This is a genomic window from uncultured Streptococcus sp. (assembly GCF_901875575.1).
Lineage (GTDB): Bacteria > Bacillota > Bacilli > Lactobacillales > Streptococcaceae > Streptococcus.
On sequence record NZ_CABFMF010000009.1, the window covers coordinates 1 to 42,705 of the forward strand.

At 40.4% G+C, this 42,705-nt stretch carries 43 protein-coding genes; 3 read left to right on the plus strand and 40 right to left on the minus strand.

The window, feature by feature from the left end; genetic code table 11:
• Positions 1-251: 251 nt before the first annotated feature.
• The 13 genes from QZ114_RS01980 to QZ114_RS02040 form a co-directional block, all read right to left on the minus strand.
• Complete coding sequence (locus QZ114_RS01980; RefSeq protein WP_295499186.1) at positions 252-1,550, minus strand: LCP family protein; 1,299 nt, start codon at positions 1,548-1,550, stop codon at positions 252-254.
• Positions 1,547-2,395, minus strand: a complete 849-nt coding sequence (gene pheA, locus QZ114_RS01985; RefSeq protein WP_295499188.1) for a prephenate dehydratase — start codon at positions 2,393-2,395, stop codon at positions 1,547-1,549. Before pheA ends, QZ114_RS01980 begins: the two co-directional genes overlap by 4 nt.
• Positions 2,392-2,868, minus strand: a complete 477-nt coding sequence (locus tag QZ114_RS01990) for a shikimate kinase (RefSeq protein ID WP_295499190.1) — start codon at positions 2,866-2,868, stop codon at positions 2,392-2,394. Before QZ114_RS01990 ends, pheA begins: the two co-directional genes overlap by 4 nt.
• Positions 2,861-4,144, minus strand: a complete 1,284-nt coding sequence (gene aroA / locus QZ114_RS01995; protein WP_295499192.1) for a 3-phosphoshikimate 1-carboxyvinyltransferase — start codon at positions 4,142-4,144, stop codon at positions 2,861-2,863. The genes QZ114_RS01990 and aroA overlap by 8 nt, the downstream gene beginning before the upstream one ends.
• 92 nt (positions 4,145-4,236) lie before the next feature.
• Positions 4,237-4,575 (minus strand): YlbF/YmcA family competence regulator, encoded by a 339-nt coding sequence (locus QZ114_RS02000; protein ID WP_295499194.1) that lies wholly within the window; start codon positions 4,573-4,575, stop codon positions 4,237-4,239.
• A 10-nt stretch (positions 4,576-4,585) separates the two neighbouring features.
• Complete coding sequence (locus tag QZ114_RS02005; RefSeq protein ID WP_295499196.1) at positions 4,586-5,689, minus strand: prephenate dehydrogenase; 1,104 nt, start codon at positions 5,687-5,689, stop codon at positions 4,586-4,588.
• 9 nt (positions 5,690-5,698) lie between these two features.
• A complete protein-coding gene (gene aroC, locus QZ114_RS02010) occupies positions 5,699-6,865 on the minus strand; it encodes a chorismate synthase (RefSeq protein ID WP_295499197.1) in 1,167 nt (388 codons plus the stop codon).
• A gap of 9 nt (positions 6,866-6,874) precedes the next feature.
• On the minus strand, positions 6,875-7,942 hold the full coding sequence (gene aroB / locus QZ114_RS02015; protein ID WP_295499199.1) for a 3-dehydroquinate synthase: 1,068 nt from the start codon (positions 7,940-7,942) through the stop codon (positions 6,875-6,877).
• A 15-nt stretch (positions 7,943-7,957) separates the two neighbouring features.
• Positions 7,958-8,812, minus strand: coding sequence for a shikimate dehydrogenase (locus QZ114_RS02020; RefSeq protein WP_295499201.1), 855 nt, complete (start codon positions 8,810-8,812; stop codon positions 7,958-7,960).
• Positions 8,802-9,479: a type I 3-dehydroquinate dehydratase gene (aroD, locus tag QZ114_RS02025; RefSeq protein ID WP_295499203.1), complete on the minus strand. Its 678-nt coding sequence runs from the start codon at positions 9,477-9,479 to the stop codon at positions 8,802-8,804. The genes QZ114_RS02020 and aroD overlap by 11 nt, the downstream gene beginning before the upstream one ends.
• A complete protein-coding gene (locus tag QZ114_RS02030) occupies positions 9,476-10,639 on the minus strand; it encodes a class I SAM-dependent rRNA methyltransferase (RefSeq protein ID WP_295499205.1) in 1,164 nt (387 codons plus the stop codon). The genes aroD and QZ114_RS02030 overlap by 4 nt, the downstream gene beginning before the upstream one ends.
• Positions 10,640-10,966: 327 nt before the next feature.
• Positions 10,967-12,595, minus strand: coding sequence for a hypothetical protein (locus QZ114_RS02035; protein ID WP_295499207.1), 1,629 nt, complete (start codon positions 12,593-12,595; stop codon positions 10,967-10,969).
• Positions 12,576-13,325: an ABC transporter ATP-binding protein gene (locus QZ114_RS02040; RefSeq protein ID WP_295499210.1), complete on the minus strand. Its 750-nt coding sequence runs from the start codon at positions 13,323-13,325 to the stop codon at positions 12,576-12,578. The genes QZ114_RS02035 and QZ114_RS02040 overlap by 20 nt, the downstream gene beginning before the upstream one ends.
• Before the next feature lie 176 nt (positions 13,326-13,501).
• Here QZ114_RS02040 and QZ114_RS02045 point away from each other — a divergent pair, with 176 nt between their 5' ends.
• The gene (locus QZ114_RS02045; protein ID WP_295499213.1) at positions 13,502-14,956 is read left to right on the plus strand and encodes an alpha-amylase; all 1,455 of its coding nucleotides are present in this window, start codon (positions 13,502-13,504) and stop codon (positions 14,954-14,956) included.
• Positions 14,957-15,045: 89 nt separating this feature from the next.
• Here QZ114_RS02045 and alaS read toward each other — a convergent pair whose 3' ends face one another.
• The 11 genes from alaS to budA all read right to left on the minus strand — a co-directional run bounded on the left by alaS (position 15,046) and on the right by budA (position 26,894).
• Positions 15,046-17,664 carry an alanine--tRNA ligase gene (alaS, locus tag QZ114_RS02050; protein ID WP_295499216.1) on the minus strand — a complete coding sequence of 873 codons (2,619 nt, stop codon included), beginning with the start codon at positions 17,662-17,664 and terminating at the stop codon, positions 15,046-15,048.
• A 21-nt stretch (positions 17,665-17,685) separates the two neighbouring features.
• Positions 17,686-18,171, minus strand: coding sequence for an LURP-one-related/scramblase family protein (locus tag QZ114_RS02055; protein ID WP_295499220.1), 486 nt, complete (start codon positions 18,169-18,171; stop codon positions 17,686-17,688).
• A 433-nt stretch (positions 18,172-18,604) separates the two neighbouring features.
• Positions 18,605-19,225 carry a tetratricopeptide repeat protein gene (locus QZ114_RS02060; RefSeq protein ID WP_295499223.1) on the minus strand — a complete coding sequence of 207 codons (621 nt, stop codon included), beginning with the start codon at positions 19,223-19,225 and terminating at the stop codon, positions 18,605-18,607.
• A 197-nt stretch (positions 19,226-19,422) separates the two neighbouring features.
• Positions 19,423-20,094, minus strand: coding sequence for a CPBP family intramembrane glutamic endopeptidase (locus QZ114_RS02065; protein WP_295499225.1), 672 nt, complete (start codon positions 20,092-20,094; stop codon positions 19,423-19,425).
• A gap of 361 nt (positions 20,095-20,455) precedes the next feature.
• Positions 20,456-21,526, minus strand: coding sequence for an ABC transporter substrate-binding protein (locus QZ114_RS02070; protein ID WP_295499228.1), 1,071 nt, complete (start codon positions 21,524-21,526; stop codon positions 20,456-20,458).
• Complete coding sequence (locus QZ114_RS02075; RefSeq protein ID WP_295499231.1) at positions 21,523-22,296, minus strand: ABC transporter permease; 774 nt, start codon at positions 22,294-22,296, stop codon at positions 21,523-21,525. Before QZ114_RS02075 ends, QZ114_RS02070 begins: the two co-directional genes overlap by 4 nt.
• Positions 22,293-23,099: an ABC transporter permease gene (locus QZ114_RS02080; RefSeq protein ID WP_045606044.1), complete on the minus strand. Its 807-nt coding sequence runs from the start codon at positions 23,097-23,099 to the stop codon at positions 22,293-22,295. The genes QZ114_RS02075 and QZ114_RS02080 overlap by 4 nt, the downstream gene beginning before the upstream one ends.
• On the minus strand, positions 23,080-24,237 hold the full coding sequence (locus tag QZ114_RS02085; RefSeq protein ID WP_295499237.1) for an ABC transporter ATP-binding protein: 1,158 nt from the start codon (positions 24,235-24,237) through the stop codon (positions 23,080-23,082). Before QZ114_RS02085 ends, QZ114_RS02080 begins: the two co-directional genes overlap by 20 nt.
• Before the next feature lie 148 nt (positions 24,238-24,385).
• Positions 24,386-25,291: a UDP-N-acetylmuramate dehydrogenase gene (gene murB / locus QZ114_RS02090; RefSeq protein WP_295499240.1), complete on the minus strand. Its 906-nt coding sequence runs from the start codon at positions 25,289-25,291 to the stop codon at positions 24,386-24,388.
• Between the two features lie 109 nt (positions 25,292-25,400).
• Positions 25,401-26,153, minus strand: a complete 753-nt coding sequence (locus QZ114_RS02095) for a YhfC family intramembrane metalloprotease (protein ID WP_295499243.1) — start codon at positions 26,151-26,153, stop codon at positions 25,401-25,403.
• 9 nt (positions 26,154-26,162) lie between these two features.
• Positions 26,163-26,894: an acetolactate decarboxylase gene (budA, locus tag QZ114_RS02100; protein ID WP_295499246.1), complete on the minus strand. Its 732-nt coding sequence runs from the start codon at positions 26,892-26,894 to the stop codon at positions 26,163-26,165.
• A gap of 24 nt (positions 26,895-26,918) precedes the next feature.
• Here budA and QZ114_RS02105 point away from each other — a divergent pair, with 24 nt between their 5' ends.
• Positions 26,919-27,191, plus strand: coding sequence for a hypothetical protein (locus tag QZ114_RS02105; protein WP_295499249.1), 273 nt, complete (start codon positions 26,919-26,921; stop codon positions 27,189-27,191).
• Between the two features lie 1,270 nt (positions 27,192-28,461).
• Positions 28,462-29,733: a PLP-dependent aminotransferase family protein gene (locus QZ114_RS02110; RefSeq protein ID WP_295499253.1), complete on the plus strand. Its 1,272-nt coding sequence runs from the start codon at positions 28,462-28,464 to the stop codon at positions 29,731-29,733.
• A 20-nt stretch (positions 29,734-29,753) separates the two neighbouring features.
• Here QZ114_RS02110 and QZ114_RS02115 read toward each other — a convergent pair whose 3' ends face one another.
• The 16 genes from QZ114_RS02115 to QZ114_RS02190 all read right to left on the minus strand — a co-directional run.
• Positions 29,754-30,569, minus strand: a complete 816-nt coding sequence (locus QZ114_RS02115; protein ID WP_295499255.1) for an ABC transporter substrate-binding protein — start codon at positions 30,567-30,569, stop codon at positions 29,754-29,756.
• 157 nt (positions 30,570-30,726) lie between these two features.
• On the minus strand, positions 30,727-31,380 hold the full coding sequence (phoU, locus tag QZ114_RS02120) for a phosphate signaling complex protein PhoU (RefSeq protein ID WP_000946458.1): 654 nt from the start codon (positions 31,378-31,380) through the stop codon (positions 30,727-30,729).
• A gap of 11 nt (positions 31,381-31,391) precedes the next feature.
• Positions 31,392-32,150: a phosphate ABC transporter ATP-binding protein PstB gene (pstB, locus tag QZ114_RS02125; protein WP_295499260.1), complete on the minus strand. Its 759-nt coding sequence runs from the start codon at positions 32,148-32,150 to the stop codon at positions 31,392-31,394.
• Positions 32,151-32,162: 12 nt separating this feature from the next.
• Positions 32,163-32,966 carry a phosphate ABC transporter ATP-binding protein PstB gene (gene pstB / locus QZ114_RS02130; protein WP_295499265.1) on the minus strand — a complete coding sequence of 268 codons (804 nt, stop codon included), beginning with the start codon at positions 32,964-32,966 and terminating at the stop codon, positions 32,163-32,165.
• 10 nt (positions 32,967-32,976) lie between these two features.
• Complete coding sequence (gene pstA, locus QZ114_RS02135) at positions 32,977-33,861, minus strand: phosphate ABC transporter permease PstA (RefSeq protein ID WP_295499267.1); 885 nt, start codon at positions 33,859-33,861, stop codon at positions 32,977-32,979.
• Positions 33,851-34,768, minus strand: a complete 918-nt coding sequence (pstC, locus tag QZ114_RS02140; protein WP_001070903.1) for a phosphate ABC transporter permease subunit PstC — start codon at positions 34,766-34,768, stop codon at positions 33,851-33,853. The genes pstA and pstC overlap by 11 nt, the downstream gene beginning before the upstream one ends.
• A complete protein-coding gene (locus tag QZ114_RS02145) occupies positions 34,768-35,646 on the minus strand; it encodes a phosphate ABC transporter substrate-binding protein PstS (protein WP_295499272.1) in 879 nt (292 codons plus the stop codon). Before QZ114_RS02145 ends, pstC begins: the two co-directional genes overlap by 1 nt.
• 219 nt (positions 35,647-35,865) lie before the next feature.
• Complete coding sequence (locus tag QZ114_RS02150; RefSeq protein WP_295499275.1) at positions 35,866-37,170, minus strand: RsmF rRNA methyltransferase first C-terminal domain-containing protein; 1,305 nt, start codon at positions 37,168-37,170, stop codon at positions 35,866-35,868.
• The gene (locus QZ114_RS02155) at positions 37,171-37,944 is read right to left on the minus strand and encodes an inositol monophosphatase family protein (RefSeq protein ID WP_295499278.1); all 774 of its coding nucleotides are present in this window, start codon (positions 37,942-37,944) and stop codon (positions 37,171-37,173) included. It abuts the gene before it with no gap.
• A complete protein-coding gene (locus tag QZ114_RS02160) occupies positions 37,934-38,212 on the minus strand; it encodes a UPF0223 family protein (RefSeq protein ID WP_295499281.1) in 279 nt (92 codons plus the stop codon). The genes QZ114_RS02155 and QZ114_RS02160 overlap by 11 nt, the downstream gene beginning before the upstream one ends.
• Positions 38,213-38,614 (minus strand): Spx/MgsR family RNA polymerase-binding regulatory protein, encoded by a 402-nt coding sequence (locus tag QZ114_RS02165; RefSeq protein WP_007556665.1) that lies wholly within the window; start codon positions 38,612-38,614, stop codon positions 38,213-38,215.
• A gap of 211 nt (positions 38,615-38,825) precedes the next feature.
• On the minus strand, positions 38,826-39,443 hold the full coding sequence (locus tag QZ114_RS02170; protein ID WP_295499286.1) for a TIGR01906 family membrane protein: 618 nt from the start codon (positions 39,441-39,443) through the stop codon (positions 38,826-38,828).
• Positions 39,433-40,206, minus strand: coding sequence for a TIGR01457 family HAD-type hydrolase (locus tag QZ114_RS02175; RefSeq protein WP_295499289.1), 774 nt, complete (start codon positions 40,204-40,206; stop codon positions 39,433-39,435). The genes QZ114_RS02170 and QZ114_RS02175 overlap by 11 nt, the downstream gene beginning before the upstream one ends.
• Before the next feature lie 3 nt (positions 40,207-40,209).
• Complete coding sequence (locus QZ114_RS02180) at positions 40,210-40,947, minus strand: acyl-[acyl-carrier-protein] thioesterase (RefSeq protein WP_295499292.1); 738 nt, start codon at positions 40,945-40,947, stop codon at positions 40,210-40,212.
• A 4-nt stretch (positions 40,948-40,951) separates the two neighbouring features.
• A complete protein-coding gene (hemW, locus tag QZ114_RS02185; RefSeq protein ID WP_295499295.1) occupies positions 40,952-42,082 on the minus strand; it encodes a radical SAM family heme chaperone HemW in 1,131 nt (376 codons plus the stop codon).
• Positions 42,083-42,261: 179 nt separating this feature from the next.
• The coding region (locus QZ114_RS02190) for an LPXTG cell wall anchor domain-containing protein (protein WP_295499298.1) at positions 42,262-42,705 on the minus strand (444 nt) is incomplete at its 5' end.

Here is a 42,705-nt window from a genome sequence, read left to right on the forward strand (position 1 = left end):
CGGAACTTAATCTGAAATGCTTTCAGATGAGGGGATTTTGTGCGCTCTTTTTTTCGATTCCTTTTGGCTACAAAAGCGATGAAATCAAGCATGACTAAAACCAGTGGAACTTACCCTGACACGGAATTCCACTGGTTTTTATGATTTTTCTCAGACTAACTTCCACTTCTACTAGCAGTGGAACTTAGTTTGGGAATTTAGCCCTGATTGCTAGATAAATAGCCTTCAAACTTTGATTCTCCTATCTTTGTTTATCTCATTCCCATATGGGCTAGTTTTGTTTTGTATTTATTTTGATCAACTAAAAGTCCCATACCTCCATAAACATCATAGGCATCAACCCAATCTCCAAGTTCTGGAACAGTAACCTTTTCTATTCCATTTTGAACACCTTGTAAGACTGGTAATCCATTTGTCAAAAGAAATGTATATGGAGTATTGGTTGACGTCATAGCAAAAACCTTACCAAGTGCTTCTGATCCTGTAAATAGCTTAGTTGGATCTTTGATCTGCTCCAGAACAGCTGACATCACCTGCTGTTGTCTTTTAGTACGACCATAATCTCCCTCATCATCATCACGGAAGCGAGCATAATTAAGTAAAGTTGAACCATTCATTTGTTGTTTCCCAACTTTAATAGTCTGAGTAGGGGACTCCGTTTCAGTTGCATGTAAATCATCTCCAACAGTAGCTGCAGTAAGAGCTTGTCCATTTAAGGTTGAAAATTGAGCATCGATAGTTACCCCATCAGGAAAAAGGGTATCAATGGCAGTTGCGAAAGCTTGGAAATCTACTAGAGCGTAGTATTTGATATCCAGATCAAAGTTATCTTTTAGAACTTTGCGGACCATCTCAGCCCCTTTTTGTCCTTCTTGTTCACCTAGTTCATAGGCTACGTTTAACTTATTATCAGTCTGTCTTTTCCCAGCTGTAACTTTACTATAGCCATCTATATATACCAAATTATCACGCATGAAGCTGACCATCTTGATTTTCTTATCCGCACCTCCAACGTTTAAAACCATAATAGAGTCCGTACGTGTTTCAGCACTATTTTGACCAATACGTCCATCCGTTCCCATGATCAAAATATTCACCCCATCTTTGGTATCTTGACCGTTAAACACTTCTACTTGAGCTGCTTTAGCATTAGTAGTTTTCTCAGGATTAGTGGCATTTTGGTATCCTCTTAGAAACATGAAAATCATGCCCAATGCTACACATGATAGAATAGCAAGGAAGCCAACAAAGAGACGACCCAAGCGTAGTTTTCTTTTCGGTTTTTTAACTTTTGGGACTGGATCTTTTTTAGAATGTTTCTTAGACCGGCTACGATTACTATATATAGGAAGAGAAGCATTAGGATATGGAGGCACCAAAGGCTCTAAAACTTCCTTTTTTTCTCCGATAGTATCACTACTAGCTCTATTGATCTTGGTTTGAAGATAGTCAAATTCCTTTTTTTCTCTTTCGTTTAAATAATAGATATTTTTAAAGAGATAATCATATCGCAACTGTTCATGGTGATTTAAAGGATTTTCTTTACTCATCTTCTAATCTCTCCTTTCTCAACTATAGTATAAATAGGATAAGTGCCTAGAATCTTGTAGCAAATACCTACTGCCTCCAATTCTTTCTTAGCAAAATGCACCAACTCTTTCTCAGTAAAATCCACATCTAAGATAAAGAAGTACTCACCCAAGGCTGTCTTCAGAGGTCTACTTTCAATCTTTGTCATATTAATACCTCTCCAGGCAAAAGTTGAAAGTGCCTTGTAGAGTGCTCCTGGCAAATTATCTGGTAAGGTCAGAGCAAAAGTCATTTTTTCAGATGATTCATTCAAAGGGATTGGTGGTAGATTTATCCCCAGAACCCAAAAACGGGTATAATTGGCTTCCATCTCCTGAATATCTTCGGCAATCACATTAAGACCATATTCCAGTGCAGAACTTTTAGGTGCAATCGCCGCATAAGGTTGATCCGGATGTTCTGAAATAAAACGGGCGGCATAGGCAGTACTAGCAGTTACTTCCATTTTGACATTTGGATAATGATTATCTATATATTTTTTACCCTGAGCCAATGCCTGGGGATGGGAAAAAATCTTCTCAATCCTAGATTGACCTGGTACAACCATCAATTGTTGATGAATAGGTTGAACAATTTCAGCTACTGCTTGAATTCGAGCCTGATGAAACAGATAATCCAAGGTTTCATGGACGCTGCCTTCGATGGAATTTTCGACTGGCACCACTGAATAATCTACCAAACCATTCTCATAGGCCTTAATGACGTCCGTAATATTTGCAAAAGCAAACAAATCCTCGTCTGGAAAAGCTGTTTTAACAACATGGTGAGAAAAAGATCCTTTGGGACCTAAATAAGCAATTTTCATCTTAATTCCTCTGCAATTTCCTCTGGGCTCAGTCTGGTCACATCGATAACCTTACTTGCAACTTCCTCGTACCAAGATTCTCTTTCTTGAAAAATCTTTTGCAGTTCCTCCTTAGTTTTACTTAGAAAAAGAGGACGCTGATTATTTTTGTCGGCTGAGATTCGTTGATAGAGAATTTCAAAGTCTGCTTTCAGGTAGATTGTATCAGGATTTTGCTTGAGCAAATCCCGATTTAGAGGAGAAATAACTACTCCCCCACCTGTGGAAAGGACTCGATCAGTCTTCACTAACTTAGCAAGAAGTTCTGATTCTACTTGACGAAAGGCACCTTCTCCCTTTTCAGCAAAAAATTCCGCAATGGACGTACCTAAGCGTTTCTCGATTAAGGCATCCATATCTAGATAATCTGGATCTAAAGCTTTGGCTATGGTGGACTTGCCTGCTCCCATAAATCCCAATAATATCTTAGCCATGCATTAAACTCTCCAAATCGTTGAAGAAGCTTGGATAACTGGTATTGATGGATTCTGCTCGATTAAGGTCAACTTCACCTTCTTTTACTAGAAGGGCTGCAATTGCCGCCATCATGCCGATACGGTGGTCACCAAAGGTATTGACTTTGGCACCATGAAGACTAGATTTTCCTTTAATAAGCATCCCGTCTGCTGTTGGGGTAATGTCAGATCCCATGCTGTTGAGTACATCTGCTACCACCTGAATCCGATCAGTTTCTTTTACTTTAAGTTCTTCAGCATCCTTGATTACCGTTACTCCCTCTGCTTGAGTTGCAAGAAGAGCAATAATTGGTAATTCATCAATCAAGCGTGGAATCAAGGCACCACCGATTTCTGTCCCTTTCAAATCAGACGTTTCAACAATTAAAGTAGCCGATTTTGCGATTGGATCAATATCTGTCAGCTCAAGTTTTCCACCCATGGCACGTATCACATCTAGAATCCCTGTACGCGTTTCATTAATCCCAACATTCTTAAGTTCTACACGAGAATTTGGAACAATCAAACCTGCAACCAACCAAAAAGCAGCACTGGAAATATCTCCTGGCACCACAACCTTTTGCCCCGTCAGTTTTTGTGGACCTTGAACGGTAATCTTCTTACCTTCAAGATTTAAATGACCACCAAACTGATGAAGCATATCTTCTGTATGGTTACGGGTACGTTCTTTCTCAACTATGATAGACTGACCATGGGCCTGAAGTGCTGCAAAAATCAAGGCTGACTTAACCTGAGCAGAGGCAATTGGTAATTCATATTCAATAGGAGTTAAGTTTTTACTGCCTTTCAAATGAAGTGGAGGTAGATCTCTTTCAGTCTGACCTGAAATCTTAGCTCCCATTTTGGTTAAGGGAAGCGTCACACGATCCATAGGACGTTTTGAAAGACTATCATCTCCAAACATCTCAACTTCGAAATCAGCACCCGCCAGAACACCAGAAATTAGACGAATAGATGTTCCAGAGTTCCCCATATCTAGTGGTTTTTTCGGAGCTTTTAACCCAGTCATCCCCACACCTTGAATGGTAATGACACCGTCCTTGTCTTCAATCTCAACACCAAGATCACGAAAAACCTGCATGGTTGAAAGGACATCCTCTCCACGTAAAATATCATAAACCTTAGTCTCACCTTCTGCTAAACTTCCAAAGATTATCGAGCGATGGCTAATCGATTTATCACCTGGGACTCGGATACTCCCTCGTAAGTGGCTAATGTTCGTTTTTAATCTCATACTGGTCCTCATACTATCAATACTTTTACTTATTTTATCATAAAAAAGCCAGAAATTCCTTAAAAATTCCTGACTTTATGCTAGTTATTTTATTATTTTAGCAATTCTGAAACGGGTTCAAAGACAATTTTTTCAATATCGGATAGATAAATAGAAAGTTGTTGTTGCTTGGTGAAGAATTCTGATAAGAGGTTATTACCTTGAATTTGCTTACCGAAGCTTTCCATTTTCTCTTGAAAGCTAGCATCAGGAATTTGCCCTGTTTGGACCAATTTTTGAATTTCTTCTTGAAAGGCAACATAGTCTGTAAAGATTTTGCTGGCCTCGGCATCTGCTGAAATCGCATCTTTAGCTGTTTTAACAGCCTTGTATTCTGGTAATTCGCGTAGACCGCGACTGAGTTCATTTGCACTATCGTAAATATTTGACATGATTTTCTCCTTATTTGACGACTACTGTGTAGTCTGTATTTTGTGTAATGACTTGCTGTGCTCTTTCTAGATCTTGAGCATTTCTAAATGAAATTTGTAGGATACCGTGAACGTCTTCACGGTTTTCCTCGTTGATATGAATATTAACCAAGGATGTTCCTCTAAGCAATTCCAAGATTCTTAGGATGACATCTTCTTCATCGGGAACGTCTACAAAGAGGTCATAAGAACTATCCACACCGCCACGCTTATGGATTTCCATGGCTTGACGTTGCTCACGTGCTTGGTTGAAAAAGTTCCAGATGTGATCTTCATCCCCTTGACTAATGGCCTGACCAATCACATCCAAACGTTCCTTAAAATTTTCAATCCGCTCAAGAATAATCTCTCGATTGGACAAGAGGATGGAAGTCCACATACCTGGCTCGCTCTCTGCTATTCGAGTCATGTCGCGAAAACCACCTGCAGCAAAGTACCTTGCCATCTCATGTTTCTCAGCATAGATTGCAGTCTGCTCCATGAGACTTGAGGCCAAGATATGAGGAAAATGGCTAATCTGAGAGGTTACACGATCGTGTTCCTTGGCATCAATCTCGATAAAGCGGGCATGAAGACCCGAAAGCAAGTCCTTCATTTCTTCAAGGGTATCTGGAGTCGTCAGACTAGACGGTGTAAAGATATAATAGGCATTTTCAAAAAGATTGACATCTGCAGATACAGCACCAGTCTTATGACTACCTGCCATGGGGTGAGCGCCGATAAATCGAAAAGATTTGCCAGCCAGATACTGCTCCGCCGCATCCACAATGGCTGACTTGGTAGAACCAGCATCTGAGATAATGACTCCCTCTTTTAAATCCATGTTTGCTAAATCTTTAATAAAAGTCACTGTCTGCTTAATTGGCAAGCAGAGTATGATAACATCTGCTAAAGGTGCAAAACTGGCAAAATCATCCGTCACACAGTCAACCATTCCTCGCTCCAAGGCAATCTTTCTCGAAGTCTGACTTCGATTATAACCCAAAATCTCATAATCAGGATGATCGCGCTTGATACCCAGCGCCATAGAGGTACCAATCAAACCGAGACCTGCGATATAGATTGTTTTTGCCATAGGGACTCCTTAATAGTTCTTTGTATACTCTCGGTGTTTAGCAACAGTTTCCTTTAATTCTTCAAGATTATCCGATGAGAACTTCTCTAGAATTTCCTGAGCCAAGACTGTAGCCACTACAGCTTCCATGACGACACCTGCAGCCGGAAGAGCGGTCGGGTCACTTCTCTCCACGGTCGCCTTGTAGGGCTCATGGGTTTCGATATCCACACTCATGAGTGGTTTGTATAAAGTCGGAATAGGTTTCATGACACCACGAACAACGATGGGTTGCCCATTAGTCATACCACCTTCGAAGCCACCCAGATTGTTGGTACGGCGGGTATAGCCGTCTTCTTTAGACCAGAGAATTTCATCCATAACTTGGCTTCCTTTACGGTAACCAGCTTCAAAGCCAAGACCAAATTCTACTCCTTTAAAGGCATTGATAGAAACAACTGCTTGAGCAAGTTTGGCGTCTAGTTTCCTATCCCACTGAACATAGGAACCAAGGCCGACTGGAACACCTCCAACAACCGTCTCTACTACTCCACCAATGGTATCCCCGTCACGTTTGATTTGATCGATATAATCTTTGATTTCTTGCTCCCGTTCTTTGTTGACAATGGAAACCTCTGACTGAGCAGCCAGTTCTTTTATTTGAGCCACTGTTAGATTTTCAGGAACAGCAATTTCCTTGCCACCAAAGACCACGACATGATTGGCAATCTCCATATCAAGTTCAGCCAAGAGCCGTTTCGCCACTGCTCCGACCGCCACTCGCATGGTGGTTTCACGAGCTGATGAACGCTCCAAAGAATTTCGCAAGTCATCAAAACGGTACTTGATACCACCAACCAAATCCGCATGACCTGGACGAGGATGAGTGATTTTACGTTTACTTTTGAGTCGATCTTCAATGTCTTCAGCAGCCATGATGTCTAACCATTTTTGATGGTCTTTATTGATGACATCCATAGTGATTGGAGCCCCTGTCGTTTTCCCGTGACGAACACCAGAGGTAAAGACAACCTGATCACTCTCGATTTTCATACGACCACCTCGACCATAGCCACCTTGACGTCGTTTGAGGTCTTCATTGATATCCTCAGCTGTTAAAGGAAGTCCAGCCGGAATACCTTCTATAATAGCGGTCAGACGTGGTCCATGCGATTCTCCTGCTGTTAAATATCTCATAGAATCTCCTTATTTCACCAAATAGTCTTTCATCTCTTCAAAAGAAACTGGATGAATGGTCGCCGAGCCGATCTCCGGTACCAAAACCAATTTCAAGGTATTGCCTCGTGCCTTCTTATCATGAGTCAGAGTTTGATAGAGCTTATCTATGTCCCAATTTTCATAAGCGATAGGCAAATCAAACTTCTGGCACATTTCTGAGATAGACTGAGTAATGCCTTCAGGCATGAGACCTTTTTCCTCAGCCACCTTGGAAATCTGAACCATACCCATAGCCACAGCCTCTCCATGCATCACACGACCATAGCCAGCAGTCGCTTCAATGGCATGGCCAATAGTATGACCAAAGTTTAGATAAAGTCGAACACCGTTGTCCAACTCATCTTCAACCACCATCTTGCGCTTAACTTGGCATGAATGTTCAATTAATCGTTCCGAATTTTCCAGAATGCTTTCCACAGAACCATCCATCTCAGTCAAGAGATTCCAGAGTTCTACATCCTCAATCAAGCCATACTTGATAACTTCGCCCATGCCTTCAATCAACTCTCTTTTACCCAAAGTTTCAAGGACAAGCGGATCAATTAGTATTCCATCTGGTTGAGCAAAGGTTCCCACCATATTTTTAGCGAAAGGTGTGTTGACACCGGTCTTTCCACCGATAGAGGAATCCACTTGGGCAGTCAAACTGGTCGGAATCTGAACAAAATGAATGCCCCTCATATAGGTAGAAGCTACAAAACCAGCTAAGTCACCGACAACACCACCACCTAAGGCAACAATCCCATCACTACGTGTCAGACCTTTCTTGACAAGAAATTCATAAACTTTCTGAACGGTAGTCAGATTTTTTCGTTCTTCACCTTCTAAAAAATCAAAAACTGCAACTTGAAAACCAGCATCTTCTAAACTGAGTTTGACCTTCTCAGCATAAAGAGAGGCTACATGGTTGTCTGTCACGATAACCACTTTTTGAGGTTGCCAGAGTTTCCGCAACCACTTGCCTGCCTGTGAAAGACAACCTTTTTCAATCTCAATATCGTAAGGATGATGCGGAATATCGACTCTTATTTTCATAAAGGCTCCTTTTCTTTATTGGTATTTTTCTTGTAAAGACTGCCAAATAACTTCTGTCGGCATTTCTTTTCCTGTCCATAGTTGAAAAGCTTCTGCAGCTTGATGGAGCAACATTCCTAGACCATTAACCCCTGGATTCCCCTGACTTCTAGCCCACTTCAAAAAAGGCGTTTCAAAAGGCTTGTAAATGATATCTGCTACTAAGATAGTTTCTGGTAAGACTATGCTTTCAGGAACAGGAGAGGATTGGCCATCCATGCCCACACTGGTGGCATTAACCAGCAAATCCGACTCGGCAATCCTTGCTTGCAGTTCAGAAACATCTTCTAAAGCATACAAGTCCACCTTAAAGCCTGTTTGTTCTTCTAATCTACCTAAGTAAGATTTAGTTTTTTCCATTGAGCTCTCGCGAACAAAGACAGAAATCTGATTAGCACCGTCTAAAATAGCTTGGGCCAAAATAGACTTGGCTGCCCCTCCTGCTCCTAGCAGGGTCATCTTTTTACCTGTAATTGTAAAAGAAGGCAAGCTCTTAAAAAATCCCTTGCCATCTGTATTATATCCAACTAAGATTCCATCATGATTCACAACTGTGTTGACAGCACCGATTAAGTGGGCTTCATCACTCAATTCATCCAAATAGGGAATGACTTGTTCCTTGTAGGGCATAGAGAGATTGATTCCAAACATCTGGTAGCGACGAATATTTCTGATTGTTTGTTCCAAATCACTAGTCTCAATTTCCCAGGCAACATAAACACCATTGGTAGCTGTTGCTTCAAAAGCCGTATTGTGGATGAAAGGGGAAATTGAGTGCTTGATAGGATTGGCCACAACTGCAGCTAAACGAGTATAGCCATCAAGCTTCATCCAAAATCTCCCTGATTTTTATCATATTAGCTAGGGAAATCTGACCAGGGGCACTGGCTTCATCCAAACTAGCAAATGACCAGGCAGAGCCCATCATATCAGCGGCAATTCGAGATACTTTCCCCATCTTGCCCATGGAAATAGTCACAAATTCCTGCTCTGGATTGAGGGTTTTAAAGCCTCGGGTGTAATTCATCAAGTCTAAAACATCTTGCTCCGTATGAGCCATGACAGCAAGTTTTACAACTTTAGGATTTAAAGCAGTCAACTCAGACAAGATTTCCATCATATTTTCTGGAGTTTCCTGGAAATTGTGATAACTCAAAATAAGATTTGGAAAATCCAACATTTCCTCAAATACTTCCTTATAACTAAAATACTCAAAATCAACATAATCTGGTTGATAGAGTTGAGTCACTTCCTTGATAATTTGGACATATTCTTCTGGAGAGAGGTCAATTTCACCACCTTCAAAGCGAGTCCGCAAGGTGAAAACCAGTTCACGACCTGCAAATTTTTCAAATATTGCTGGAGCTACCTGTAAAATAGTATCCTTGGCGAGGAAATCTGCTCGCCATTCAATTATGTCGGCATCTTGGTACCTGGCTACATCTAGTACCTGGGCCTCCTCTAAACTTTTTGGCATTACTGAAACGATTAATTTCATTTAAGAACCTTCATGCTAATCACCTTGAGGTAATTACTACTTTCATCTTTTTTATTATAGGCAAAATCTGCTGGAAGACCATATTGATTCAATATCTGGTAACTTCTTCCTGCATAGCCTCTATCAATTTGTTCTATAAATTTTTGACGGGAAACATTGGCAGCATTCGTGCTAGCAATGATTATACCTCCCGGATTTAAAATCTCTAAACTTTGAGAAATCAATTTATGATAGTCCTTGGCTACAGAGAAGGTTTGTTTTTTATTACGAGCAAAACTAGGTGGATCTAGCACAATCACGTCATAACTCAAACTTTTTCGCTTGGCATACTTGAAATATTCAAAAACATCCATGACAATAAAACGGTGATGGTCTGTACTAAGCCCATTGGCCTCAAAATGTGCTTGAGACAATTCTCTAGAACGTTTGGCCAAATCAACAGAAGTGGTCTCGCTTGCCCCTCCCATAGCTGCTGCTACAGAGAAGGCTGCCGTATAAGAAAACATGTTGAGCAAGGATTTGCCCATAGCCAACCCGTCAACTAGACTACCACGAACCTCGTGCTGATCTAGGAAAATCCCAGTCATCAAACCGTCATTCATAAAGACTTGATAAGCAACGCCATTTTCAAGAACTGTAAAAAACTCCGGAGCTTCTTGCCCATAAAGATGGGCAGACTCATAGTCCAGTCCCTTAAATCGAATCTTCTCATAAGCCCCTAAAACTTCAGGAAAAACCTGTTTAAAGGCTTCTAAAATAAGAGGACGAATCTGGTAAATATAAGAGTTGTAGCAAGAAAAAACTGCATAGTCACCATATAGGTCAATAGTGAGGCCACCAAAGCCATCTCCCTCTTGGTTAAATAAGCGAAAGGCTGTTGTGCATTCATCTTGATAGTAAGCCCGTCTCTTTTCTTTAGCTTGTTTAAAGAGACTTTCAAAGAAGGACTGAGTAAAGTCAACCTTCTCCTTGCTGATAAACCAACCGATTCCCTTATTCTGCTGAGAAAGATAGGCGCTACCAAGATACTTCCCATCTTGATTGTGAACTTGGACTGCTTGATCCAGCAGATCGATATCTGCAAGATCACTTGCTTCCAAAAGAACCAAGCCTTTAGCAAGCTTTTTTTCAACTCTTCTGCTAACTCTTATTCTATTCATAACTACCATTATATCAAATTTTTAGACAATTCACAAAACAGAAACTTTCCTTAGCTTTATGGGATTATGACATAAAAGTCATTATCCTAGGAGTATGAATTTATGAAATACACTCTTCATCTTCACTATCCTAAGAAAATAAAATGAGTCTGGGACAAAAGTCTAACATTAAATATAAAAAGCGAACAAAACGAGTTATCTGACACTCAGAATTCTGTTTTGTTCGCTTTTTTGTCTAATCTATCGATTCTATAATAAAGAATTTCAAAAATCAAAATTTTTTTCTCAGACTCATGTCATCAATAAAGCACTATCTTGTGACAAGAGTTACATCCTATCTAAATGTTCCACTATACGTCTAAAATAATAATGGTAGCTAAAAATGCTAAGGCCAAGCAGAAGTATAAAACTTACAAGTCCTAAACTAATTGCAAGAATAGGAGAGAGAGACTGAACCAAGAATAAGCTCCCAATTACAAGGGCCATTAGGATTGCACTATATATAAACAATAAAACTATTGCAACTATACCATTTGAACGATTCACCAAGTCCGTAATACTACTCCAATTGGTTGACAGATTTTTCACATCCTTAAAATAATGATGGCAAGAAAGGATGACACTAGCAAGGAACCATGCCACAAGAAGGTAAATCATTGAAAGAATGGGCAATCCTAAATAAAGGGAAAGACCAAGTAAAGTCAAGATAGGTAAGAGGGACTGGACTGCAAATATAATCCAAAATTTCACTTTCACATAACGAGTAAAATCAAAAGGCAAACTCTTAAGAAAATCAAAATTTTCCCTCTCCAGAGATAACCCGATTGAAGATAGACTTGTGATATTGTTATTTAAAACTGCTATAAACACTCCCACAAAAAACAAGGGCAACCAGTATTGTGCATTTATTTCTGGAACAAGCTGGGAATCCCTAATCTTAGATATTAAGCCTATCATAAAGAAATAAGGCAGGAAAGTACTTGTAAAAAGCACTGTCACCAAGCTAGTCCCCTGTCCCAAGAGGGAGAGGTTATAGCGTAACACCGTACGGAAAAAACCTTTTTTAGTTATGGAAATGCTTTGTTTGCTACGACGCTCTTTTCTGATTTTTTCTTCACTGTTGGTCATAACAACTTGATAAAATTGAGGAACAACCTTCTTTTTTGTTAGATAAAGTAGCAAAACAGTTGCTGCTATCCAAGCCAGTAATCCAAAGATGGATTCAAGAGAAAAAGGCTCTACTGCTATTTTATAAAAGATATGAAGAGGATAAAAGAGGGTTGGGACTTCTCTAACTGTCTCTATACTAGCTCCTGAATTTGAATAGAAAACCAGTATCATAGGGAATAATAACCCTAGACCAATCATGACATTAGATAAAAGAGACTGGTGCTTTCTGAAAAATGCTGTCTGGGCCAAAAAATGGACTGCCAAGACCATCCCTAGACCAACTGAGACAAATAATAAAGCTAAGGACAGCAACATCAAAGGCAAGCCCAACCAAAGAGAAGGAGCTAATCGAAGATAAAGAACCAGAAAATAAGCTAAGATAGGGACAAGTCCAACTAAAGACGGCAAAAGAACAGATATTCCTTTTGCAAGCATAATTTCTGATTCTTTAAAGGCATAAGGACTATAAGAGGCCAAGTCCTTACTCTCATAAAAAACATTGTAAAAGGCTGTTAAACTATTAGAAAAGACAATAACTAGAAAAATAGCAACCATATTACTAAATAGACTGGGAACTTCCTCAAAAGGATAACGAAAAACTAGATTCGAAAATAAGAGGAGTAGCAACAAACTAGAAACAAGATAAGAACGCAACAATTTCCCTGACACATCAACCTTTTTATCGGGATTCTTAGCTTGTTTTTTGCGTAGATTTGCTAGGTTCGTCTCATTTGATGAATAAAGGATATTGATATCAACTAATTTTTTAATGACCTTGAGACGCATCTGCAACCTCCTCTTTTCTACCGGCAAGACTAAGGTAGATACTTTCCAAAGACTGGTCTGGATGGTCTTTTCTCAAGTCCTCTACACTACCACAATAAATCAGATGCCCCTTTTTCAAAATGGCAATCCGATCACAGACTTGCTCGGCTACCTCTAGGACATGGGTTGAAAAAAGTACAGTCTTACCTTTTTGTGCATGTTCCTTCATCATTTGCTTCAAATCAAAGGCAGCCTGGGGATCCAAACCAGTCAAGGGTTCGTCCAAGACCCAAATATCAGGATCAGACAAGAGCGCCCCTATCACAAAGACTTTCTGACGCATTCCGTGAGAAAAGGTTTCAATAACCTGATAGCGATTTTCAGCAAAATCAAAAATAGTCAACAGCCTAGCTAAACTAGCCTCCAAGTCAGAGCTACTCATATCATAGGAGGAAGCAACCAATTCCCAAAATTCATTAGCTGTTAATCGTAAAAATAAGTCAGGTGAATCTGCAACGTAGCCAATCTTTCGTTTAATAGCCAAGCGATTTTCCGATAAATCCAATCCATCTACCAAAATCCGACCATCAGTGGGTGAAATAATACTGACTAGAGATTTTATGGTGGTCGATTTTCCAGCACCATTATGGCCAATCAAGCCCATAATCTCTCCATTTTTAATCTGCAAATTGAGATTGCTCAAGGCCTCTTTATCACCATACAACTTACTAACATTTTGAAATTCAATCATGGTCTGACTCCTATCTTTATCTATATTACATACTGTTATACTAGCACTTTGATACAAAAAAATCAACACTTTTGATAAAATAGTCGAAAAGATTGTTTCAGACGTTGCGCAAACGTTTGCGGTGTTAGGTAGTTTATGATAAAATAAATCATCACCAACATGTCAGAGGAAAAACAATGAAAAATCAAACACTCATGCAATACTTTGAATGGTATCTGCCCCACGACGGTCAGCACTGGACGCGTCTGGCTGAAGATGCTCAACACCTAGCTGATCTGGGAATCAGCCACGTCTGGATGCCACCAGCTTTTAAGGCAACCAATGAAAAAGATGTCGGCTATGGTGTCTATGACTTATTCGACTTAGGAGAGTTCAACCAAAAAGGGACTGTCCGCACCAAGTATGGTTTCAAAGAAGACTATCTTCAAGCCATTCAAGCCCTTAAAACGCAGGGAATTCAACCTATGGCCGATGTAGTTCTCAACCACAAGGCTGCTGCCGATCACAGGGAAGCCTTTCAGGTTATCGAAGTGGATCCTGTAGACCGTACAGTTGAACTTGGAGACCCCTTTACCATCAATGGCTGGACTAGCTTTACCTTCGATGGTCGCCAAGATACCTACAATGACTTTCACTGGCACTGGTACCACTTCACAGGTACAGATTACGATGCCAAACGTCGTAAGTCTGGGATTTATCTGATCCAAGGGGATAATAAGGGCTGGGCAAATGAGGAATTAGTCGATAATGAAAATGGAAACTACGACTACCTCATGTATGCTGACCTAGACTTTAAACATCCTGAAGTCATCCAAAATATCTATGACTGGGCTGACTGGTTCATGGAAACGACTGGTGTAGCTGGTTTTCGCTTGGATGCCGTCAAACACATCGACTCTTTCTTCATGCGCAATTTCATCCGAGATATGAAGGAAAAATACGGTGAGGATTTCTATGTTTTTGGTGAATTCTGGAATCCTGACAAGGAAGCCAATCTAGACTATCTTGAAAAAACGGAAGAACGATTCGACCTTGTTGATGTTCGTCTCCACCAGAATCTCTTTGAAGCCAGTCAAGCTGGCGCAAACTATGACCTTCGTGGCATTTTCACAGATAGCTTGGTTGAACTCAAACCCGACAAGGCTGTAACCTTTGTTGACAACCACGATACCCAACGAGGACAAGCTCTTGAGTCTACTATTGAAGAGTGGTTCAAACCAGCAGCCTATGCCCTTATTCTCTTACGCCAAGACGGTCTTCCATGTGTCTTTTACGGAGACTACTATGGAATTTCAGGGCAGTATGCCCAAGAAGATTTCAAAGAAGTCCTTGACCATCTCCTAGCCATCCGAAAAGATTTGGCCTATGGAGAACAAACAGACTACTTTGACCATGCTAACTGTATCGGTTGGGTACGTTCAGGTTCTGAACATCAATCCCCAATCGCAGTTCTTATCTCAAATGACCAAGAAAACAGCAAGTCAATGTTTGTCGGCCAAGAATGGGCTAACCAAACTTTTGTAGATTTACTTGGAAATCACCAAGGTCAAGTTACAGTCGATGAGGAAGGTTATGGACAATTCCCAGTCTCAGCTAGATCCGTAAGTGTCTGGGCAGTCAATACAATCTAATAGCTCACAATAACCAAGCCAGGTCCAATCGGATTTGGCTTTTTTGCATTCACAAAAAGACCTACCCAAATGGATAGATCTTTGTTTTCTTACAATTTACCTGCTACTGCATCCAACAATTCTTGGATCTTAGCTTGGTTGCTTCCTCCTGCCATGGCCATGTCTGGTTTACCACCACCACGTCCATTGACGATTGGTGCTAATTCTTTGACAAGGTTTCCTGCATGAAGGTCTTTTGTCTTGCTTGCTACAAGGACATTGACTTTGTCACCGATAGCAGCAACGAGGACAAGAAGATCAGAGTAGTCTTTTTGTTTCCAGTTATCCGCAAAAGTACGAAGGGCACCAGCGTCAGATACAGATACTTGGCTAGCAATGTAACGGTGACCATTGACTTCCTTCACATCCTTGAAGATATCGCCTGCAGCAGCCGCTGCGGCTTTTTCTTTCAACTCAGCATTTTCTTTTTGCAATTGACGAAGTTGTTCTTGAAGTCCTTCTACCTTGTGAGGTACTTCTTTAAGTTGAGGTGCTTTCAAGGTTGCTGCAACGGCTTTAAGAGCATCTTCTTGTTCACGGTAAGCTTCAAAGGCTTCCTTACCAGTCACTGCCAAGATACGGCGAGTTCCTGAACCAATCCCTTCTTCTTTGACAATCTTGAAGAGACCAATTTCAGAAGTGTTGCCAACGTGGGTACCACCACAAAGTTCGATAGAGTAATCACCGATAGTAACAACACGAACTTCCTTGCCGTATTTCTCACCAAAGAGGGCCATAGCTCCCATTTCTTTAGCAGTGTCAATATCCGTTTCAACTGTCTTCACTTCAAGAGTTTCCCAGATTTTCTCGTTGACTTGCTGTTCAATAGCACGCAATTCTTCAGCAGTTACTGCTTGGAAATGAGTAAAGTCAAAGCGAAGGAATTCGACTTCGTTAAGAGATCCTGCTTGTGTCGCGTGGTTTCCAAGGATATTGTGAAGGGCAGCGTGAAGCAAGTGAGTTGCAGTGTGGTTTTTCATGACACGGTGACGACGATTGCTATCAATTGCCAAGGTATATTCTTGGTTCAAGGCAAGCGGTGCAAGGACTTCAACTGTATGAAGAGCTTGTCCGTTTGGTGCTTTTTGAACATTTGTGACAGTAGCCACAACTGAACCAGTCTCATCCAAGATTTGTCCGTGGTCAGCTACCTGTCCACCCATTTCAGCATAGAATGGCGTTTCCGCAAAGATAAGAGAGGCAGTTCCTTCCGACACAGCTTCTACTTCTGCATTGTCAGCCACGATAGCGACCAATTTAGAAGACAATTGAGATGCTTCATAGTTAAAGCGGCTTTCCACTGTGATGTTTTGAAGGGTTTCATTTTGCATTCCCATTGAACCACCCTTGACAGCTGAGGCACGCGCGCGTTCTTGCTGTTCTTTCATGGCTGCTTCAAATCCTTCACGATCCACAGTCATACCAGCTTCTTCAGCGATTTCTTCTGTCAATTCAACTGGGAATCCATAAGTGTCGTAAAGTTTAAATACATCTGAACCAGCAATGACAGATTGACCTTTTTCTTTCAAGTCAGCTACAATGCCTTGGGCAAAGTGTTGACCTGAGTGAAGGGTACGAGCAAATGATTCTTCTTCGCTCTTAACGATTTTCTCGATAAAGTCACATTTCTCAAGCACTTCTGGGTAGTAGCTTTCCATGATTTTCCCAACAGTTGGAACGAGTTTGTAAAGGAAAGGCTCATTGATCCCCAATTTTTGACCATGCATTGAAGCACGACGGAGGAGACGACGAAGGACATAACCACGACCTTCATTTCCTGGAAGGGCACCATCACCGATGGCAAATGACAAAGAACGAATATGGTCTGCAATAACCTTAAAGCTCATGTTGTCGCCATCTTGGTCATAAACCTTACCAGACAATTTCTCCACTTCACGAATAATCGGCATGAAGAGGTCTGTTTCAAAGTTTGTCTTAGCCCCTTGGATAACCGCAACCAAACGCTCCAAACCAGCGCCCGTATCAATGTTCTTGTGTGGCAATTCCTTGTACTCGCTACGAGGAACAGCAGGGTCTGCGTTAAATTGTGACAAAACGATGTTCCAGATTTCGATGTAACGGTCGTTTTCAATATCTTCTGCAAGGAGACGAAGACCGATATTTTCTGGGTCAAAAGCTTCTCCACGGTCAAAGAAAATCTCTGTATCAGGCCCAGAAGGTCCCGCACCGATTTCCCAGAAGTTATCTTCGATTGGGATCAAGTGACTTGGATCTACTCCCACTTCAATCCAACGGTTGTATGAATCTTTGTCTTCTGGATAGTAGGTCATGTAAAGTTTTTCAGCTGGAAAATCAAACCATTCAGGGCTTGTCAAAAGCTCATAAGCCCAAGTGATGGCTTCATCACGGAAGTAATCCCCGATAGAGAAGTTCCCCAGCATTTCAAACATGGTATGGTGACGTGCAGTCTTCCCTACGTTTTCAATATCGTTGGTACGAATAGCCTTTTGGGCATTGGTAATACGTGGATTTTCAGGGATGATTGTCCCGTCAAAGTATTTCTTAAGAGTTGCTACCCCAGAGTTGATCCACAAAAGAGTTGGATCATTTACAGGAACCAAGCTTACTGATGGTTCTACAGAGTGACCTTTGGTCGCCCAGAAGTCAAGCCACATTTGGCGTACTTGTGCACTAGATAGTTGTTTCATATTGTCTCCTTATTTACTTGTTTAATGTGATTGGCTTTCCAGCATTTCCACATAGTCAATCGCGACACAGAGGGAAATGACTAGGTCTGCATAAGCGTCCTCAAGGACGGTTACGGTATAAGTAGAGGTCAGATGGAAGAGTTCCTTCTTAATTTCAGCAATCAGCTGATCGCGATCATTCAGCAATTTGAAATTCAAATCCCAGATATTGCCCTCGATATGAAGACCTAGATTATCAAACTCATACTTATCTCGCCAGAAGGTCAACTTCTTGCGAATGACAAAACTCGAGCCATCCCGAAGCTGAATCTCAAAACGAGGAAGCAAGGTCAAGATTTCTTTACTGATCTGACTGACTTGTTCACCATTAACATCATAGATGGTAAAAGTTTTGGGAATCTTAAAAAATGATCCCTCTACCTGATAGGCGATTTCTCCCCTGTCATCCTTGATAGCGAAGCGTTCGCCTCCAAGACGAAACTTTTGTTTGACAAGAAATGTTTTCATCAACACCTCCAAAAACCAAAAGACAAGCTCATATCACGAAGGGCGAAAAACCGCGGTACCACCTTCATTCAATGAACTTGTCATTCTCTTGTTCTTATGCAATTGTATGATTGAGTAGCATGACTTCCTAACTTAGATGGCTCGCAGCACCGCCATTTCTCTGGACTAAGATGATTGAAAATCAATTCTCAACTTAAGTATTATACCGTTTTTTTAAGCCTGCGTCAACTGGAAATCATCTCCCTTGAATCAGACCAATTCCCTGTATCTTTGATTAATCTTTCAGGAGAATAAAATTAGCCAATATAATTGTTGATATTAAACAAATCCAAAATAACATATCACTCTCTCACTTTAATATTATCTAGACTGTCAATTGCATATCTACATTCTTTAAGATAAAGCAAACTAATAACAAAATCTAAATGTAAAATCATTCATTAATCAATTCCTCAATTTCCTTTATTCCTTCAAATTCTCCAGCACTTTCGAAAAGTTCTATAGCTTGTTTGAAATGTATGTTGGATAATTCCGTATCTTCCAAGGCTGAATAGATTTCACCTAACCCTCTATGGCTACAAGCTTGAGAAATGACATCATCAGTCTCTAAAGATTGTTCCAATGACAGATTCATGAATGTAAGAGCCTCATCAAGATTGTTTAATTTAAATCTCACGTAACCCTGTTCGTAGTTATTCACAGCTTTCTTTAGATTATCATTTGGAAAATGCTCTTCAACTATCTTCTTTTCATCTTCAATAAGTTTTAAAGCCTTATGAAAATCCCCCTGATCTCTGTAAATCATAGCTAATTGATGTAAGCCAATGTGTTCATTTTCTTTATCTTCATTTTGTTGCGCCAATAAAATGTATTTCTCAAAGATACGGGTACACGAGGCATAGTCTTTTTCTGCCAATAATAAATACCCCATCAGATTTAAAAGGCTAAAATCTGTACAGGTATCAATGGAAAAATCTTGTTCAACCAACTTTTTAGCTTCTGATGTTTTTCCCTCCAGAAACAAGTCCCAAGCTGTATCAAGTTTAGAGTCCATCTATTTCCCCCTTCAACTACAAACAACCTTCATAAAATAGAATCACCCAACAAGAATATACTAATCTTTACCTATTGAAACTTAATCAAATAAACCATACTTTTATAAATCAAGTCATCTAGCCCACTTTTGCTGATAGCGACCATTTCCTCCCTATAATGAAAATCCTTTATTAGCTAGATAACATTAAAATCTGTCTAGCTATACATCATTAGCAAAAGAATTCCTGTTGCATTTCCAAGAATATGAGAAAGTGTAGAAATCAAACAATTCCCAGACTTTTTATAAATCATTGCATATATGATACTATCAACAAAAATCATGAAAATATCGTAGCTTACAAGCCCAACGCTTCCACTAGAAATATGGGCTATCGCGAACAATAAAGAAGATAGAATGGCACAAAGCCAAAATGGTATAATTCTCATTGACTTACCAAGAAAGAAACCTCTCCATGCAATTTCTTCCCCCAAGGCTGCGATTACTATTTGAACCATAAGGAGCGGTATTTTATCGAAGGATAACATACCATCCGTTCTTCCCAAAATATGACTAGCAAAAGCGCCCTTAAATATCATATCGCCGATAAGCAAAGTTGCTGCAGCGGTTCCTACAGGAAGCAAGACCAAAAGAATTACCCCTGGTTTTTTCAGGTCATCGAAAAATGATTTAAAGCGCAAACCTGATTCTATATGTGATTTTTTATCAAAATGTTCAAGAACAAAGAAAAAGAGAATACCAATCAGTACAGTGAGACCTGACAAAGAAAGTTCAGGTATTATCTTTGTCAAAGACAATACTGCCATTAGAAACAAACCAATGTTCGTAGTATATACAGACTTTTTATCTATTTTAGCAAAATCAGGCATAAATATTTCTCCTCAACGTTAGTAGGACGACATGGTTATTCATTACGGTATAAAATAGAATTATTCCATAAGGAATATTTATTTTGAGATTGAATATTCTATTGAGAATATTATAGCATAAAAGGAGGTAACAGCGTATGTAACTAGTAGTCAATTTAAAAAATTTTAATGAAGGAGGTAGAATGCAACAAATAAAAAAATCTTGAAACAAATGCGCCGTTATTTCACTTATCACTATTTTATCCTCAATTTTCATATTACTAAACACAGCAACTAAAATAGAAAAAGATACCATTACAAAAATTGCCTTCTATTAAAAAAACGAACCAGCTTGACTGATTCGTTTTCTTACGTTTATCTCCTACTTACGATACATTTTAAACTGTAGGAAGAGGTCGCTATATTTTCCTGTCCATTTATGGTCAAACTTCTCATAAACTTCTAGGTGTTTCATGGTTTCAGCATCTGGATAGAAGGCTTTGTCTTCTTTTTTCTCCTCTGGGAGCAATTCCTTAGCTGGTAGGTTTGGTGTTGAATAGCCGACATACTCCGCATTTTTAAGAGCATTTTCAGGTTTCAACATAAAGTTGATAAAGGCATAGGCTGCATCTTGGTTTTTGACTGTTTTGGGAATGACCATATTGTCAAACCAAAGATTGCTAGCCTCAGTCGGTACCACATAGCGGAGATTTTCATTTTTTTCTAGCATTTGGCTGGCTTCACCAGAGAAGGTCACGCCGATAGCAGCGTTATTCTGAATCATGTAACCCTTCATCTCGTCCGCCACAATAGCCTTTATATTTGGAGTCAATTTGTAGAGTTTGTTTACTGTCTCTTCCAACTGCTGCGGATTTTTGGAATTGAGGCTGTATCCGAGGGAATTAAGCCCCAGTCCCAGCACCTCACGCGCCCCATCAAAGAGCATGATAGAGTTCTTATACTCTGGTTTCCAAAGGTCGTCCCAATGCTCAGGCGCTTGATCTACCATGGTTTCATTGTAGACAATTCCTAAGGTTCCCCAGAAGTAAGGGATAGAGAATTTATTGCCTGGGTCAAAGGACTGGTTGAGGAACTCTGGTCCGATATTTTCAAGACCTTCAAGTTTTGAATAGTCAAGCGGTACCAAGAGGTCTTCGTCCTTCATCTTGTTAATCATGTATTCACTAGGAATGGCAATATCATAGGTCGTTCCACCCTGCTTGATCTTGGTATACATGGCTTCGTTGGAATCAAAGGTCTCATACTGGACTTGGATTCCTGTCTCTTCTGTGAACTGAGTCAAGAGTTCAGGATCGATGTAGTCCCCCCAGTTGTAGATAACCAATTTTTGACTATCTCGGCTATTGATTTTACTATCTAAATGCGTCGCAATTCCCCACAAGACCAGGATGATGGCTGCAATTCCTGCTAAAAATGAATAGAGTTTTTTCATGCTTGCTCCTCCTTCTCACGTGAGATAAAGTAATATCCTACAACTAGGATAATACTAAAGAGAAAGACAAGGGCAGACAGGGCATTGATCTCTAGCGAAATCCCCTTCCTAGCACGAGAGTAAATCTCGACTGATAGGGTTGAAAAGCCATTTCCCGTTACAAAGAAGGTCACGGCAAAGTCATCTAGCGAATAGGTGAAGGCCATGAAATAACCTGCAATGATAGACGGAGTCAGGTAAGGAAGCATGATTTCCTTGAACATCTGAAATTGACTGGCACCAAGGTCATAGGCCGCATGAATCATATCGCCATTCATTTCCTTAAGACGTGGCAAGACCATCAAGACCACGATAGGAATGGAGAAGGCCACGTGACTAGATAGAACGGTCAAAAAGCCAAGTGAAAACTTGAATTGGGTAAAGAGAATCAAGAAGCTGGCACCAATCATAACGTCAGGCGCAACCATGAGGATATTATTGAGTGATAGAAAGGCTTCTTGGTATTTCTTACGAGACTGGTAAATGTAAATAGCACCGAAAGTCCCGATAATGGTCGCAATCAAGGCTGATAGAAAGGCCAAGAAAAAGGTCTGAGTCACAATCAACATGAGACGACTATCGCCAAACATGGTTTTAAAATGGCTCAAGCTAAAGCCTGTAAAGCTATTCATGTCGTTACCTGCATTAAAGGCGTAGCCAATCAGGTAAAAAATCGGCAGGTAGAGGACAAGAAAGACCAGTCCCAGATAAAGGTTGGCAAATCTTTTCATCGTTCTCTCCTTTCCTTAGTCACCCACATGGTGATGAACATGGTCAGGATGAGAATCACACCGATGGTAGAACCCATACCGTAGTTGTCATTGGTTAGAAAATTCTGCTCAATGGCAGTACCTAGTGTGATAACGCGGTTTCCACCAATCAAACGGGTCAGCATGAAGAGACTCAAGCTGGGAATAAAGACAGACTGAACCCCACTTCTCACACCGTTCATCGATAGAGGGAAGATGACATGACGGAAGGTCTCCCACTTGGTCGCACCAAGGTCATAGCTGGCATTAATGAGATTGTTATCCATATCGTCCAAAACATTGAAAATTGGCAAAATCATAAAGGGAAGCTCGATGTAGCTTGCGACAAAAATAAAGGAGAAATCGGTAAAGAGCAATTGCTGTGAACCGATTCCGATGAATTCCAAGAATTGGTTAATAGAGCCATTTTGACCAAAAATTCCGATAAAGGCATAGGCTTTAAGGAGCAAATTGATCCAGGTAGGCAGGATAATCAGCATAAGCCAGAGTTGACGGTGTTTGAGACGAGTCAAAAAGAGGGCTGTTGGATAGCTGATAAGCAAGGTCACAAAGGTCACAACGCCTGCATAAAGCACTGAGTTGAAACTCATTTTTAGGTAGGTCAAGTTTTGTGACGCAAAGTAAGACTTATAATTTTCTAAACTGAATTGTCCTTCAATATTGAAAAAGGATTGACCGAAAATCAAGACCAAGGGTGCCAACACAAAGAGGGCGATCCAGAGCATGTAGGGCACTACAAAGAGTTTAGAGCTTGTTTTCTTCATCTCTTTCCTCCTCGATTGCATTGATCAGACCTGCTTCCTGCTCTTCGATTTCTACGTATTCTTCGATACGAGCATCGAACTCTTCTTCGGTTTCATTGAGACGCATGATGTGGATGTCTTCTGGTTCAAAGTCCAGACCGATTTCCTCACCCACAATGGCCTTACGAGTCGAGTGGATCATCCATTCGTTTCCAAGTTCGTCATAGGCGATAATCTCATAGTGCACCCCACGAAAGAGCTGGGTATCCACCTTAACTTGGAGCTTGCCTTCTTCAGGAAGGGTAATACGCAAGTCCTCTGGACGAATCACGACTTCAACAGGCTCATTTGGCTTCATCCCCCCATCGACCGCTTCAAAGCGTTTGCCGTTAAACTCAACCAAGTAGTCTTCAATCATGGTACCAGGCAAGATATTTGACTCACCAATAAAGGTAGCAACAAAGTGGTTGATTGGCTCGTCGTAGATATCCACAGGAGTTCCAGACTGGACAATCTCGCCATCATTCATAACGAAAATCCAGTCACTCATGGCGAGAGCTTCTTCCTGATCGTGAGTAACAAAGACAAAGGTAATGCCCAATCGTTGTTGCAGTTCACGCAATTCATACTGCATATCTGTTCTTAATTTCAAGTCTAGCGCTGACAGAGGCTCGTCCAACAAGACCACACGGGGTTGGTTGATGATGGCACGGGCAATTGCCACACGCTGACGTTGTCCTCCAGAGAGTTTACGGATGGAACGTTTTTCGTAACCTTCCAACTGAACCATCTTGAGCACTTCCGCTACGCGTTGCTCGATTTCTTTCTTGTCAATCTTACGCAAGCGAAGTGGAAAGGCAACATTTTCAAACACATTCATATGTGGAAACAAGGCATAGGATTGGAAGACCGTATGGACGTCTCGCTTGTTGGTTGGGATGTCGTTGATTCGCACTCCATCGAGTAAAATGTCTCCTGTCGTCGCATCCAGCAAGCCTGCAATGATGTTAAGGATGGTTGATTTTCCTGAACCAGATGCGCCTAGAAGGGTATAGAATTTCCCCTCTTCCAACTCAAAGTTGATATTTTTGAGAACCTTAGTGTTGCTGTCTTCAAAAACTTTAGAAACGTTTTTGAATTCAATAATTGGTTTTTTCAATTGTCATATATTCCTTCTTTTTCATAAATTGACAGATTCGGACTCTGTTAGGCCACAAAGAAATCCTGGAAAGAGGAAATGAAAGTAAAAACTGATTGTCTTCCCCTCTCTTAACTAAATAAAGTAAGGGGTGATTAACTCCATTTCCTTACTTACTTTCTCCTAAAATACGGACTTCTCTCTCAAGGGTCACACCGGAATGTTCCTTGACTTTTTCAATTACCGACTCAATTAAATCTTCATAGTCTTTAGCCGTTCCATCAGCAACGTTAATCATAAATCCGGCGTGTTTTTCTGAAACTTCTACTCCACCGATACGATAGCCCTTAAGTCCCGCTTCTGAAATCAACTGGCCTGCAAAATGACCCACTGGACGCTTAAAGACAGAACCGCATGATGGATATTCTAAAGGTTGTTTGAGTTCACGTAGGTGAGTCAACCGCTCCATTTCTTGCTTGATAACCTGATGATTCCCTGGAGACAGGGCAAACTTAGCTGACAAGACAACAGCTCCTGAATCCTGGATAGCTGAATGACGGTAACCAAAAGCCAAATCATTAGCAGACAGAGTTTCGATTTCGCCATCCTTTGTCAAGACCTTACAAGATTGCAAGATATGGGCGATTTCCCCACCATAGGCACCCGCATTCATAAAGACAGCACCACCGATACTTCCAGGGATGCCACAAGCAAATTCAAATCCAGTCAAACTGTGGCGGAGGGCAATGCGTGTCGTTTCAATCAAGTTGGCTCCAGCTTCTGCCTCAATGGTATAACCATCAACTGAAACGTTATTGAGCTTGTCACACAAAATAACAAAGCCACGAATACCTCCATCACGAACAATGATATTACTAGCATTCCCCAAAACCATCCAAGGGATATTTTCTTGATTAGCAAATTTAATAACTCTAACTAGCTCATAGCGATTTCGGGGGAAGACCAAATAATCAGCCTCCCCACCTACTTTTGTATAACTATAGCTATGCAAGGGTTCCTTAAAACGAATATCAATTCCTTCTAAAATTTCAAGTATTTTTTCTCTTACTGACATGGTACTCTTCCTTTTACAAAATTCATTCCATTATACCATTTTTATGACCATTTGACGACCCTAAAAAGACCTTGGGGTTATTTTAAACAAAAAAGAGGTTTCCCTCTTTTTATGATTTTTTGCAAAATATGTTCTTGGTTACATAGACAACTAGAATGAGTTCAACTAGTAGAATGACTTCAACCAAGACTGGACTTGTAATCCATCCTACTTGAGCTAAAGAAGGTGCAAGATCAAAGACAGCATGTAGACCATAGGCTGCTAGGAGATAAATCCATTTCTTCTGACGAACAGCTTGGTAAACCCAAACGGTCAAAAGTAATTGGAAACCTAGAGCCAAGATTCGTTCAAAAGCAAGCAAGTAAATTTGCCAGACAGACAAAGACTGGATAGTTTTCAACATATTTTCAGACAGCAATTGCATGACCTGTGGATTCTGAGTTTGAACTGCCGAAAGCACGATGTAAAGATTGAGGAGACTAGCAAGACCTAAGAAAATCAATTCCAAACCACCATGACCTAACCCATAAGCCAAGGCATCTGCCTTTTCCAAATTTCTCTTTTTCTCCAACCATTTGAAGAAAATAAGGCGAGCTGTTTCCTCAAAAAATGCTGCCATGGCTAGGCCATAAAAGATATAGAAAAGCGGATGGTCTTGCAAGAGGGTAATACTACCATCTTTTTGAGGATGCAAAACCAAAACATGCACCAGTTTTTCCAAAATCTGTGAAGAGAGAAAGAAGGCAACTGCCCCCAATCCCAAGACAGCTAGACTGATCTGATATTTCTTTTTGGCATACCAAATGCTCACTATCAAGAAAGCCAGCAACAGCACCATGGTAATGATAATATGAACGGTCATTTTCGTCTCCTATTCTGCCTTTTCAATATCTTTTCTCATCTCTTCTACATTAAACTTAGCAAACAAGTATTGACGATCTTGGACTGGAAAGCGTTGATCCAACTGGTCAACTGCTCCCACTTCAATAACTCCTTCTTTAATGACAAAATCCATCACATGGCCCCCAAAAGTTAGATCATCTGAGATAAAATGCAAATGGTAACCTGCAACACTGACCCCGTGAAAAATTTCAGGGGTCCAAAAACCAACAATAGTTCCTGTAACATTCTCACAGCTATACTCTGGTTGTTTGGTTGCTACATCGGCAAATTTGATATCTGGTGTGGACTTAGGAATCATGCGAACATGCATATGGCTAAATTCACCATGAATCTTTATAGATCTGAAAAGATTTTCCCCATCGTAATAAGACTCAATCCTCGCTTCCAATTCCTTATCAGTCATTTCAAAGCGCTGGCGGAAAATAACCTCTGCTTGATGCGGAACAACTGCAGCATATGGAATTAGAGCATTAGGAGACACCTCCACAATCTCTGGCTGCTCACCAGAGCCTTTGGCTTGATAGGCCTTCCCATCTAGAACAATCAATTCCCCATCAATTGAATCCAAGGTTCCCAAACCAAGGTCACCATGCTCTAGCAATTCTCCCACAGTCATGGTTCCGCCGTAAAGGCCAGCCATCAAGGCTCCTAGCGTATTGTATTGAAATAATTTCACTGGTTCCTGCACGTTCTTATCCATTCACTTTCTTGTCTGTTATACTCAATGAAAAGCAAAAAGCAAACTAGGAAGCGAGCCGCAGGCTGCTCAAAGCACTGCTTTGAGGTTGTAGATAGAACTGACGAAGTCAGTAACCATATCTACGTCAAGGCGAAGCTGACGTGGTTTGAAGAGATTTTCGAAGAGTATTATTCTATAAATGTTACTCCTAAGTATACCATATTTACCGCTAGATGTGAACGAGAGAAACACCCTAGACATTGCCAAGAAGGAAAAAAAAAGGTACAATGTAACAAAATCAAGGGAGGTCTGGAATGAAGAAACAAAGCAAGTACCAAGAGGTCGTTTCCTATCTGAAAAATGCTATCGAGTCTGGACGCTTTCCGACGGGTAGTCTGAGATTTTGACAGAAACAAAACTTGAACTAGTACAACAACCCCTAAGGAACACACTTCCCTAGGGGCCACTTTTTATTTAACTAAATCATTATTTATTTTTTGTTCCTATCAAACATAAATATTGTATTAATAATTGCAAAAATAAATGCAAACAAAAGGATTTTCCAAAGGATAAATTTTTGTAACACTAAATACGCATATACAAATCCAATCAAAAAGCTAATAATCGCTTCTTTAATAAGAAATTTTTTATCACGCATTATTCCATACCTCACTGAACTGCCCAAATAGGCAATTGCCTGGCAATGATATAAATATTTGTTTTAAGTCCATTAGCTTTAACAAATCTTAGTACCACTTTAGCTAATTATGAACAAGCCTGTTTCTACGCATACTTAACAATTAGCGAAACATTAATCATAGCAAAAAATTCTTCTCGTATTTTGCCCACTATACATCCTCCCATCCCAAGGGACTCTGTCATAGGGATTATTAATATTAGTTTCTAATTCATTTTCCACAAGAACAATATCTTTTTGAGAAAAGTTTTTATAAACATATTCAGTAACATTTTTTCATTAACTCCATTTCTAAACATTTGTTCAAGAACATTGACTACATCATCTATTTGTTTTTGCTCTTGGGTACTAATTTCAGAAACTTCCGTGATAGTTACATCATCAGCAAATACTCTAACAGAAGCTATAGAAGGAGACATAATAGAAAATATTGATAATACAACAAGAGCTGTGCTTACGGTTTTTTTAATTTCATAAAAAACACTCCTTTCAAGTCACAAATGTATATTACTGATAAAATAACTTGATTTTCTGATTTAAACTCCTTTCTAACAAGTTATTAGTATACTTTTATTTTTCAATTCTGTTATACCACGGAAAGAAAGCGATTTCAAGCATTTTCCTAAAAACATGGGCAAGTAATTAGGGGAAATTAGCATGAAAACTTTTTAAAACAAACCAACCCCAAATAAAAATACACATTTTGTTTTAAAGAGAAAAAAGGTTACGAAAAACTGTCACATCCGCATTTGGTTGCTCTCTGATTTCAAAAAAGTATGAAAGATGGTAGTATACCACATTTACCGCTAGATGTGAACGAGAGAAACACCCTAGACATTGCCAAGAAGGAAAAAAAAAGGTACAATGTAACAAAATCAAGGGAGGTCTGGAATGAAGAAACAAAGCAAGTACCAAGAGGTCGTTTCCTATCTGAAAAATGCTATCGAGTCTGGACGCTTTCCGACGGGTAGCCGCCTGCCTTCCATCCGTCAACTGAGCCTTGACTTTCACTGTAGCAAAGATACCATTCAACGAGCGCTACTGGAATTACGGCATGAACAATATCTCTACGCCAAACCCCAGAGTGGCTACTATGTGCTGGAACAGGGACAACATCAAGACTTGGAAATCGAAGTCACTGACGAACATGCCAGTGCCTATGACGATTTCCGACTCTGTGTTAACGAAACCTTGATAGGACGTGAAAACTACCTCTTTAACTACTATGATAACCATGAAGGATTAGATGAACTTAGACAGTCTGTTCATAAACTTCTCTTTGAGCAGGGGCTTTACTGTAAACCGGATCAACTGGTTCTCACATCTGGTACCCAACAGGCTCTCTTCATTCTCTCTCAGATTACGTTCCCAAGTCAAACAACTGATATCTTGGTCGAACAACCGACCTATCATCGGATGAACCGTCTCTTGATTGCTCAAGGGCTCTCCTACCAAACTATCGAAAGACGAATTAATGGCATAGACATTGAAGAACTTGAAAGTCACTTCAAGACTGGAAAGATAAAGTTTTTCTACACCATTCCTCGTTTTCATTATCCTTTAGGTCATTCCTACTCAGAAGAGGAAAAAAAATCCATTCTTTCCTTGGCCTCTCAGTACAATGTTTTCATCGTGGAGGATGATTATCTGGGAGACTTGGATGCAAAAAAAAATCCATCCTTCCACTACCTAGACAGGGAGGATCGGGTGATTTACATCAAATCCTTCTCAACCAGCCTTTTTCCAGCCCTGCGGATTACGGCACTCATCCTACCAAATTGTATCAAAGAAGCCTTTGTTGCCTACAAAAACATCTTAGACTATGATAGCAATCTCATCATGCAAAAAGCCCTATCACTTTACATTGATAGTCAATTATTTGAAAAAAACAGACTAGCTAGATTGGTTGGTCAAGATCGTTACCAAAAGCAACTAGAGGAAATAGTGGACCGACTTCCTTGTCCCCTTCCCCACTTTCCCTTACATGACGGAGTCTTATTAGACCTCACCCACTACCCTAAAATTGCCAGTCTCAAACACAGCCAACTGGGCTTGGACTTCTTTGAAGATGCTTACTTAGGTGCCTGCCCTTATCAATTTGTCAAGGTATCCTTAGACAATCTGGAAAAGGTTTTAAACTATTTAAAAGCAGAATTGGACTGACTTCCAACTCTGCTTTTTGCTTATTGTTCAACTTCTGTTAAGCTTGCTGCTTTTTCAAGATATTTTTGATAGGTACCGTCATCCTTGAGTTTTTGGATAACCTTGTCCACCACTTCTTTCAAATCAGCACTGTTTTTTCGAAGGGCAACTGCATTAGCTTCGCCATCCTTCATCTTCAAGCTGACAGTTGCGACAGCTAGATCCGCATTTTTAGCAGCATAACTAAGCGCAACAGGCTCATCCATATGAACAACATCTACTTTTCCAGCCTGTAGTTCATTGACTGCTTCACCCATATTCGTTAGGGAAGTTAATTGAGCTTTTGGCAATTGTTCCTTGACCATTGATTCTGGAACAGTTCCTTTTTGGGCTGCAATATTGGCACTTTCAAGGCTTGGTAGATTCTTGTATTTTTCTACATCAGCCTTACGAACCAAGAAACTCATCTTGTTTTCATAGTAAGGGATTGAAAAGTCAAAGACTTCCTTTCTCTCTTCAGTAGCGCTAATTCCCGCCACTGCTAGATCAGCCTTACCTGTTTGTAGACTGGTCAAGACATTGTCAAAACTCATGCTTGAGATTTCCAACTTAACTCCAAGTTCATCAGCGATAGCTTGAGCCATATCAATGTCCGCACCGACTACCTGATTTTTCCCGTCAACCAAGGCTTGGAATTCAAAAGGTGCATAATCAGGACTAGTCGCCACAACTAATTTCCCCTTTTGCTTAATGGCCTCAACAGCTGACTGAGAACCATTAGAACCTGACTGACAAGCTACTAAGAAGAAACTTGCAAGAAAGCTACATAAAACAAATATCCATTTTTTTGATTTCATAAATAAACAACCTCTCTGTTAATTTTGTATAATTATAACTCTACACAACTTACTTGTCAAGTGTTTTTTGAATTTTTTATCTCAAAATTATTTTTTAAATACAAAAAAAGAGCTTTTATCTGATCGATAGCTCCTTTTTATACAAAATAACCCCAACTTACAATTCTACAATCTTACCTGTTTCAAAGTAAACAACCCATTCACAGATATTTTTTGCATAGTCTCCAATACGTTCCAAGAAGGCAATCACTTGGAAATAATCACGACCTGTAACGATGGCATCTGGATTTTTCTTGATTTCTTCCGTAGCCAAGTCACGAATACTATCAAAGTAATGGTTGATTTTTTCGTCCATGGCTGCTACTTCATAGGCCTGATCCACTGAACCATTCAGATAGAGTTCAAGGGCTGCTTCAACGAAGTTCTTGACATCGCGACCCATTCTCTTGATTTCTTCTTCAACAGCTGGGATACGTTGCTCCCCCTTCATACGAATGGCTGCTTTTGCAATGGAAACGGCATGATCCCCCATACGCTCCAAGTCAGATACGGCTTTTAAGACTGTTAGAACAGTACGCAAGTCTTGAGAAACTGGTTGTTGAAGGGCAATCATTTCAAATGATTTCTTCTCCAATTTCACCTCGTATTCGTTTACCTCTGCATCGTCTTCGATGACTTCTTTGGCCAAATCACGGTCATGCGTAACAAAGGCACGTACCGTACGATTGATTTGGGATAGCACTTCTTGTCCCATAGCATAGAACTGGTTGTGCAATTTCTCTAAATCTTCTTCAAATTGAGAACGTAACATCATTTATCTCCTTATCCAAATTTTCCTGAAATATAATCTTCTGTTTCCTTATGTTGTGGGTTGAGGAAGATCTTCTTAGTATCGTTAAACTCGATCAAATCTCCAGCTAGGAAAAATCCTGTCTTGTCAGAGATACGAGAAGCTTGTTGCATGGAACGCGTAACCAAGAGCATGGTGTATTTATCTTTTAAACCATACAAGGTTTCCTCAATTTTACCAGCTGAGATAGGATCCAAGGCTGAAGTCGGTTCATCCAAGAGAATGATTTTAGGACTAGTTGCCAAGACACGGGCAACACAGACACGTTGCTGTTGTCCACCTGAAAGCCCGATAGCTGAATCATGTAGGCGATCCTTGACCTCATCCCAGATGGAAGCACGTTGCAAGGCTTTTTCCACTGCTTCATCCAGAACCTGCTTGTCCTTCACTCCATTGATACGAAGGCCATAAACAACATTTTCGTAGATAGACATAGGGAAAGGGTTTGGTTGTTGAAAGACCATACCGATTTCCTTACGCAATTCAACTGTGTCTGTACGTGGGCTGTAAATATTGTGGCCGTTATAAACCACCGAACCAGTTGTGGTCACCTCTGGATTGAGATCCCCCATGCGGTTGATAGCTTTAAGAAGAGTTGACTTTCCTGAACCAGATGGGCCAATCAAGGCTGTAATTTCCTTAGGTTGGAAGGATAGGGAAACACTATTCAAGGCCTTTTTTTGATTGTAGTAAACGGACAGGTCTGACACCTGTAAAATCGCTTCTGTCATACTGTTTCCTTTCTATCCAAAGTGTCCTGTTACGTAGTCATTGGTTGACTGCAGTTTAGCATTTTGGAAAATATTAGACGTCTTATCATACTCGATCAAGTCACCCAAGTAGAAAAATCCTGTGTAGTCACTAGCACGCGCAGCCTGCTGCATACTGTGGGTCACGATGATGATAGTAAAGTTCTTCTTCAATTCCAACATGGTTTCTTCCAGCTGGGCTGTCGCAATTGGATCCAAGGCTGACGCCGGCTCATCCATCAAGAGGATATCTGGTTTAACAGAGATAGCACGAGCGATACAGAGACGTTGCTGCTGACCACCTGAAAGGGTCAAGGCTGACTTGTGCAAATCGTCTTTGACCTGATCCCAAAGAGCAGCCTGACGAAGAGAGGTTTCCACAATTTCATCCAAGACTTGCTTGTTCTTAACACCTGCTCGTTCATGAGCAAAAGTGATATTGCGATAGATAGACTTGGCAAAGGGATTTGGTCGTTGGAAGACCATTCCGATGTGTTTACGCATCTCATAAACATTGATTTCTGGACGGTTGACGTCGATTCCTTGATAGAGGATTTGACCTGTGACCTTGGCAATATCAATGGTATCATTCATACGGTTGAGACTGCGGAGGTAGGTTGATTTCCCTGATCCAGATGGGCCAATTAAGGCTGTAATTTTATTTTTTTCAAATTGCATATCGATGCCCTTGATGGATTCTTTTTTACCGTAGTAAACATGTAAATCCTTGGTAGAGAGGGCCACTTTCTCTTCAGGAAAGGTGATGATATGCTTTTCATCCCAATTATATTTTGACATGGCTTCTCCTTTAGGCAGCGGTTAATTTCTTATGTAAATAGCTTCCGAGTTTGCGGGCTCCAAAGTTAAAGATCAAGATAAAGATCAAAAGAACTGCTGCAGAACCTGCTGAAACAATCGTAGCGTCTGGAATGGTTCCTTCACTGTTAACTTTCCAGATATGTACTGCCAAGGTTTCAGCTTGACGGAAGATGGAAATTGGACTGGTAACACTAAGAATATTCCAATTAGACCAGTCTAGTGCTGGTGCAGATTGCCCTGCAGTATAGATAAGAGCAGCAGCCTCACCAAAGATACGACCAGAGGCCAAGACGACACCCGTTACAATACCTGGAAGGGCTTCTGGAATGACCACATGAACCACAGTCTCCCAGCGTGAAATCCCAAGGGCTAAGCCTGCCTCACGTTGCGTATGGTGAACATGCTTTAAGCTATCTTCAACATTACGAGTCATCTGAGGAAGATTAAAGACTGTCAAGGCCAAGGCTCCTGAAATGATTGAAAATCCATACTCAAACTGGACTACAAAGATCAAGTAACCAAAGAGACCTACAACCACAGATGGCAATGAAGACAAGATCTCAATACAGGTTCTGACAAAGTTGGTCACAGGACCCTTTTTTGCATATTCAGCTAGGAAAATCCCAGCTCCCATAGACAAGGGTACAGAGATAATCAAGGTGATGACCAAAAGGAAGAAGGAATTATAGAGCTGAATTCCTATCCCCCCACCTGCTTGGTAAGAAGATGATTTGCCTGTCAAGAAAGACCAAGAGATATGGGGTAAACCACGAACCAAGATATAAAGAATCAAGGATGCCAAGATGGCCACAATAATCCCTGCGATTGTGTAGAGGACAGCTGTTGCAATTTTATCTAATTTCTTAGCGTGCATAGTTTTTCTTTCCTCTCTCTTTCGTAATCAATTTAATCACACTGTTGAAGGCCAAACTCATCAAGAGCAAGACTAAGGCCAGTGACCAGAGAACGTTATTGTCAACGGTTCCCATAACGGTATTTCCAATACCCATGGTCAAAACAGAAGTCAAGGTCGCAGCAGGTGTTGTTAGTGAAGTTGGGACAACGGCTGAGTTTCCGACTACCATCTGAATAGCCAAAGCCTCACCAAAGGCACGCGCCATCCCAAAGACAACAGCGGTGAAAATCCCTGAACGCGCTGCCTTTAAGGTTACGCGCCAGATAGTTTGCCAACGAGTTGCCCCCATAGCCAAACTAGCTTCGCGGTAATGACGAGGCACCGCACGTAAGCTGTCCGTTGTCATAAAGGTTACCGTCGGTAAAATCATGACAAAGAGAACAAAAATACCTGACAAAATCCCAAATCCAGTTCCACCAAATACACTACGAACAAAAGGAACAACGACCTGCAAACCGATAAATCCATACACGACTGAAGGAATTCCAACTAGCAATTCAATGGCTGGTTGCAAGATTCTAGCACCTTTTGGCGAGACCTCGGTCATAAAGACAGCTGCACCAATGGCAAAAGGAGTTGCGATAAGGGCTGATAGGATTGTGACAATAAAGGAGCCCAAAATCATGGGAAGGGCACCAAATTGTTTACCTGAAGGATTCCAAGTTTGTCCAAAGAGGAAATCAAAGATGTTGACCCCATTGACAAAGAAGGTCGACAAACCTTTTTGGGCTACGAAAATCAAAATCATGGCCACAATGATGACGATCAACGACAGACAGGCAAAGGTCAAGCCTTTTCCTAATTTCTCTAAACGAGAGTTCTTTGAGGGAGAAAGTAATTTTTTAGCTAATTCTTCTTGATTCATTAGTGACTCCCTTCTAGTGCTGTCACCGTTCCTACAGCATCTTTTTCAACCTTCATTTCCTTAACAGAAATATAGCCCATCCCCTTAACGATTCCACTTTGCGCTTCATCTGAGAGGACAAAGTTGAGAAATTCTGCCACCAATTCGTTGGGTTGACCTAATGTGTACATGTGTTCATAGGACCACAAAGGCCAGTTATTGGTAGTCACATTTTCTGAAATCGGCTCATAGCCATTCAACTTCATACTTTTTACAGAATCATCCACATAGGCAAAAGCGAGATAAGAAATAGCTCCTGGTGTCTGTGAAACGATTGATTTAACCATCCCATTTGAATCCTGCTCTTGACTCTGTACAGCAGATTGACCATCCATGATGACACTGTCAAAGGTCGCACGTGAACCAGAACTTGCCGCACGGTTAATAATGGAAATGGCTAGGTCTTTCCCTCCCACCTCTTTCCAGTTGGTTACTTGACCTGTGAAGATGCTACGGAGTTGTTCTGTTGTTAGATTTTCAACATCAACTTCCTTATTGACAATGACAGCTAATCCAGCTACTGCAACCTTGTGGTCCACTAAAGCTGAGGCATTAATCCCGTCTTTTTCTTCAGCAAAAACATCTGAATTTCCAACATCAACTGCACCAGACTGAACTTGAGACAAACCTGTACCAGAGCCTCCTCCTTGAACATTAACTGTTTTGCCAAGGTGCCTAGTGCCAAATTCATCTGCTGCTGCTTCAACAAGAGGTTGAAGAGCAGTGGAACCGACAGCTGTCATGGATTCTCCACGATCAATCCAGCTCGCACATCCCGCCAGAGAGCCTACCAGCAAGAAAGCTGCAAGGGTTAAAGCGAGTTTTTTCCTTTTTTTCACTGTTTTTCTCCTTGAAAATAATGGTGAATACTTTGAATTTTTCATACTATTTATTTATCTATTTCTTTTTTAAAATAAGAGCTGACTGCCCAATCTAGCCTAATATTACAAGAAATGTATCAGATTATTATCTGAAATATTTTTCACTTAAACTGAAAAACTATTTAAAAAAATCCATACTTCCACTATAACATAGACAAGCTACTTTGACTAGTATTTTCACTTAAAGCGTAGACCTTTTGGATAATAATTTTTCAAAATATTTCCAGTCACTTTTGCAAATCCTAAACCATTCCCTTGAACTAAAACTTGATACCATCCATTCGGTAAAGCCTCAGCCAGTTGAATGGTTTCTCCAGCTACATACTTGCTAAAATCATCCTGTCCGATTTCAACTGATGTTTTAACCTGACTAGGTTTCAAAGCCAAACCAAGGGCAAAACTTGGTTCAAATCGCTTCTTCTTAAAAATTCCCAGGTGTAAACCATTCCGAGCAATCTTGAGTTTTCCTAAGTCCGGTAAACTTTCTGGCAAGAGATAAAGTTGATCTCCAAAAGTTTGTAGGATACCGCTCAAGGAAATTTTTAGGTGTTTTTGGACAAAGTCCTGCCACAAACTGACTTGCTCACGACTGAGATTGCTCTTACTTGCCTTATATTTAGGTGCTTGATTATGACCCTTAAACTGTAAATGGGCTACAAACTGTCCTTCCCCCTTAAAATGATGAGGATACATACGAGCTGTTTCTGACAAGTCAATGCCTGCTGTCATACCATTTATCTGTTCAATAGGCAGTAGCTCAAACTCATACTCATCCAAGAGCCATTTAACAATTTCCTCATTTTCCTCGGGTGCCCAAGTACAGGTTGAATAAACCAAACGACCACCTTCTGCTAGCATGGTCACTGCATCCGCTAGAATTTCTCTTTGCAAGCTAGCACATTGACTCGGATAATCCAAGCTCCAATAGTCCATAGCATCTGGTTGCTTACGAAACATCCCTTCACCAGAGCATGGGGCATCAAGAACGATTAGGTCAAAATAGCCTTTAAAGACCTTGGCCAAGCGGTCAGCAGATTCATTGGTTACTACTACATTTCTAGCGCCAAAGCGCTCCATGTTTTCAACCAAAATCTTAGCCCGTTTGCTAGAAATTTCATTAGAAACAAGAAGCCCCTCCCCTGCTAGATAGGCTGCTAGTTGAGTCGATTTACCACCTGGTGCAGCTGCCAAATCCAAGACTTTCATTCCAGGACTGGGCTGGGCTACCTGAGCTACCATTTGAGCAGCCGGTTCTTGAGAATAAACGAGACCTGTTACATGCTCAGGTGATTTACCTGAAACCTTACCATAATGTCCCCAAGGTGTTTGAGGAATGGCATCTGGGAAGGAAACTGGTGATTCTTTTAAAGGATTGACCCGAAAGGCTGAAACGGCTTCCCCCTCAAAAGAGGCAAGAAAATCTCTTGCCTCATCTCCTAGTATCTCTTTATATTTTTCAACAAATCCTTCTGGAAATTGCATTTAGTTTTCTTTCCTTTCGTATAAATAGGACTGAATTTCCTCCCGCATTTCAACAGGAACCATCATAACAGCCTGTCTGGTTTTAAAATCTAGGGCTTGTCCTGAAAGGGTCACAACTTTATAGCCAAGACTTTCTCCCAAAATACTAGCAGCAGCATAATCCCATGGTTGCAGATAGGTCACATAGGTCAATAAGCAGCCTGACAAAATCTTAGCAAAACTAATTGCCGCGCTTCCATAGACACGTACTCCAAGGGCTGCACGACCTAGATCGGCCAATCCCCATTCATTTTTCTCTAACATTCCTGCATTAGCTGCAATTAGAAAATCTCCGAGAGGTTTTCTTTTAAATGTAGGTAAGGGGCTTTCATTTAAACAAACAGGAAAAGCTCCTCCACCATGGTAACAGTCCCCTTTGACCACATCATAAATCAGCGCAAACTGGCCCTGCCCATTTTCAAAATAGGCAAGCATAATAGCAAAATCCTCCTGCTGGGCCACAAAATTATTGGTACCATCAATGGGATCAATCACCCAAACCGCCCCTTCTTTTACGGAAGCACGCAGACAACCTTCTTCCGCACAAATAGAGTCCTGAGGATAAAGGGATAAAATTTGATCAACTAAGAAGTCCTGAACTTCCTTGTCCAGACGAGTCACGAGGTCAGTAGGAGAAGATTTAGTTTCTATCTGTAAATCTTCCTCCATGTGGTCAAGAATATACTGGCCTGCTTGCTTGACAAGGCTTTTGGCAAATTCAAATTTACTTTCCAAGAGAAATCTTCCCTTCTCCTTTTTCCTTAGCGGCCTCTACTGCTCGGTATAGCGAATAGCCACTTACCGTTTCAAATTCTCTCCCCAAACGTTTCTCTTCGCTCTTACTTGGAACGACATTTTTAAAGGCCTTATAAGAGTCTAATAACTTTCTAGCTTCTATCTTTTCTTCGTAGGCAGCTTCAACATCATTAAAAAAATAAAGCACTGAAGCAAGTTCTTCAGTGCTCCACGACAAATCTAGTGGGTAACTATACTGTTTGTTCATCTAACTAATACCAGCTCTCAATCTTGCTTCTTTCAGTTCTTGCTTTCGGTAACTACGAGGGAGAAAGGCACGAATCTCATCTTCATTAAAACCAATCTGCATGCGCTTAGCATCAATAATGATTGGACGCCGCAAAAGGCTCGGATACTGCTCAATTAAATGAAGCAGCTCTGATACTGAGATACTCTCCACATCGATATTCAATTTTTGAAAAATTTTTGAACGAGTTGAAATGATGTCATCAGTACCATTTTCGGTCAAGGAAAGAATGTGTTGCAATTCTTTTCTTGTTAGAGGACTGGTCATAATATTGTGCTCCTCAAAGGGCACCTTATGCGTCTCTAACCAGGCCTTTGCCTTACGACATGATGTACAGCTCGGTGATAAAAATAGTGTAATCATGCTGTTCTCTTCTTATCTATACTTTGCTATTTCTATTATACAAAAAAATAAAGCGCTTGACTAGAGATTTTTGGAAAAAAAGCCTCTTTTTTTCAGAGAAAAATAGACTGTTGACGAACAATTGATAGATTCTAGATTTGGTTAATTCACTCTTAACGATGGTTTCAAATGATATGCATTTTAATATATACAAATAAAAACATCTTTCAATTCACTTCCTACGACTTTTCAGATACAGATAGCCAAAGAAGCTTTCATAGAGGGCAAAAAAGAGGAGAAAGGCATGAAGGAAGAAAGTCTCTGGTAGAATCAAAATAACTGGATCCTTAGCTGGATCAAAAAGCCAAGTATCATCGCCAACAAAGAGAATTTGATGGAAAAGGGTAAAGAATTGATCAAAACCAATCAAAACTCCTACTAATCCGATTAATAAAGGCAAGAAAACTAAGAGTAAGAGACTCTTCCTAAAGATTGACAGAAAGCCCTTTTTCACAATCTTTTTGACAAAGTAATAGAAAATTGGCAGGGTGACCAAAGCAAGTAGCTGAACAAGATGAAATAGATTCTTTACAACTGCAAAGTGATGCAGACCAGCTTCTGATGAACGAAAATCAGGCATCTGCAAGATATGATAAAAAGGATTTGTCAGGTAATTCATCAAGATATGAAAGTTGTACTGAATGGTTTCTGGTTTCAGATAGACTCGATCCGTTAAGTTCAGCCACTGAATTTCCAGCGGATAAAAAAACCAAGCCAGATAAATGGTCAGGAGGATTGAGAGAGAGAGGAGAAAGAGCATACTTCCCCAAAAGGTCAGTTTAGTTTTCATCAAAATTCCACTCCGCTAAACTAGAAAGAACATGAGTTGGTGCAATTGGCAGGTCTGCTACTTCTTCTTCCTTAGTAAAACCAGTCGTTACTAGGAGCGTTGGAATCCCATTATCGATTCCTGCTCGAATATCTGTCAGATAGTTGTCCCCGACCATAATCAAATCTTCTCTATCAAAACCAAGATGCTGGACAGCCTTATCCATAATAATGGCATTTGGTTTTCCGATATAAACGGCTTTAACTCGTGTAGCCGCTTCAAGAAGGGTCACCAAAGAGCCTGCTCCAGGTAAAAGACCACGTTCTGTAGGAATATTGAGGTCAGGATTGGTTCCGATAAAGTGGGCACCTTTTTGAATAGCAAGGGTCGCCGTCGCAAATTTTTCGTAATCCACCTGCCAGTCTAAGCCAACTACTACATAGGCTGGATTTTCGGTATCTTCAATGTATCCAGCTTCCTTAATGGCTTCTTTAAGACCAGCCTCTCCTATAACATAGGCTGTCTTTTCTAGTCCCAAGTCATTCATGTAGTCAATGGTTGCCAAGGTTGCCGTATATACAGTTGATAAGGGAGTATCAATATCAAAATTCTGAGCTAGCATTTCCTGAACACTCTCAGGAGTACGTGTAGTATTATTGGTCACAAACAGATAGGGAATATTTCGCTTCTGTAACTCATGAACGAAAGCCTCTCCTGCTGGAATCCGATTTTTCCCCTTGTAAATAGTCCCGTCTAAATCAATTAAATAGCCTTTATAAGTCATCTTTTACATCCTTTTTATTTCTTGCCAAGTAATGATAGCCTGTGCATTTGTTGCCCCATCACTTATAATCTCATGTTTGCTTTCATATTCGTTCAATTCAACAGCTGAAGTAATCATTCCTCCTGGTTTAACTTCCTTAACATATCTTAGATTAATCTTCCTGGGAATATGCTTAGTCAAGAAGTCAGCCCCCATTACCTCAAAAATCCAATCTAGGTATTTACTGTTATTGACATGGCCATTCATATCCAAATCATAAAAACGAACACGATAGTCCTTGCTGCTTGGATTTTCCAAATTATCGTACTTTGGGCCTCGAATTAATTTTTTAGAAAACTCAGACTGGTAGGGAGCAACAATCTCTGGCTCAACACTATGAACTTTTCGACTATCACGATTCATGAGGACAAAAGTTGCCATCATATGGATAAGCTCTTGTCCTCCATCATCATAAATGGTAAATTGACGATAACAAAAGAGTCGATTATAACTAATGGCTTCTGTTTCGATGGTAATTTCTTCCGCAAAACGAGGCAAACGAACCACATCGATTTCATAGTCTGTGATAATCCAAACCAAGTTGTACTGGTCCAACACAGTCTTATCACTAACTCCTAGCTCAATTGACTGCATTCCCGATACTTGCAAGGATAGCAAAATTAAGTCTGGTAATTTGATATGACCGTTTATGTCAGCCATATCAAAAGGAATTTTCATCTGCATTTGATAAGTTAAGCCCATAATTCTACTCCAAAATAAATCGTTCTGCTACGGTATCTCCCAAAAAGAGACCCTTCTTTGTCATTCTCACACGATCGCCATCTACTTGCATGAGTCCTTGTTGGATCAAATCTCTGACGATTTCACCATAAAGTCTATCAAAAGAACATTGGAATTTTTCTTCAAATCGGGGCATGGAAACTCCTGATTTCTTGCGGAGTCCTAGGAACATTTCTTCTTCCATTTGCTCCTTTTGACTCAGATGCTCTTCTGTGATGCGAGCATTGCCTTCCTCAACTGCACTAAGATAATGACGAATGGGACCATGGTTTTTATAGCGAACACCATCCACATAACCAGAAGCACCTGCACCGATACCATAATACTCTGCATTGTCCCAGTACATGAGATTGTGACGACTTTCAAAACCGGGTTTAGAGAAATTGGAAATTTCATAATGCTCAAAACCAGCTCGCTCAAGCTCAGTTATGATGTATTCAAACATCTCTGCTTCCAGTTCCTCTTTAGGAAGGGGCAATTTCCCTCTTCGCATTCGATTCATAAAGACCGTATGATTTTCCAAAATCAAGCTATAAAGGCTCATATGGGGAATATCTAACCCTATGGCCTTAGCAACATTTTCCTTAACCTGGTCCATGGTCTGACCGGGAAGGGCATAAATCAAGTCGATGGAAATATTATGAAAACCAGCAAGTTTGAGACGGTCAATATTTTCATAAATATCCTGTTCCAAATGACTACGCCCAATTTTTTTAAGCATTTTGTTATCAAAAGTTTGAACACCTAGCGAAACACGATTGACAGCTGAGTTTTTCAAAACAGCTATCTTATCCGCATCCAGGTCACCCGGATTGGCTTCAATGGTCAACTCCTCCAAGACAGACAAGTCCAAGTTTTTAGTCAATCCATCCAATAATACCTCCAGTTGCGGAGCTGATAGTGCTGTTGGTGTCCCACCACCAATATAGAGGGTTCGCAACTTTTGAATATCATAAGAACGAAACTCTTCTAACAGATGTTCCAAATAACTATCTACTGGCTGATTCTTGATAAAGACTTTTGAAAAATCACAATAATAACAAATCTGGGTACAAAATGGGATGTGCACATAAGCTGATGTTGGTTTTTCCTGCATAGTAATTATTATACCACAAAAGCGAACAATACTTAGAATTCCGTTTAACAAAATCCTAGCATTGTTCGCTTTCTCTATCTAAACATCCTTTGTATTTTATGGCTAAAATGATTCTTAGAACCAATCTAGCTTGTCTTTACAACACAAAAGAATGACTGTTGCTGTGACTAAATTTTATTTTAGTCTTCTTTTTTCTTTCCAAGAGCAAGTCCTAAACCGCTTAGAATACCAAGAAGTCCTAGAGAGGCAAGAGTCGCATTTGATTCTGTTCCTGTATTTGGCAATACATTTTGAGAATCATTTGCTTTAGCTTCATTATCACTAGCATTTGGAATTGGAGTTGTTAATGAAGCTGTATCTTGACCAGAATTTCCATTGGTAGCAGGTGTTACGGTTGGTGTCAGTTTCGCTGGCGTTGTTACCACTGGGACTTCTTCAGTTGGTTTGCCTGGTTCTGTAATCTTAGCTACTCCTGGTACTTTACCATCTGGCAATTCACTATTTGGTACTGTACCTTTGCCGTCTTCTCCAATGATTACAGTAATGGTGTTTCCATTCTTACCTGGAATCTCTACCTTGGTTCCTGGTGGGTATGTTGACCCATCTGGTTTCTTAGGTGTTAC

Excerpts from the sequence above, each read along its gene's own strand:
- QZ114_RS01980 (WP_295499186.1), bottom strand. The coding sequence starts at position 1,550 with ATGAGTAAAGAAAATCCTTTAAATCACCATGAACAGTTGCGATATGAT.
- pheA (WP_295499188.1), bottom strand. The coding sequence starts at position 2,395 with ATGAAAATTGCTTATTTAGGTCCCAAAGGATCTTTTTCTCACCATGTT.
- QZ114_RS01990 (WP_295499190.1), bottom strand. The coding sequence starts at position 2,868 with ATGGCTAAGATATTATTGGGATTTATGGGAGCAGGCAAGTCCACCATA.
- aroA (WP_295499192.1), bottom strand. The coding sequence starts at position 4,144 with ATGAGATTAAAAACGAACATTAGCCACTTACGAGGGAGTATCCGAGTC.
- QZ114_RS02000 (WP_295499194.1), bottom strand. The coding sequence starts at position 4,575 with ATGTCAAATATTTACGATAGTGCAAATGAACTCAGTCGCGGTCTACGC.
- QZ114_RS02005 (WP_295499196.1), bottom strand. The coding sequence starts at position 5,689 with ATGGCAAAAACAATCTATATCGCAGGTCTCGGTTTGATTGGTACCTCT.
- aroC (WP_295499197.1), bottom strand. The coding sequence starts at position 6,865 with ATGAGATATTTAACAGCAGGAGAATCGCATGGACCACGTCTGACCGCT.
- aroB (WP_295499199.1), bottom strand. The coding sequence starts at position 7,942 with ATGAAAATAAGAGTCGATATTCCGCATCATCCTTACGATATTGAGATT.
- QZ114_RS02020 (WP_295499201.1), bottom strand. The coding sequence starts at position 8,812 with ATGAAGCTTGATGGCTATACTCGTTTAGCTGCAGTTGTGGCCAATCCT.
- aroD (WP_295499203.1), bottom strand. The coding sequence starts at position 9,479 with ATGAAATTAATCGTTTCAGTAATGCCAAAAAGTTTAGAGGAGGCCCAG.
- QZ114_RS02030 (WP_295499205.1), bottom strand. The coding sequence starts at position 10,639 with ATGAATAGAATAAGAGTTAGCAGAAGAGTTGAAAAAAAGCTTGCTAAA.
- QZ114_RS02035 (WP_295499207.1), bottom strand. The coding sequence starts at position 12,595 with ATGCGTCTCAAGGTCATTAAAAAATTAGTTGATATCAATATCCTTTAT.
- QZ114_RS02040 (WP_295499210.1), bottom strand. The coding sequence starts at position 13,325 with ATGATTGAATTTCAAAATGTTAGTAAGTTGTATGGTGATAAAGAGGCC.
- QZ114_RS02045 (WP_295499213.1), top strand. The coding sequence starts at position 13,502 with ATGAAAAATCAAACACTCATGCAATACTTTGAATGGTATCTGCCCCAC.
- alaS (WP_295499216.1), bottom strand. The coding sequence starts at position 17,664 with ATGAAACAACTATCTAGTGCACAAGTACGCCAAATGTGGCTTGACTTC.
- QZ114_RS02055 (WP_295499220.1), bottom strand. The coding sequence starts at position 18,171 with ATGAAAACATTTCTTGTCAAACAAAAGTTTCGTCTTGGAGGCGAACGC.
- QZ114_RS02060 (WP_295499223.1), bottom strand. The coding sequence starts at position 19,225 with ATGGACTCTAAACTTGATACAGCTTGGGACTTGTTTCTGGAGGGAAAA.
- QZ114_RS02065 (WP_295499225.1), bottom strand. The coding sequence starts at position 20,094 with ATGCCTGATTTTGCTAAAATAGATAAAAAGTCTGTATATACTACGAAC.
- QZ114_RS02070 (WP_295499228.1), bottom strand. The coding sequence starts at position 21,526 with ATGAAAAAACTCTATTCATTTTTAGCAGGAATTGCAGCCATCATCCTG.
- QZ114_RS02075 (WP_295499231.1), bottom strand. The coding sequence starts at position 22,296 with ATGAAAAGATTTGCCAACCTTTATCTGGGACTGGTCTTTCTTGTCCTC.
- QZ114_RS02080 (WP_045606044.1), bottom strand. The coding sequence starts at position 23,099 with ATGAAGAAAACAAGCTCTAAACTCTTTGTAGTGCCCTACATGCTCTGG.
- murB (WP_295499240.1), bottom strand. The coding sequence starts at position 25,291 with ATGTCAGTAAGAGAAAAAATACTTGAAATTTTAGAAGGAATTGATATT.
- QZ114_RS02095 (WP_295499243.1), bottom strand. The coding sequence starts at position 26,153 with ATGACCGTTCATATTATCATTACCATGGTGCTGTTGCTGGCTTTCTTG.
- budA (WP_295499246.1), bottom strand. The coding sequence starts at position 26,894 with ATGGATAAGAACGTGCAGGAACCAGTGAAATTATTTCAATACAATACG.
- QZ114_RS02105 (WP_295499249.1), top strand. The coding sequence starts at position 26,919 with ATGAAAAGCAAAAAGCAAACTAGGAAGCGAGCCGCAGGCTGCTCAAAG.
- QZ114_RS02110 (WP_295499253.1), top strand. The coding sequence starts at position 28,462 with ATGAAGAAACAAAGCAAGTACCAAGAGGTCGTTTCCTATCTGAAAAAT.
- QZ114_RS02115 (WP_295499255.1), bottom strand. The coding sequence starts at position 30,569 with ATGAAATCAAAAAAATGGATATTTGTTTTATGTAGCTTTCTTGCAAGT.
- phoU (WP_000946458.1), bottom strand. The coding sequence starts at position 31,380 with ATGTTACGTTCTCAATTTGAAGAAGATTTAGAGAAATTGCACAACCAG.
- pstB (WP_295499260.1), bottom strand. The coding sequence starts at position 32,150 with ATGACAGAAGCGATTTTACAGGTGTCAGACCTGTCCGTTTACTACAAT.
- pstB (WP_295499265.1), bottom strand. The coding sequence starts at position 32,966 with ATGTCAAAATATAATTGGGATGAAAAGCATATCATCACCTTTCCTGAA.
- pstA (WP_295499267.1), bottom strand. The coding sequence starts at position 33,861 with ATGCACGCTAAGAAATTAGATAAAATTGCAACAGCTGTCCTCTACACA.
- pstC (WP_001070903.1), bottom strand. The coding sequence starts at position 34,768 with ATGAATCAAGAAGAATTAGCTAAAAAATTACTTTCTCCCTCAAAGAAC.
- QZ114_RS02150 (WP_295499275.1), bottom strand. The coding sequence starts at position 37,170 with ATGCAATTTCCAGAAGGATTTGTTGAAAAATATAAAGAGATACTAGGA.
- QZ114_RS02160 (WP_295499281.1), bottom strand. The coding sequence starts at position 38,212 with ATGAACAAACAGTATAGTTACCCACTAGATTTGTCGTGGAGCACTGAA.
- QZ114_RS02165 (WP_007556665.1), bottom strand. The coding sequence starts at position 38,614 with ATGATTACACTATTTTTATCACCGAGCTGTACATCATGTCGTAAGGCA.
- QZ114_RS02170 (WP_295499286.1), bottom strand. The coding sequence starts at position 39,443 with ATGAAAACTAAACTGACCTTTTGGGGAAGTATGCTCTTTCTCCTCTCT.
- QZ114_RS02175 (WP_295499289.1), bottom strand. The coding sequence starts at position 40,206 with ATGACTTATAAAGGCTATTTAATTGATTTAGACGGGACTATTTACAAG.
- QZ114_RS02180 (WP_295499292.1), bottom strand. The coding sequence starts at position 40,947 with ATGGGCTTAACTTATCAAATGCAGATGAAAATTCCTTTTGATATGGCT.
- hemW (WP_295499295.1), bottom strand. The coding sequence starts at position 42,082 with ATGCAGGAAAAACCAACATCAGCTTATGTGCACATCCCATTTTGTACC.